Source organism: Neobacillus novalis NBRC 102450, assembly GCF_001591805.1.
GTDB lineage: Bacteria > Bacillota > Bacilli > Bacillales > Cytobacillaceae > Neobacillus > Neobacillus novalis.
This window is the reverse complement of sequence record NZ_BCVP01000016.1, coordinates 115,344-173,014: the sequence shown is the minus strand read 5'-3', so window position 1 is coordinate 173,014 and position 57,671 is coordinate 115,344. Positions and strand designations below refer to the sequence as shown.

General features: G+C 41.5%; 51 protein-coding genes (2 of these 51 cut by a window edge). 12 read left to right on the top strand and 39 right to left on the bottom strand.

All coding sequences use genetic code 11. The features are described from left to right. The 8 genes from BANVL01_RS14210 to BANVL01_RS14175 all read right to left on the bottom strand — a co-directional run. On the bottom strand, nucleotides 1-372 hold the 5' end (the start) of the coding sequence (locus BANVL01_RS14210; RefSeq protein WP_066087444.1) for a CoA-acylating methylmalonate-semialdehyde dehydrogenase. The gene continues 1,095 nt to the left of window position 1, outside the view; only the first 372 of its 1,467 coding nucleotides appear in the window; the start codon lies at nucleotides 370-372; the stop codon falls past the left edge of the window. Between the two features lie 174 nt (nucleotides 373-546). Then, on the bottom strand, nucleotides 547-2,163 hold the full coding sequence (locus BANVL01_RS14205; protein ID WP_066087447.1) for a PucR family transcriptional regulator: 1,617 nt from the start codon (nucleotides 2,161-2,163) through the stop codon (nucleotides 547-549). 78 nt (nucleotides 2,164-2,241) lie between these two features. After that, entirely contained in the window at nucleotides 2,242-2,460 is a 219-nt protein-coding gene (locus BANVL01_RS14200) for a hypothetical protein (RefSeq protein WP_066087452.1), read from the bottom strand. Nucleotides 2,461-2,510: 50 nt separating this feature from the next. Continuing rightward, entirely contained in the window at nucleotides 2,511-3,929 is a 1,419-nt protein-coding gene (gene hydA, locus BANVL01_RS14195) for a dihydropyrimidinase (protein ID WP_066087455.1), read from the bottom strand. A gap of 21 nt (nucleotides 3,930-3,950) precedes the next feature. Beyond that, nucleotides 3,951-5,237: an NAD-dependent dihydropyrimidine dehydrogenase subunit PreA gene (gene preA / locus BANVL01_RS14190; RefSeq protein ID WP_066087459.1), complete on the bottom strand. Its 1,287-nt coding sequence runs from the start codon at nucleotides 5,235-5,237 to the stop codon at nucleotides 3,951-3,953. A gap of 22 nt (nucleotides 5,238-5,259) precedes the next feature. Then, a complete protein-coding gene (locus BANVL01_RS14185) occupies nucleotides 5,260-6,612 on the bottom strand; it encodes an NAD(P)-dependent oxidoreductase (protein WP_066096550.1) in 1,353 nt (450 codons plus the stop codon). Between the two features lie 550 nt (nucleotides 6,613-7,162). Continuing rightward, nucleotides 7,163-7,759 (bottom strand): branched-chain amino acid aminotransferase, encoded by a 597-nt coding sequence (locus tag BANVL01_RS14180; protein ID WP_066087462.1) that lies wholly within the window; start codon nucleotides 7,757-7,759, stop codon nucleotides 7,163-7,165. 124 nt (nucleotides 7,760-7,883) lie between these two features. Then, complete coding sequence (locus BANVL01_RS14175; protein ID WP_066087465.1) at nucleotides 7,884-9,413, bottom strand: DHA2 family efflux MFS transporter permease subunit; 1,530 nt, start codon at nucleotides 9,411-9,413, stop codon at nucleotides 7,884-7,886. 182 nt (nucleotides 9,414-9,595) lie between these two features. On the opposite strand from BANVL01_RS14175, the gene BANVL01_RS14170 reads away from it, so the two are divergent. After that, nucleotides 9,596-10,501, top strand: coding sequence for a TetR/AcrR family transcriptional regulator (locus BANVL01_RS14170; RefSeq protein WP_066087468.1), 906 nt, complete (start codon nucleotides 9,596-9,598; stop codon nucleotides 10,499-10,501). 43 nt (nucleotides 10,502-10,544) lie between these two features. Here the strand turns inward: BANVL01_RS14170 and BANVL01_RS14165 are convergent, their stop codons facing one another. Continuing rightward, nucleotides 10,545-10,946, bottom strand: coding sequence for a hypothetical protein (locus BANVL01_RS14165; RefSeq protein WP_066147905.1), 402 nt, complete (start codon nucleotides 10,944-10,946; stop codon nucleotides 10,545-10,547). 96 nt (nucleotides 10,947-11,042) lie between these two features. Next, nucleotides 11,043-11,528, bottom strand: a complete 486-nt coding sequence (locus BANVL01_RS14160) for a PaaI family thioesterase (protein WP_066096555.1) — start codon at nucleotides 11,526-11,528, stop codon at nucleotides 11,043-11,045. 89 nt (nucleotides 11,529-11,617) lie between these two features. Between BANVL01_RS14160 and pepF the strand changes: the two genes are divergently transcribed. Both pepF and BANVL01_RS14150 read left to right on the top strand, forming a co-directional pair. Beyond that, nucleotides 11,618-13,432, top strand: a complete 1,815-nt coding sequence (gene pepF / locus BANVL01_RS14155; protein WP_066087473.1) for an oligoendopeptidase F — start codon at nucleotides 11,618-11,620, stop codon at nucleotides 13,430-13,432. A 120-nt stretch (nucleotides 13,433-13,552) separates the two neighbouring features. Further along, on the top strand, nucleotides 13,553-14,602 hold the full coding sequence (locus tag BANVL01_RS14150; protein WP_066087476.1) for a sulfite oxidase: 1,050 nt from the start codon (nucleotides 13,553-13,555) through the stop codon (nucleotides 14,600-14,602). 60 nt (nucleotides 14,603-14,662) lie between these two features. Here the strand turns inward: BANVL01_RS14150 and BANVL01_RS14145 are convergent, their stop codons facing one another. Continuing rightward, nucleotides 14,663-15,643: a VanW family protein gene (locus tag BANVL01_RS14145; RefSeq protein WP_066087477.1), complete on the bottom strand. Its 981-nt coding sequence runs from the start codon at nucleotides 15,641-15,643 to the stop codon at nucleotides 14,663-14,665. Nucleotides 15,644-15,955: 312 nt separating this feature from the next. Here BANVL01_RS14145 and BANVL01_RS14140 point away from each other — a divergent pair, with 312 nt between their 5' ends. Continuing rightward, the gene (locus BANVL01_RS14140; RefSeq protein WP_066087478.1) at nucleotides 15,956-16,378 is read left to right on the top strand and encodes a hypothetical protein; all 423 of its coding nucleotides are present in this window, start codon (nucleotides 15,956-15,958) and stop codon (nucleotides 16,376-16,378) included. A gap of 146 nt (nucleotides 16,379-16,524) precedes the next feature. Here the strand turns inward: BANVL01_RS14140 and BANVL01_RS14135 are convergent, their stop codons facing one another. From BANVL01_RS14135 to BANVL01_RS14085, 11 genes are all read right to left on the bottom strand, one after another. Further along, entirely contained in the window at nucleotides 16,525-17,505 is a 981-nt protein-coding gene (locus BANVL01_RS14135; RefSeq protein ID WP_066087481.1) for a proline dehydrogenase family protein, read from the bottom strand. Nucleotides 17,506-17,684: 179 nt separating this feature from the next. Then, on the bottom strand, nucleotides 17,685-18,530 hold the full coding sequence (locus BANVL01_RS14130) for a hydrogenase small subunit (RefSeq protein ID WP_169803179.1): 846 nt from the start codon (nucleotides 18,528-18,530) through the stop codon (nucleotides 17,685-17,687). Between the two features lie 269 nt (nucleotides 18,531-18,799). Next, entirely contained in the window at nucleotides 18,800-20,059 is a 1,260-nt protein-coding gene (ftsZ, locus tag BANVL01_RS14125; RefSeq protein WP_066087487.1) for a cell division protein FtsZ, read from the bottom strand. Between the two features lie 213 nt (nucleotides 20,060-20,272). Beyond that, on the bottom strand, nucleotides 20,273-21,583 hold the full coding sequence (locus BANVL01_RS14120) for a DUF4139 domain-containing protein (RefSeq protein WP_066087490.1): 1,311 nt from the start codon (nucleotides 21,581-21,583) through the stop codon (nucleotides 20,273-20,275). A 180-nt stretch (nucleotides 21,584-21,763) separates the two neighbouring features. Then, nucleotides 21,764-22,849, bottom strand: coding sequence for a 4Fe-4S binding protein (locus BANVL01_RS14115; protein ID WP_066087493.1), 1,086 nt, complete (start codon nucleotides 22,847-22,849; stop codon nucleotides 21,764-21,766). 37 nt (nucleotides 22,850-22,886) lie between these two features. After that, nucleotides 22,887-23,693, bottom strand: a complete 807-nt coding sequence (locus BANVL01_RS14110) for a dimethyl sulfoxide reductase anchor subunit family protein (protein ID WP_066087496.1) — start codon at nucleotides 23,691-23,693, stop codon at nucleotides 22,887-22,889. A 2-nt stretch (nucleotides 23,694-23,695) separates the two neighbouring features. Then, the gene (locus BANVL01_RS14105) at nucleotides 23,696-24,256 is read right to left on the bottom strand and encodes a 4Fe-4S dicluster domain-containing protein (RefSeq protein ID WP_066087499.1); all 561 of its coding nucleotides are present in this window, start codon (nucleotides 24,254-24,256) and stop codon (nucleotides 23,696-23,698) included. 12 nt (nucleotides 24,257-24,268) lie between these two features. Continuing rightward, a complete protein-coding gene (locus tag BANVL01_RS14100; RefSeq protein ID WP_066087502.1) occupies nucleotides 24,269-26,470 on the bottom strand; it encodes a molybdopterin-dependent oxidoreductase in 2,202 nt (733 codons plus the stop codon). Then, nucleotides 26,464-27,087 (bottom strand): TorD/DmsD family molecular chaperone, encoded by a 624-nt coding sequence (locus BANVL01_RS14095; RefSeq protein ID WP_066087505.1) that lies wholly within the window; start codon nucleotides 27,085-27,087, stop codon nucleotides 26,464-26,466. The genes BANVL01_RS14100 and BANVL01_RS14095 overlap by 7 nt, the downstream gene beginning before the upstream one ends. Before the next feature lies 1 nt (nucleotide 27,088). Continuing rightward, nucleotides 27,089-27,322 carry a hypothetical protein gene (locus BANVL01_RS14090; protein ID WP_066087508.1) on the bottom strand — a complete coding sequence of 78 codons (234 nt, stop codon included), beginning with the start codon at nucleotides 27,320-27,322 and terminating at the stop codon, nucleotides 27,089-27,091. Nucleotides 27,323-27,583: 261 nt separating this feature from the next. Next, a complete protein-coding gene (locus BANVL01_RS14085) occupies nucleotides 27,584-29,632 on the bottom strand; it encodes a molybdopterin-dependent oxidoreductase (RefSeq protein WP_218010665.1) in 2,049 nt (682 codons plus the stop codon). 131 nt (nucleotides 29,633-29,763) lie between these two features. Here BANVL01_RS14085 and BANVL01_RS14080 point away from each other — a divergent pair, with 131 nt between their 5' ends. The 4 genes from BANVL01_RS14080 (at nucleotide 29,764) to BANVL01_RS14065 (ending at nucleotide 33,227) form a co-directional block, all read left to right on the top strand. Then, a complete protein-coding gene (locus BANVL01_RS14080; RefSeq protein ID WP_066087515.1) occupies nucleotides 29,764-30,324 on the top strand; it encodes a 4Fe-4S dicluster domain-containing protein in 561 nt (186 codons plus the stop codon). A gap of 18 nt (nucleotides 30,325-30,342) precedes the next feature. Beyond that, a complete protein-coding gene (locus BANVL01_RS14075; protein WP_066087520.1) occupies nucleotides 30,343-31,917 on the top strand; it encodes a PucR family transcriptional regulator in 1,575 nt (524 codons plus the stop codon). Between the two features lie 36 nt (nucleotides 31,918-31,953). Further along, a complete protein-coding gene (locus BANVL01_RS14070; RefSeq protein WP_066087522.1) occupies nucleotides 31,954-32,928 on the top strand; it encodes a 2-hydroxyacid dehydrogenase in 975 nt (324 codons plus the stop codon). A 104-nt stretch (nucleotides 32,929-33,032) separates the two neighbouring features. Continuing rightward, on the top strand, nucleotides 33,033-33,227 hold the full coding sequence (locus BANVL01_RS14065) for an alpha/beta-type small acid-soluble spore protein (RefSeq protein ID WP_066087525.1): 195 nt from the start codon (nucleotides 33,033-33,035) through the stop codon (nucleotides 33,225-33,227). Between the two features lie 105 nt (nucleotides 33,228-33,332). Here the strand turns inward: BANVL01_RS14065 and BANVL01_RS14060 are convergent, their stop codons facing one another. Beyond that, nucleotides 33,333-34,523 (bottom strand): MalY/PatB family protein, encoded by a 1,191-nt coding sequence (locus BANVL01_RS14060; protein WP_066087528.1) that lies wholly within the window; start codon nucleotides 34,521-34,523, stop codon nucleotides 33,333-33,335. Between the two features lie 213 nt (nucleotides 34,524-34,736). Between BANVL01_RS14060 and BANVL01_RS14055 the strand changes: the two genes are divergently transcribed. The 3 genes from BANVL01_RS14055 to BANVL01_RS14045 all read left to right on the top strand — a co-directional run bounded on the left by BANVL01_RS14055 (nucleotide 34,737) and on the right by BANVL01_RS14045 (nucleotide 38,538). Next, nucleotides 34,737-35,573 (top strand): SDR family oxidoreductase, encoded by an 837-nt coding sequence (locus BANVL01_RS14055; RefSeq protein WP_066087532.1) that lies wholly within the window; start codon nucleotides 34,737-34,739, stop codon nucleotides 35,571-35,573. 228 nt (nucleotides 35,574-35,801) lie between these two features. Next, the gene (locus BANVL01_RS14050; RefSeq protein ID WP_066087535.1) at nucleotides 35,802-37,190 is read left to right on the top strand and encodes a TldD/PmbA family protein; all 1,389 of its coding nucleotides are present in this window, start codon (nucleotides 35,802-35,804) and stop codon (nucleotides 37,188-37,190) included. A 4-nt stretch (nucleotides 37,191-37,194) separates the two neighbouring features. Next, nucleotides 37,195-38,538: a TldD/PmbA family protein gene (locus BANVL01_RS14045; protein ID WP_066087538.1), complete on the top strand. Its 1,344-nt coding sequence runs from the start codon at nucleotides 37,195-37,197 to the stop codon at nucleotides 38,536-38,538. A 413-nt stretch (nucleotides 38,539-38,951) separates the two neighbouring features. Here BANVL01_RS14045 and BANVL01_RS14040 read toward each other — a convergent pair whose 3' ends face one another. The 15 genes from BANVL01_RS14040 to BANVL01_RS13970 all read right to left on the bottom strand — a co-directional run bounded on the left by BANVL01_RS14040 (nucleotide 38,952) and on the right by BANVL01_RS13970 (nucleotide 55,020). Beyond that, nucleotides 38,952-39,812, bottom strand: a complete 861-nt coding sequence (locus BANVL01_RS14040) for a 3-hydroxyacyl-CoA dehydrogenase NAD-binding domain-containing protein (RefSeq protein WP_066087539.1) — start codon at nucleotides 39,810-39,812, stop codon at nucleotides 38,952-38,954. Between the two features lie 49 nt (nucleotides 39,813-39,861). Continuing rightward, complete coding sequence (locus tag BANVL01_RS14035; protein ID WP_066087542.1) at nucleotides 39,862-40,638, bottom strand: enoyl-CoA hydratase/isomerase family protein; 777 nt, start codon at nucleotides 40,636-40,638, stop codon at nucleotides 39,862-39,864. Between the two features lie 81 nt (nucleotides 40,639-40,719). Further along, complete coding sequence (locus BANVL01_RS14030; RefSeq protein ID WP_066096558.1) at nucleotides 40,720-41,496, bottom strand: enoyl-CoA hydratase/isomerase family protein; 777 nt, start codon at nucleotides 41,494-41,496, stop codon at nucleotides 40,720-40,722. A gap of 52 nt (nucleotides 41,497-41,548) precedes the next feature. After that, nucleotides 41,549-42,736 (bottom strand): CaiB/BaiF CoA transferase family protein, encoded by a 1,188-nt coding sequence (locus BANVL01_RS14025; protein WP_066087543.1) that lies wholly within the window; start codon nucleotides 42,734-42,736, stop codon nucleotides 41,549-41,551. A 44-nt stretch (nucleotides 42,737-42,780) separates the two neighbouring features. Further along, nucleotides 42,781-43,548, bottom strand: a complete 768-nt coding sequence (locus BANVL01_RS14020; RefSeq protein ID WP_066087546.1) for an SDR family NAD(P)-dependent oxidoreductase — start codon at nucleotides 43,546-43,548, stop codon at nucleotides 42,781-42,783. A 17-nt stretch (nucleotides 43,549-43,565) separates the two neighbouring features. Then, the gene (locus BANVL01_RS14015) at nucleotides 43,566-44,354 is read right to left on the bottom strand and encodes an enoyl-CoA hydratase/isomerase family protein (RefSeq protein WP_066087552.1); all 789 of its coding nucleotides are present in this window, start codon (nucleotides 44,352-44,354) and stop codon (nucleotides 43,566-43,568) included. Between the two features lie 36 nt (nucleotides 44,355-44,390). Further along, the gene (locus tag BANVL01_RS14010) at nucleotides 44,391-45,302 is read right to left on the bottom strand and encodes an acyl-CoA dehydratase activase (protein ID WP_066147902.1); all 912 of its coding nucleotides are present in this window, start codon (nucleotides 45,300-45,302) and stop codon (nucleotides 44,391-44,393) included. A 13-nt stretch (nucleotides 45,303-45,315) separates the two neighbouring features. Next, nucleotides 45,316-46,617 carry a 2-hydroxyacyl-CoA dehydratase subunit D gene (locus BANVL01_RS14005; RefSeq protein WP_066087556.1) on the bottom strand — a complete coding sequence of 434 codons (1,302 nt, stop codon included), beginning with the start codon at nucleotides 46,615-46,617 and terminating at the stop codon, nucleotides 45,316-45,318. Between the two features lie 35 nt (nucleotides 46,618-46,652). Then, a complete protein-coding gene (locus BANVL01_RS14000; RefSeq protein ID WP_066087560.1) occupies nucleotides 46,653-47,810 on the bottom strand; it encodes a 2-hydroxyacyl-CoA dehydratase subunit D in 1,158 nt (385 codons plus the stop codon). A gap of 80 nt (nucleotides 47,811-47,890) precedes the next feature. Next, on the bottom strand, nucleotides 47,891-48,661 hold the full coding sequence (locus BANVL01_RS13995; RefSeq protein ID WP_066087561.1) for an SDR family NAD(P)-dependent oxidoreductase: 771 nt from the start codon (nucleotides 48,659-48,661) through the stop codon (nucleotides 47,891-47,893). Between the two features lie 59 nt (nucleotides 48,662-48,720). Further along, the gene (locus BANVL01_RS13990) at nucleotides 48,721-49,860 is read right to left on the bottom strand and encodes an acyl-CoA dehydrogenase family protein (RefSeq protein WP_066087564.1); all 1,140 of its coding nucleotides are present in this window, start codon (nucleotides 49,858-49,860) and stop codon (nucleotides 48,721-48,723) included. A 31-nt stretch (nucleotides 49,861-49,891) separates the two neighbouring features. Next, the gene (locus BANVL01_RS13985) at nucleotides 49,892-51,130 is read right to left on the bottom strand and encodes a thiolase family protein (RefSeq protein ID WP_066087567.1); all 1,239 of its coding nucleotides are present in this window, start codon (nucleotides 51,128-51,130) and stop codon (nucleotides 49,892-49,894) included. Between the two features lie 359 nt (nucleotides 51,131-51,489). Further along, a complete protein-coding gene (locus BANVL01_RS13980) occupies nucleotides 51,490-53,130 on the bottom strand; it encodes an AMP-binding protein (RefSeq protein ID WP_066087570.1) in 1,641 nt (546 codons plus the stop codon). A 277-nt stretch (nucleotides 53,131-53,407) separates the two neighbouring features. Then, nucleotides 53,408-54,346 carry an MBL fold metallo-hydrolase gene (locus tag BANVL01_RS13975; protein ID WP_066087573.1) on the bottom strand — a complete coding sequence of 313 codons (939 nt, stop codon included), beginning with the start codon at nucleotides 54,344-54,346 and terminating at the stop codon, nucleotides 53,408-53,410. Between the two features lie 56 nt (nucleotides 54,347-54,402). Then, on the bottom strand, nucleotides 54,403-55,020 hold the full coding sequence (locus tag BANVL01_RS13970; RefSeq protein WP_066087576.1) for a TetR/AcrR family transcriptional regulator: 618 nt from the start codon (nucleotides 55,018-55,020) through the stop codon (nucleotides 54,403-54,405). Nucleotides 55,021-55,209: 189 nt separating this feature from the next. On the opposite strand from BANVL01_RS13970, the gene pabB reads away from it, so the two are divergent. After that, nucleotides 55,210-56,961 carry an aminodeoxychorismate synthase component I gene (pabB, locus tag BANVL01_RS13965; RefSeq protein ID WP_066087581.1) on the top strand — a complete coding sequence of 584 codons (1,752 nt, stop codon included), beginning with the start codon at nucleotides 55,210-55,212 and terminating at the stop codon, nucleotides 56,959-56,961. Nucleotides 56,962-57,037: 76 nt separating this feature from the next. On the opposite strand, the gene BANVL01_RS13960 is transcribed toward pabB, so the two are convergent. Beyond that, a protein-coding gene (locus BANVL01_RS13960) for a formate/nitrite transporter family protein (RefSeq protein WP_066087584.1) crosses the window boundary here: on the bottom strand, nucleotides 57,038-57,671 show its 3' portion. Its footprint extends 194 nt past the window's final position; 634 of the gene's 828 nt are visible here — the last part of the coding sequence; the start codon falls outside the window, past its right edge; its stop codon occupies nucleotides 57,038-57,040.

The following is a 57,671-nucleotide window of genomic DNA, read 5'->3' as shown; positions in this document are numbered from 1 at the left end:
TGTCGGTGCGCCTGAGGCGAATTCAACACACTCAATCCCGCGCTGTACCTCACCGTACGCTTCCTTGTAAGCCTTTCCATTTTCCTGAACAATCAATTTTGCCAATGCTTCATGGTTTTCAGTTAACAGGTAGTGATATTTGAAGAGGATCCTGGCACGCTTCGGAACCGGGACGTTTTTCCACTTTTTAAATGCTTCTTTTGCTGCAGCAACAGCAAGATTGACATCCTCTTTGGATGAGACCGGAACCTGTGTTAACAGTTCATTTGTTGCCGGATTCGGTACATCAAGTGTTTGGCTGCTGTTCGAGCTCACCCATTCACCGTTAATAAAGTTTTTTAATACCGCCGTATCATTTTTTGTTACGCTCATTCTGAAACCTCCTTGTTTTCGAAAAAATCGATTGAATTTTCCAACAATAAAACGTTGATACCATCATTATCTCGTATCGATAGACGGCTTTCATTAGACAATCCGTAAAATAACTGGAAGCATTTCTGCGACAAATTGAATATTCATTTAACATGTTGCTAATAACAGGACGTTTTACAAGGCTTGATTTGCTTTCTTAAACTGAGAAGCCGACAGATAATCATGAACCAAAAGCATAAATTCGATGGCCACCCGTTTTTCATGTTCCATAAAGTCTTCTCCCAAAAGATTTTCGAGTTTATGCAGCCGATGATACAAAGTTTGTCTGACGATAAATAGCTTGTTCGAGGTTTCCTGCTTCGACCCATTACACTCCAAATAGGCTTTTAACGTTTCTAACAATTTGCCATTGTATTGTTGATCATATTGAATGACGGGCTGTAAATATTCAGAAGCCAGTTCATGTAAATCGGTGTGTCTGCTCATTTGCGAAATCAGCCGATATAAATGCAGATCTTCATAAAAATGATAAATTTGTTTGTTCGTCATTTTTTGTTGAATCCGCAGCGTTTCTTTAGCTGTTTGATAGCTCTTATGTACCTCACTCAGTGATTGTATAAACTTACCTGCCGCAATGATTAGCTTTGCCGAAGTTTGCTGGCGGATAAACTCTGAGTCTTGAATTGATTCAATCGCCTTTTTAATCCGTTCCTTTAGATTTTTTTTCGTTCTGTTATTTAACAGAATAAAGGTAATCTCATTTCTTTTTTCAACGAAAAAGACGGCAAAGCCATTTTGTTCAAAAACAGAGCGAAATAATAATTTTAAATAGGTAACATCCTGACTTAATTTTTCCTTAACGGGGATCAGTTTTGTGATTATTACCGCGACATCACTTGTTTTTGGTTTGATTCCATTCTCAACCAGGTATTCGTAAATATCTTCAAGTGAATGCTCGCCGTCAAGCCAGCCGCGCAGCCACTCAAACTCTTCAACGCGCTTTTTTTCCTCCACAAACAAATCTCTTAATAAATGCTGGGCTAATGCGGTTGCCGTTCGATCTAAAATCAACGAATCATATTCACTGATCGGAATATCCTTTGAATAAACAACCAACTCGGCATATTCCTGGCCAAACAAAAAAATCGGCGTCGAGGCAATATGACCATAGGGCTGCGTTTTCGCCTCCTGAAGCTTAGCGATGATGGAAATTTGTTCATGACGGCTGATTTCAGGTACAAATTCATACTCCTGGTTTTTCAAGCGGAAAATGATTTGCACATCCAATGCAGAGAAAATAAATTGAAGAATATCCTCATATGTTTCAATAGTAAGAAGTCGTTTATTTAAGCTCTGAGAATAATTCTCTAAGTCAGAAATCTTCTGGTATTGCTGGTTTATGATGACGGAATGGATGTCCTGTGTAATTTCAACAAACGGCACTTCTTTTTGAAAAACAATGATTGGAAAATGATGATCATTAGCAAGATCAATAACCTCGGCCGGAACCTCCGACATGTAGGTCCCCATCTCAAGGCATAACCCTGCCGCATTGTTTTCAATAAACTCCTTCACCATCGACACAAATAGGTCGACATTATCCTTCCAGGCCACCCCGGTTGACAAAATAAGCTCGTTCCCATTTAAGAGGTTGCGAATACTTGTTACCTCGACAACATGAACCCATTTAACGATTCGATGGATGCCCTCCTCCCCTGCAATCACGATTGATTTTTCAAAGTGCTTTCGTTTCAAAATATCTGCGGTCGTTAATTGAAAATGTTCTTTCATCTGATTAGCACTCCTTGAAAAATAAGACGTGTATTTGGAAAAAGATTGGTTTTTCAACCAACCCCTTTCCCATTTTCATCAATTTTTTGGCTGATTCTGACTAATTAATAGACTGGAAAAATATTTTCTTCCGTTGGCCGTTCCGATCAGTAAAGTTTCAGTGACATTTCCATTTGGGTGCAAAAAGTCAACAGAAGCTCCATTTAAATGTTCTCTTACACCGTAAATTTGGCAGCCCTTTTGGATAAGAAAATCAATCTTGTCACGTTCATCAAGAAATTGTTGATAGTCTGACATCGTATCCCCATCCTGTTCTGAGTTAATATATATAGAAAAGTTGATATTTCTTAGATAGATAAGGTTTCATTTTGATTTAAAGGTGTATTTGTACGATACTTCGCTCGCTTCAAATATTGACCGGAACCTGGTTTACCGACAAACTGCTTTTCACGGACGACATATTCACCGCGCACTAACACAGAAATAGGTTCGCCAGTGACCTGCATGCCTTCAAATGCATTGTAATCTACCGCCATATGATGAGTTTCAGCAGATATAACCCGTTCGACATTCGGATCAAAAATCACAAGATCGGCATCAGTCCCAACAGCAATCGTTCCTTTTTGCGGGTAAAGCCCAAAGAGTTTCGCGGCTCTCGTCGAAGTCAGGTCAACAAACTGGTTCAGACTGATCCGACCCTTCTTTACCCCCTCCGAAAACAAAATCGCTAAGCGGTCTTCAATAATCGGACCGCCATTCGGGATTTTCGTGAAATCATCCCGGCCTAAATCCTTTTGCCCGTTAAAATCAAACGAGCATTGATCGGAGCCGATTGTTTGCAGCTGACCGCTCTTTAACGCATTCCAGAGGGCTTCCTGGTTCCACTTTTCACGGAGCGGCGGCGACCACACATATTTGGCTCCTTCAAAATTTGGCTTTTCTAAATAGCTTTGATCAAGAACGAGATATTGCGGACACGTTTCGCCCCAAACATCGAAGCCCTTGCTGCGCGCCTCAGCAATTTTTTCGGCCGCATCAGCACAGGAAACATGGACCACATATAGCTGCGAATTGGCCAGCCCGGTAAACCTAGCGGCACGGCCCGTTGCTTCGCCCTCTAATTCCGGCGGTCTTGTTAACGCATGATAAATCGGTTCTGTATTCCCTTCTTCGAGTGCTTTCTTCGTTAGATAATCAATGACGTCGCCATTCTCAGCATGGACCATAACCAAGGCGCCAAGGTCTTTTGCGGTGATAAGCGTCTTGAACAAGGTTTCATCGTCTGCCTGGAAAACATTTTTGTAAGCCATAAATACTTTAAACGAGGAAATTCCTTCTTCATTTATGACCTGTGGCAGTTCCTTTAAAACATTCTCGTTGATTTCTGAAATCATTAAGTGGAAGCCATAGTCAATCACGGCTTTGTCCTTCGATTTATCATGCCAGGTTTGAATAGCATTTTTTAGCGGCTCGCCTTTATTCGTTAAGCAAAAGTCTATGACTGTCGTCGTGCCGCCGAAGGCAGCAGCCATTGTTCCCGTTTCGAAATCATCCTTTGTGACCGTGCCGCCAAAGGGCATATCTAAATGGGTGTGCGGGTCAATTCCTCCTGGAAAAACAAGACAGCCTTTGGCATCGATAACCTCAGCGCCAATGGCAGAGAGATTTGAGCCAATTTGCGTAATTTTTCCATCTTCGATTAATAGTTCTGCTTGAAAGGTGTCAGATGCGGTGACAATCGTTCCATTTTTAATGATTTTTTTCATATAATGAATCCTCCTAATCTTTTATTTTGCAACGTCTGCTTTGCACTCAACTGCGACACTTAAGGCCGTTTGGCGATCATTCCAGGTCATTGGCGCCAGCTCTCTAGGTGCTTCAATCATGTCGATTGCTCCATCAACCGGGCAGACAATTGAACATAAATTACAGCCAACACAGTCTTCTTCTCTAACTTTCAGATAGCTTTTTCCATTCACATCTGTAAGCATATCAATGCATTGATGGGAGGTATCCTCACAGGCAATATGGCATTTATTACAATTGATACATACATCCGGATTGATTTTTGCGACAATGTTGTGGTTCAAGTCCAAGTTACCCCAATCGGAGTATTTTGGAACGGATTTTCCAATAATATCGGATACGGCCGCAATCCCTTTACTGTCTAGGTAGTTATTAAGGCCATCAATCATATCTTCAACAATCCGGAAGCCATGGTGCATCGCAGCCGTACAGACTTGAACACCAGTTGCCCCCATCAGCATAAATTCAACCGCGTCCCGCCAATTGGAAATCCCGCCAATTCCGGAAATAGGTACATTGATATGCGGGTGCCTTGCACATTCGGCAACCATATTTAAGGCAATCGGCTTAACCGCGGGGCCGCAATATCCACCGTGTGCCCCTTTTCCGGCCACATGTGGGATGGTATTCCATGAATCAAGATCCACTCCCATTAGGCTATTAATGGTATTGATCATACTTATAGCATCGGCACCGCCATTGCAGGCTGCTTCCGCAGTTGCGGTTATATCGGTAATATTAGGCGTTAATTTAACAATGACAGGAGTTTTCGCTACTTCTTTCGCCCAATAGGTCTGACGTTCAACGAGGGCTGGAACCTGGCCGGAGGCTGAACCCATTCCGCGCTCGGCCATACCGTGCGGACAGCCGAAGTTTAACTCGAGCCCATCAACCCCGACATCTTCAACGCGCTTTACGATTTCATGCCATTTTTCCTGCTTCGGTTCGACCATTAACGAAGCAATAATCGCATGGTTCGGGAATTTCTTTTTCGTTTCATAGATTTCCTTTAAATTGACATCTAATGGACGATCTGTAATCAGCTCAATATTATTAAAGCCTGCGACTCTTTGCCCGTTAAAACCTATCGCGGCAAATCTGGAAGTAACATTTAGGATTGGGTCGCCAAGTGTTTTCCAAACTGCTCCCCCCCAGCCGGCCTCAAATGCTCTTTGAACCTGATAGCCCGAGTTGGTTGGAGGTGCTGATGCCAGCCAAAATGGATTAGGTGATTTTATTCCTGCAAGGTTTATACGTAAATCAGCCATTACTTTTCCTCCTTATGATCAATTATGCTGTTCCCACAACGGTAAATTGCTGGTGAATCGCATAGGCAACATCCTTGCCCTGCTGTGCTGCCGTTACCACCATGGCATCGCCTTTTCCTTTGCCAAAAATCACGTCCCCGCAGGCAAATATTTTGGGATTCGAGGTTTTTAATGTATCTTTATCGACCTTTACGACCCCGCCTTCATGTGTTAGACCAAACTGCTCAATCAAATTCACGTATCTTGTTTGTCCGATTGCTTTGATAACAGCATCTACCGCTAGGACATGCTCCGACCCTTCAATTGCTACAGGTCTCGGGCGTCCATCCTTTTCCGGCTCACCTAGTTCCATCTTGATACACTCAATGCCGGTAACCTTACCATTTTCGTCACCGATAATCCTTTTTGGTGCGGTTAACCAACGGAACTCGACGCCATCTTGTTTAGCGAATTCGTATTCAAAGTCATATGCCGTCATTTCCTCTTCTGTTCTTCGGTAGAGGATTTTGACGTTTTCAGCACCTAAGCGGACCGAACAAGTGGCTCCGTCAATCGCAGTATTTCCGGCGCCGATGACGACAACACGCTTGCCTTGGTAGTCATAAGACAACTCTCCGTCCTTGGTTGCTTTGACAAATTCAATCGCATCAAAGACTCCATCTAGATTTTCACCTTCAATGCCAAGGTTTGGCACATGGGCCATTCCAACTGCTAATACAACCCTATCGAAATTATTAGTTATTTCTTCCGCTGAAATATCCCGGCCGACCATTGTGTTCGTTCTGATTTTGACATTCATTTTTTCAACCTGCTCAACTTCCCAGTAGGAAATCTTCTGCGGCAATCGGAAGGAAACAATGCCGTACGTATTTAAACCTCCAGCTTTCTCGGCTCCTTCAAATATCGTTACATCATAGCCAAATCTTGCAAGTTCACGGGCCGCAGATAATCCGGCAGGACCGCCGCCAATAACGGCAACGGTTTGTCCATTTGATTCACCAGGTTTAAATAGGGTCTGTTCATTTTGAATGGCCCAGTCCGTCGCATATCTTTGCAGATTGCCAATCATAATTGGTTTTGTAGAAGCGTTTAGGACACAGGCTCCTTCACAGAGTTCTTCTGTTGGACAAACCCTAGCACAGCTTGCTCCCACCGGGTTCGAAGACATAATCGTTTTTGCGGATCCAAGAAAGTTCCCGGAGGCAATTTTCTTAATAAAGGTTGGAATATCGATACCTGTTGGACAGGCTTTAATACATGGGGCATCATAACAATAGAGGCAGCGATTGGATTCTTCCACCGCTTCTTGGTTTGTCAGTCCCGGTTCCACCTCTTGAAAGTTTCTTTCAAGATTTGAAAGGGAAATTCGTTGCATTTTTTCAATCGCCAATGCGAAACCCTCCTTTTAATCAATGGTTTATTAACCAAATAGTTCCTTAAAAATGAAAGCGCTTAAATAATTGCCCACCTCTGGTTTCGGAAATAACTCCACTCCCTTCATGTTCATTTATATAGTTTGCAGAATATTCTGCAGCTTATCTTCATTTTACAGACCCACTGTTGGCAATACACCTGACAACTTGTTAAATCATGCAGCTGTTTCATTATCCACTATGTAAAATGATTTGCTTTCTTAAAAAATAGCCTTCTAGTCCATTATTCTGAATTCTCTACAAATTTACCATATAAAAAGTAAGGATATTGTAAAAAAAACTCGAAAACTATCTTTCTTTCTTTTTATCGAAAAAATTCTTTATTCTCTAAACATCAATAGTTCTAACTGAAAAAATCATCTTTCCATCGAAATCAAATGCTTACTTTTTCTAAAGAAAGTTTTCGACATACGTCAAGAATTTTGTCGAATCATCATAAAAAAACAGGCATCGGATTCTCTTCCGATGCCCCTTTCTATCCCTATTTTTTCCTTACTTTTCTTCCGCCGCTTCAGCAAGCTTAAATAAAAACCGATAAATTAATTGAAACGCTTCGCCAATCGTCATTTCTTCCGTAAATCCTTCTACATAATTCAGCGCGAAATTCAGATTCCATAAACCGTCATCATGACTAAACATTAAATCGAATTTTGCTTCTCCGCCTTGTAAATGACTATTCAAATGCTCCTTTAAGGTTTTTTCGAATTTCTTCTGAAGTTTTAATCCTAACATGACGTCATAAGTCCCAAAGACGTCATCCGCCTCTAATGAAACAGCTTCAACTCCAATCAACTCAAACCAATTGGACTCTAAATAAATAAACTCATTTTTATGCTTTTTCAGGTAATCGAGGGACTGCGTTAAGAACGAGGAATTCTCATTCTTTATCATATTTTCTGATGATTTATCACACCGTTCAATATAGGCGTCAGCAAATCGAGTATTAGCATCCTTCTCAACAAAAAGAATTTCGTCCGCGAGCTGATTTTTCACTGCGTATTCTTTTTCTTCTTTATAAATACCAATACCATCAGCATTTTCGTTAGCTCGTTGTACTGTTATGTATTGCATAATGTGGTCTTTTAACATTGCATAGATCCTCCTATAGTACCTTCCTTTGTATTATATTGAGTTTTTTTATATAAAAAAGCAAATATATATCCTCAATTTCAAAAAAAGAGGCGACCTAAACAGTCACCCCTTAGTTTGATATTTAATTTCCCGCTAACTTAGCCGTCATCTTTTTAGCTGCTGACTTAACTTCGCCTGGGTCTTCCGCTTGTTTTGCCCGTTTAATAAAGAAAGCAAGAACGAGTGCAACAACGGCAATACCGGTGGCAATTAAGAATGAGAAATTTATTCCATTTAACATTGCTTGCGCCATAACTTGTTGTTTCATTTCTTGGATTGCAGCCGGAGTCGGCTGTTCTGTAAAGTGTTTCATAGCAGCATCACCGAGTTCTTTCGCCTTGGATGCCGTACGGTTTGTCATAATCGTTACCAATAACGCGGTGCCAATCGCCCCGGCTACCTGGTTCATGGTATTGTTCATGGCAGTACCATGTGGATAGAAACGTGCTGGTAATTGATTCAGACCATTTGTTGAAACTGGCATCATCACCATTGACATACCGAAACTTCTTATTGAGTACAGAATAATTAAATGTGTATAGCTAGTTGTCAGTGTTAATTTGCTAAATCCATAAGTGGTCACGACGATAATTAATAAGCCCAGGATTGCTAAAATCCGTCCGCCAATCTTATCAAATAATTTCCCTGTAATTGGCGACATAATGGACATCAAAATCGCTCCTGGCAGCAGCAAGAGTCCAGCATCCATTGGAGTAATGCCCCTTAGTGTTTGAACATAGATAGGGAGAAGTAACATTCCAGAAAACAAAGCCATATTAACAACCATTGCAATGGCAGATGATAAGGCAAACATTGGGTATTTATAAATTTTGAAATTAAGCAAGGGCTGTTCTTGTTTTAATTGACGTAATATGAACACGATCAAAGAAATAACCCCAATGATTATTGTCCCGTAGACCTGCGGACTATCCCAACCTTTACTACCGGCAGAACTAAATCCATATAGGATTCCGCCAAAACCGATACTGGATAATAGTAAAGAAAGAAAATCAAGACGAATATTAACTTTTTCCTTCTTATCTTTAAGCATGAAAAATCCTATAAATATGACTACAATAGCAATTGGTGTCACAAAGTGGAATAGCATTCTCCAGTCATAATGTTCAATGATCCATCCCGATAATGTAGGTCCAATCGCCGGTGCAGACATTAATATTAATCCGAAAACTCCCATCGCTGCCCCTCTTTTTTCTACAGGGAAGCTAATTAACATAACATTCATTAAGAGTGGCATCAAGATGGCTGAACCAGAGGCTTGGATCATTCGGCCCGCTAATAATATTGGAAAGACATGGGCAAATCCTGCTAGGATGGTTCCGAATGCGAATAATCCCATGGCAGCTAAAAATAATTGCCGGACGGAAAATTTTTGAATTAAATAGGCTGTAGCTGGAATCAAAATTCCGTTTACTAACATAAACCCTGTCGTAAGCCACTGAACAGTTGCCGCTTCAATTTTTAAGTCCTTCATAATTGATGGCAAGGCAATGTTTAGTAATGTGTTATTTAAGAATGCAATAAAAGCCCCAATCATCAAAACCGCAATAATCCCGTACGGTGGACGCTTGGTTTCTTTTATAGTTTGAGTCATTAAATTTCCCCCTATAATATTAGTACATTTTTTTATACCCCTGTTATACACTTAGATATAATATACTCTCAGTTCAACTTTTGCAAGTAAAAAAAACATAAAAATTATGAGTTTGTAATCAGTCTATAAATAAGGTAGTATAAATTTATACAGTAAGTACAAATCCAATTAAAGGTGATATTATGTACAACCGGAAACAAAATGTGATTAAGATGGCACATCAATTATTTGTCGAAAAGGGCTTCCACGCTACCTCGATTCAAGACATTTTAGATTATAGCGGGATTTCTAAAGGGACATTTTATAATTATTTTTCATCCAAAAGCGAGTTATTAATCGGTATTTATAAAACTATTTACAAGGAACTTGAAAAAGAGCGCACTGATTTATTAATGGGCCATGACCGATCAGATATCGAGATATTTATGAAACAACTGGAATTACAGCTGATTGCAAATAAAAAGAATAAGTTAATCGCCCTTCATGAAGAAGTCATGGCTTCCAATGATATCGACCTTAAACAATTCATTCAACGTAGCCGTTTGGGTACACTTCATTGGTTTTATACAAGGTTCATAGATATCTTTGGTGAGGATAAGAAACCATACCTGCTAGATTGCGCCATCATGTTTCAGGGAATATTACAGCATAATCTTCAATATAATCGAATGGCCTTTGAAACAGGGGAAAAAATCAGCCAGGTGGTCCGGTATTGCGTCGGACGTCTAGTAAAAATGGTTGACGAGGTGGCCGAATCCGGCAGTCAATTGCTTGAACCTGGGCATTTGGAAATGTGGCTGCCGTCTTGTAACCACAACAACCGAACATTTAAACAACAACTTCTCAACTTTGCTGTACCGTTGCGGAAAGCGATAACGAAGAATTTCCTTGATGAAGGCGAACAGGAAAAATACATTGAACTGTTAGACTTTATCCAGGATGAATTATTGCATGGACAAAAGCCCCGGAAATTTCTAATTGAAAGTGCACTGGTATCTTTGCATAGCAATTCATTTTGGAAAAAAGAATTGAAGCAACTGGAAGAGCTGATTGATGAATACTTTAAGCAGTTAGAGGAAGTGCACTAAATAAATTTACCCCTAATCAATTGATTAGGGGTTTTTACTGGCTTTATGTACCGCTGTCACTAGTAAACAATGCTTGCTGAACATCCCAAATGATGAAATATTTCGAGTATTGCCTGGTTTCAACTATAGCCTCTCTATCGTCTTGAACAAAGATTAATCCCGAACCCATTTGTTCTTCATATATCCAGCCTTTTGACTTCATAAATTCCTTAACGATATCATAGCGACTATCCCCGATATTTTTCGATAAATACCGGCTGCGTTTTTCAGTTTTTGAGAACTCCACGTACTCAGAATCGAAAAGATGCAGTTTCATGGCTGATACCATTAATGGAACTGGATTCCCCTCTTGAAATAGGACAGACCCAAAAGAACTAATAATAATGGCTGACCCAATCGCCAATATAATAATGAAGGTTATAAATATTCTTTGCAGCTTCCCCATCCGTTTTCCTCCCGATCAAGCCTCTCATACTTAATTAGACGGCTAAGGGGTGGGTTTTGTTTCAAAATGGGATATTTCAGTTTTATTACAAACGATTTATTTGTTGGTTAAAAAGGTACTTGGCATGACGACAGCAACGACCTCACCACGAGCACAAAGAATATCATTTGCAAAAACCTCAGTTTCCACCTTAAATTTTTTCGGATGAATCTCCTTGACAATTCCAACAGCCTTTAATGGTACACCATGTGGAGTAGGTCTAAGAAAATTGACATTTAATGAAGCGGTTACAAAACGCGGCGGGTCACCTTTTTCTCCCGGCTCATGACCGTTTTTCCGATGCAGCGCCAAGGCTGCGGAACCTGTTCCATGGCAATCGATCAGCGAAGCAATAACTCCGCCATAAACAAATCCCGGCAATGCGAGATGCGCTTGCTCAGGTGTATAAATCGTCACCGTTTGCTCCCCGTGCCAGCCGGTTCGAAAATGATGTCCCGCTTCATTCAAGCGGCCGCAGCCGTAACACCAAGCAAAATCGTCCGGATACTCATCTTGAATGGCATTTACTATTTTTTCAACCAAAGTGATTCCCCCTTTTTCAGAAAAGTATAACATATTTCTCATCCTATGATACTATTTAGTAGTACGAAATAGTAAAGGAGGAATTTGAAATGAAAAAAACAGTTGAAAAAAGACTTACACGGGCAGAAGTACCGGAGGAATTGACATGGAACCTCGTCGATTTATTCCCGTCTGAACAGGCTTGGGAAGCTGAGTTAGAAGTGATCGACCAAGAAGTCTTACAGTTTGAGAAATTTAAAGGTACTTTACATACTGGTCCAAATGCTTTACTTGATTGTTTAAGTGCCCAAGAACAGCTTTTGATGAAACTAATTAAGGCTGGGACTTTCGCAAGCCTAAAACAATCGGCTGACGGAACCGATCCGCTTAATCAGGCAAATTCAGCTAAATTCTCGGCCCTTCGTACAAAAACGATGGCGGCCTTGTCGTTTATTAACTCAGAAATTCTTGCACTTGAGGAAGGGACAGTCGAAAAATATCTTCAAGAAGAACCTGGACTTGATGATTTCCGAAAAAATCTGCTCGAGCTGCTTGAAACAAAAAAGCATATCCTTTCACAAGAAACGGAAGAAGCACTTGCAGCACTTGGCGAACTTCAGGGAGCTCCATACCAAATTTATCAAATGACCAAATTAGCTGATATGGATTTTTCTTCGATTGAGGATGGAGAAGGAATTGAACTTCCTGTATCGTTTGCCTTATTTGAAAACCGTTACGAATTCTCACCTAATACAGATGTTCGCAGAAAAGCATACAACTCGTTTGTTTCTACGCTAAAGCAGTATAAAAATACCATGGCCGCTACGTATGCAGCTGAGGTAAATAAGCAAGTTACGCTCGCCCGCCTGCGGAAGTACGAGTCTGTTACACATATGCTGTTGGAACCGCAGCAAGTAACACTTGAAATGTATAACAATCAGATTGACATCATTTATAAAGAGTTAGCACCTCATATGCGCCGATTTGCCCAATTAAAGCAAAAGGTTTTAGGTCTTGATCAGCTATTTTTCTGTGATTTAAAGGCCCCTCTTGATCCTGACTTCAATCCGGAGACGACCTATGAAGAAGCAAGTCAAGTAATCTTTGACTCTCTCCGAGTAATGGGACCTGAATACACTGCTATTATCGAGCGCGGTTTTAAAGAGAGATGGGTTGACCTCGCAGATAATGTCGGGAAATCAACCGGTGCTTTCTGCTCTAGTCCATATGGTGCGCATCCATACATTCTGATTACTTGGCAAGACAACATGCGCGGCTGCTTCACCCTGGCACACGAATTCGGCCATGCGGGACATTTCTATTTAGCAAATAAAAATCAACGAATTATGAATGTCCGTCCCTCCATGTATTTCGTAGAAGCCCCTTCAACAATGAATGAAATGTTATTGGGCCAGCATTTACTCACCGGGACGGAAGATAAGCAAATGCGCCGCTGGGTAATCTTGCAGCTGCTAGGAACCTATTATCATAACTTTGTCACCCATTTACTTGAGGCGGAATATCAGCGCAGGGTGTATGCTCTTGCTGAAGCTGGCAAAGCCCTTACAGCACAGACATTGACTGAAATCACCGGAGCGGTCCTTTCTGAATTCTGGGGGAACTCTGTTGAAATTGATGAGGGTGCGGGCTTGACTTGGATGCGGCAGCCTCATTATTACATGGGCTTATATCCATACACTTACTCCGCAGGCTTAACGGCATCAACTGCAGTTGCGCAAATGATTCAGGAAGAAGGTCAGCCAGCCGTTGACCGATGGCTTGATGTCCTTCGAGCAGGCGGCACAATGAAACCGCTGGAACTCTTAAAACATGCAGGCATAGATATGTCAACACCAGACCCCATCCGCAAAGCAGTTGCATATGTTGGCTCATTGATAGATGAATTAGAACGGTCATATGAATAGTTTAAACACTAAGGTGTCAGGCACCATGTGAATTTTTCACATAGTGCCTGACACCCTTTTTTTAAAATTTTAAATGAATCCCGAGCATACTTATTATTAATCACTTTTTAGGAGGTTATCATGCCGAAGCCATCGTTAATTGTCCGGAAGTTAGACCCGGAAAACAAAGAAACACCGATTCAGTTTATTGAGTCTGGTCCTATTGACAATAAGTTGTTTTTTCGCAGAAATCACTTTTCCTACCCTAGTCTCTCACAAGTAAGCTATTGGCTCCCTGTCAATGGATTAGTTAACCATCCAAAATTGTTCTCTCTGGAGGAGATTCGAATGCTGCCTTCGAGAACGGTTAAAGTTGTCCTCGAATGTGCCGGCAATAAGCGTCATTTCTTGGAACCGAAAGTGTATGGAGAACAATGGGAAAAAGGAGCAATTAGTGAAGGTTATTGGAAGGGCGTTCCGCTAAGAGATATCCTTAAGCTAGCAGGAATCAAGCAAAGTGCTAGGGAAGTTTTAGTCGAGGGCTATGACAGTGGTTTAAGAACAGACACAGATAAAATCTTTACTTTCTCCAGGAGCCTGCCCTTGGAAAAAGCGATGCACCCCGACACCCTCATTGCCTATGAGTATAATGGGCAGCCAATTCCATTTAAGCATGGGTATCCATTAAGATTAATAGTTCCACAGTGGTACGCGATGGCCTCGGTAAAATGGATAAGGCAAATAAGTGTAATAGGGTCAGGATTTAACGGCCCTTTTCAATCTGTCGATTATGTTTATTATCCCAATAAAGAAACCGATGCGGACGCTTATCCCGTAACGATCCAAAATGTAAATTCCACCATTCAAAAACCACTAAATATGGAAATTCTCAATACCGGAAAGCACCTGATTAAGGGAATTGCCTGGACTGGCAAAGGTGTGATTACAAAAGTGGAAATCAGTTTGGACCATGGTAAAAACTGGTCTAGCGTGGAGATTGGGGAACCTGCTAATCACGGTTATGGGTGGACCTCCTGGACATATGAATGGTCGGTAACCAAAAAAGGAGAATACACTATCATGACAAGAGCAGCCGATTCCCATAATCGAACCCAGCCCGAAAACCCCTTCTGGAATCAAAAAGGCTACGGCCACAACGCCATCGATAAAATTTGGGTAAAAGTGGAATAAGGTGTCAGGCACCATGTGATTTTTTTCACATGGTGCCTGACACCCCTTAATGTGACACCTTTAATTCGCTTTTTTAAGCTGGCTTTGATAGGCGAGTGATGTTCTTACTTCAATTGTTAATGTGCCTTTGCCGTAGATGGTTTTTATTAGGAATGGGACTCCGGTTGTGTTTTGAAACTGAAAGTCCGGTCCACCATAGGAAACTGTCGCATCCCTTCCTGCTGGAACATAGCCGACAGATAAGGAATGATGATGTTTCTCTACATACTTCACGCCTAATTTGTCAACAGCATTGAATAAGGTGGAAGATGTCTGGCAAATGCCACCGCCAACTCCATCTACTAATTTCTTGTTGACAATTTCTTTCGCTATTTGATATCCATGGGCGGCATCACTCGGGCCCACAGTCGTATTAAATGAAAAAGTATCCCCGGTGCCAACAATGATATTATGAATAGCTTGTGCCGAGAGCTCAATATTTTTTGAACGGCCAACGACCGCACTGCTAAATTTTGTCGTAAAGGATGCGACAGCTACTTCATCTAAATGGGCAGTGTCCTCCGGCTTATAGCCGCTTTCAGTCACATATATGGGCAGCTCGACATCACCGCCCACTACTGATGCCTCCATCAGCTTTTCAACCAACTCGGATTCCTCTAAGATGATTTTTGGCTTTCCTTTGATAATTTGACCATTGGCGTCCAGCCTATCTAAAATCATTCGTTGGTCATATCCAGGCGACTGATTGGTTCCCCGCGCCAGCTCCTTAGCCCACTTCTCTATTTCCTTTTTATATGTGTCATTGTCTGCCCCAAACCCCATATCTACCGGTAGAAAGGATTTGACGATATCCTTCGTATTAGGGTCGATGACATTTACCACAATAGACTTCGGTTCCTCTTCTTTCTTTGGTTCATCCTGGGGCTTCTTCTCAGACTGCTTTTGCGGTTCGTTTACCTTTCCTTCTAAAGACTTATCTTTTGCTGGCTTTTCTGTACATCCAGCCAACCCTATTAAACTACTAATTAAAAGTATTAACATGATGCACGTCCGTTTATGGATTTTCCGCAACTTCTCCACTTATCCTTTCATTAAAATGGTCTACAACAAAAATACAAATGGAGGCAATCGGCTCCCACTCACCTATCCTATTCCGTTCAGCCTGTCCATATTACTTCAACATCTCCATTAATCTGGAGCCAAGGCTGATTGTATATACAAGTTGGTATTTCGACATAAACCTACAATAAACGAAAGATGCCGAGCAAAGGTTTTTTATTTATGGTATAATAAAGTTATCTGATTCGCTTTTTCAGCCTGGATGAAGAAATAAATGTAAAAGGAGGATTTTTCATGGAACATTCAATTGAAACAGTTTATTTCTTGGAAAACCCTGAGAAGAATATTGTGAAATTTGCAACCGGCACCCAGCTTCGTTACGAGGATATAATAAAAGAGGTTTTTGGTGTGGCTAGTATCAATGATTTACAAATGATGATCCAGTATAACAAAAGTTTTCAAAATAGCATTTGTAATAGCCATGGAATCAGCGAAAAGAAGATTACACTTGATAAAATCATTCGAATTGCCTCTAAAGTGGATATGCTTCTATTAAAGAAACAATTAATGGACCAAGAGAGACTTAGCATGGGCGAATACCTTAATGAGACCACCCCCATCACATGCCCCTTTGATCACATGATAAAACTGCAAGAGGGAATTTTCCAATGGGATGACCATGACTTTTCATATAACTCAGTAAACTCAGGTGCCTGACACCTTTGTAGTTAACAAAGATTAACATACAAAGGCATGGTTCTTTTTTTTAATATTAAAAGCTGACGACAAAAAACCGCCGGAAGTATGTTCCAGCGGTTTTTTTGATGACAGCTTTTTCGATAACAAGCTGATTTATCGTAAATTTATCTACGTTTTTTAGTCTTCTTCGTCATTCTCCCTAATAAAAACGCTCCTGCCGCTACGCCGAGGACGGTGTTGGTTTTTTTGTTAAATACTTGTTTAGCTACAAGATTTAAGTTTTGCGGTCTTTCTGCAAGGCGTCTCATGAAATAACCATACCAGTCCTTTCCAAAAGGCACATAAGTACAGAAGTTGTAGCCCTCGCTTGCTAGTTTTAGCTGAAGGTCTTTTCTGAAACCATAAAGCATTTGGAATTCGAACTTTTCTTTGGGAATGTTATTCTTTTTAACAAATTCTTTTATATGATTAATGATTTGATGATCATGGGTGGCAATCGACGTAAATTTTCCGTTCTTCAGATGCCATTCGGTAATCTTAATAAAGTTCGCATCGATATCTTTTTTATCCGGGTATGCTATTTCTTCTGACTCTTTATAGGCACCTTTTACAATCCGAATCCGGAAATTTCGATATTTCTCAAGATATTCTTGTGCCTGGCGGAAGTAAGACTGAATAACGGTTCCGACATTCTCATATTCAAGCGAAAGATCTTCTAAAAGATCAAAAGTCGGCTGCAGGTGGCTGTAGTCTTCCATATCGATATTAACAAAAATTCCATAATTATTTGCTCTATCGACAATTTCTTTGACGTTGTTTAAACAAAAGTGATAGTCAATATCCAACCCTAATTGTGTCGGCTTTAAAGAAATATGTGCATCGACTTGATGCTTATGAATCGCTTCAATTACCTTAAGAATTTGTTCTCTCGCTTCTTCTGCTTCTTCTTCTTTGAAGACGAATTCACCTAAGTTATCGACAGTACAAGAGATTCCGTGGGCATTAAGCTCTTTAATACTTTTGATAGCTTCTTCTATATTGGTGCCGGCAACAACGGTTTGCGCTCCCATTTTTAACCCATACTTTTTAGCTGTATTATTAAGAAATTGATTTTGGGATAAACCCATGAAAAAATCTTTTAACATTACGATTTCCCCTTGCAGTTAAATTTACAATTTCATTATAGCATACGCTTTCAATAAAAATTATTTTTCGAATATTGCCAATTTAAAAAAGTAAGAAACGTAATATCCAAAGGTTTTGAACAGTTAAATGGCTTACAAAAAAGGTGTCAGGCAATCCACGCCAGACAACCTTCTATCGGTCACTTTCTCCTTTTAGCGCAAAATCCTCCTTTATCCCAGAACCCATTTTCAGAGCAGCCGATGCAAGAAAACCCTGCTCCGATACAGCGGTCATAACCAATCGATTCACATGCATTAAATGCCGAGGGGCCTTTGCAGCCTAATTTGAACAAACAGTAACCCCTTCTCGCCCCTTCATCATCATAGGACTCGGCAAATAACTTTTGGTCAAAGAAGGCTTTCCGATGGCAGGTCATATGGACGGTTTTTTGATAGAAAATTTTTGGACGGAGCTTTTTATCAAGCTCTGGCAGTTTACCATGAAAATGTACATTTAGTAGTGTTCCGATAATGACCTCTGGAATCGGCGGGCACCCTGGTACAAGTGCAACAGGTACATCCTCAGGAAGAACCGCCCGAATATCGACTGCATTTGTTGGATTAATACCAGCTGCCGGTATGCCGCCCCATGCCGAACAGCTCCCAAAAGCAATGACAGCCTTTGCATTTTTGGCTGCATTGATTATTTCTTCACGAACAGATTTGCCGGCAATCATAAGAAATTCGTCACTGCCGGGAATTCCGCCCTCAACCGCAAGGACATATTCACCCTGGTATTTTTTAAAAATTAACTCTTTATGTTCTTCAACTTGCCGGCCGCTTGCTGCTGAGAAAAGTTCACTGTATTCCAAAGAAATAAAATTTAAGATGGTTTCCAATGTTGTTGGTTCAAAAGAACGAGTAAACGCCTCTTTACAGCCTGTACAATCAAGCGCACTTATCCATATTACAGGGAGGCGGGTATCAGATTTTCCCACCATTTCTTCCGTAACGTTGATTGCCTCTAACCAATTGTATGTGGACATAATTTCAATCTCCTCCATCGTGATTTTTCAGAAAATATTGTTCAGTATTTCACAAAAGGCAATTTATTTAATCACTCGCCCATGACATTGAGCGCTTATATATGAAGTTTATGGCTTTAATAAAGCGTTTGTCCATGTGTTTTGCAAATGTTTAAAAAATGTTCTTTAAAAGGTTTCCAGCATGTAAATACGGGAATTCGAGATTTTATCCATATAAAAAAAAGCTGCCGAGTATTTCTCAGCAGCCTAGTTTTTGAAGCTAACAGTTATTAATTATTCCTTCTGTTTCGATTCCGCAAGAAGGCAGGGATATCCAGTGACTTTTCCGGCTCTTGCTCGTACCAGCTGCTATCACCGCGCGATTCTTTTGTCTCTGGTTTATTATCCTCATTATTATACAGCGTTCCTTCCGACTTCCCCCATTGCCCGTGACCGTTTTCATGGGTTGATTTCTCTGATTCCTGCCTGCCATAATAATAAACTGGTTCCTCCTGTTTTGTCCTTTCACGTCTAGGAGGAGACTGGAAATTTGACTTTGGCATTGCTTCCCTTGAGGATTTGGAAGCTGGTTTCTCTTTATCCATAAATCCGGTGGCAATGACCGTTATCATGATTTCATCCTTATAATTATCGTTAATGCTCGAACCGAAAATCATGTTCAAATCCTTATCAGCAGCAGAAGCGACAATATCCGCCGCCGCTTGTACCTCAAACAGACTCAAATTACTGCCGCCTGTAATGTTCATTAAAACACCTTGTGCTCCATCGATAGAAGTTTCAAGTAACGGGCTGGAAATCGCCTTTTTGGCTGCATCGACAGCGCGATTTTCCCCCTTTGAAACCCCAATCCCCATTAATGCAGTCCCTTGATTAGACATAATCGCTTTCACGTCAGCAAAATCAAGATTAATTAATCCAGGGACAGCAATTAAATCAGAAATCCCCTGCACACCTTGACGAAGAACATTATCCGCTTCCCGGAATGCTTCAACCATCGGTGTTCTTTTATCGACAATCTGTAATAAGCGATCATTTGGCACAATAATTAAAGTGTCAACTGCTTGCCTCATTAACTCAATGCCGCTGGATGCATTTAATCGGCGCTTATGGCCTTCAAATCCAAACGGACGTGTGACCACACCAATCGTTAGGGCACCAAGATCACGGGAAATTTGCGCTATTGCCGGAGCTGCCCCAGTTCCCGTTCCGCCGCCCATTCCGGCTGTAACGAAAACCATGTCTGCACCTTTTAGTACCTCTTGGAGCTGATTTTTGCTCTCTTCCACTGCTTTGCTTCCAATTTCTGGATTGGCACCTGCTCCTAAACCTCTTGTCAACGAGGCACCAATTTGCATTTTAATCCCGGCTTTCGATAGATTAAGAGCCTGGGCATCCGTATTCACAGCAATAAATTCGACACCCTGAACACCGTCCTCAATCATTCGGTTTACAGCATTATTTCCGCCGCCGCCTACACCAATTACTTTAATTTTAGCTGCTTGATCTATGTCCATGTCAAAGTCCCACATTTTTCTTCCTCCTATTTTCCATTCACTAGTATAAAAACTATAGCGATATATTTATGCTGGATTAGCTACTTTACATAAAACATTCTTATCTAGATATTTTACCAATATAATAGCGGTTTTTATATAGTCCTCTAGACATTCCTTTTAAAAAAATGTCAAGGAGCATCCATTTTGTTAAATGGATTTTTCCAGACATTTCATTTTCAGCGATTATTAATCGTCAGACTTTTTAATCTCCATGTAAATAGAACGGTCACAGGTAATCCCGAAACTGATCGTTTTCTCTTCTTCAGGCGCTACCTCCGCCCAAAATTCGATATGGTTGGTGTCTACTAATTTAAATTCATCAGTTGATTCCTCAATCTTCCAAAAGCGATCGCTAATGTAATGGTTAATCTTAATCAGGACGCTTTCACTCTTGCGGTTTTTCAAAATGTATTCATGCTTTTCATATTCGAAGTTTTTCATTTTATAGCGTTTTAGGATTTTGCTTTCACAAACAATATCAAAGGCATTGCCGATATACAAGGAAATGTTTTCATCCTTCGTGGTGTGGGCAATACGGTCTTCGCCGATAAATTCAGTCGAATTCTCTACTGGGTCGTCTTGATAGACTTTAATCTTCCCTTTGGGCAGAGGGATTCCCATTCGATTAGGCACAGAATTCTTTATCTCGAGCATCACTTTCGGATTTTCACTATAGGAATCAAACTCGTAATAGCGTTTAAACGTACCATTTTCAACGTGGATAAACTTTATTTGTTTTTTCTGATTATCCTTTAAGGTGGTCGTTCCCTTTAACGTATAGATATGATAGTCTGCGAATGGCTTTTCCTCGAACTGTTCTTCCATATTCGTGAGGCTATAAACGACTGGCTCTATATAATAAGCTCTTCCCACTTCAGCAAGGTTCACATCTCCAGCTAAAACCTTTAGCTTGGCATCAAGAAAAGCAGCCCCTGAAAAATTATCAATTTCTACCCATCCGGTAAGGTCAAACGTCTCACATTTAAGCTTGAGCACATAATTAGATTCCCAGCTAATCCCTTTTGTTATGTAAGATACATTGATAGATTTAGAGTTTGATGGGCCCACTTTCCATACAAGTGCGGGTTTTACAATTAATTCATCGGGAAGTTTTGGCAAAATAATCTCCCCGTCCGGGTCAAGCACAATTTCTTTAGTGGCAGTATTTTCTAAAACTAGTCCGCCGCTCATACTTAGCAAGCGATACTCGGTTTTTACTTTCGTTTTACTATCTTGTAAAAGAACCGTATGATCCATATACTTTTCCAGCAGCTTTGCTTTATCTACTAAATCAAAATCATAGTTTAACTCTTGTACCTCAACACCGGAAACAATGATAGAATCGGTTTCAATCTTTTTGGCAACATCTAAATAATGAACAATGGTCTCATTCTCCTGCAGTGCATAATCCCTCGTCTCTTTCACAACAGCAAAATTGTCATTATAAATTGTTAATGATAGGTTTTGAGTATTAGCCGACGAAGATTTGTAGACCATAATTAGATTCCTCCAATTAATTAAGATATTTATTCATATCTTAACATAAATATCCATCGTACTACCAAAACTTCCTGTAAAATAATCGGATTATTCAGATAAACAACCAAAAAAAGCCCACAAATTGATGTGAGCTTTTACTCCAATTCTATATAACAGATGAAACCGAAACTGTAATTGTCAGTTCCTTTTCACCGCAAGCACAATCGTCTTGGCCAACAGTTTCCCATTCAGTTCGTCTTGAAGGAAAATATGTTGGAAAAAGCAAATCTCTTCGCACAGATGACAATCGACACATTTAGCGGGTTCAAGGTTAATCATGGTGACTCCATTCCCATTCTCTAGGGTTAAGGCACTGGTCGGACAGAGGATGGTACAGGCTCCGCAAAAATTACAGTCCGGTAAAATTGTCGGAAGCCGGCAATCTTTCCGTTTTTTTAAGTCTTCATTTTTCTGTATTTCAGCTAGAAATAGGTTTCGTTTATTAATATTTGGTAATACTGATTCGTTTGTTACCCTCTCGACAATCCTATTTGTCACTGCTGTCCATTCTTTTTTCACTTTTATCATATGATTCTCCTGGAGCTTTTCCTGATACGATTGAACTCCAGAGCCGCCTAATTCTTCACGGAGCGCAAGCTTATTGGTTGTCTTGATTTCACTTACTAATCTAGTAAAGAACGCCCGCCTGCTATTATTAAACTGCGTTTTCTGCCTAGATGGCTGGATTGTCGACGTGACGGACAACTGCTTTCCTGACATCGCTTCTCCTGCCCTCAGCTCCTTCCGCCAGACAACTTCTCCCATTGAGATCTCACAATCGCGACAGCTCTTTTCAGATTGATAGATAGAAAGATTGTCACAGTAGCTGCTAATAGTAACCCAGACCTCTCGTGGAATCATTCCTAAGCAAGGGACTGTTACCGCTGCAATCTCCGAATCAGAAATTTGCATTTTATCACAACGCAAGTAGACTCTTTCATTCTGTCCGCACATCTGAATAATAGTTGTTACAAGTTGATTGAGCGAAGGACGTTGTGATGATAAAGCACTCGTTGGACAAACAGTTGTGCAAAGGCCGCATTCAACACAGTGGTCATCGACTTCAATTTTGTTATTTTTAAACGTAATGCTGTTCGTTGGACAATTAGCTACACAGCTCTGACAGGTGCTTTTGGGTGAAATTAACCGTGAACATAGGTTTTGTTCGATATTCAGTGTCGACATTCCTTTTTCAATCACATTAACTAATTTGAAAAGATTCATTAGTCTTGACCTCCTCTCAGTGCGCAGCCCTTTCTACTTATAAATGAATGGCTGTCTCATAAAATTGGAACCGGGCAAGAAATTCGCTGACAAATAGAATGACAAATACGAGCGAATAAATTTTTTTATTCTGTATGTGCTGATTTTTAAAACAAAAGGTAAGAATTGCAAAGGCGATAACGAATGTGAACAGCCTAATCCAAAACAGCAATTGATGTGTCGTCAATCGGGCAGCCTCGACGGCTTGAGGCAAACCACCCTGTAGTGATGAAAAATAGACAATCATCACAATGGCTGCGAATATCAAAGCAGTAATAGAAATACCGGAAATATTGACAGAAAGTTCGCTGCGAATCGCTAAAAATGCGCCCACAAATAAAGGACCTAATATGAGCGAAGTTAAAAAGAAACTGAAAAGAGTGGTAACGCTGTTCCACGCTGGAATCGCTGGTATCATATAAATTTTTGCTGAGGAGAAGATGGCGATCACACCAATAGCGGAAGCAATTCCCCCAATCAAACCACGTTTACCAGCTTCGTCCTTAAGCCAAAACCATGTGTATAAAACACTTAAGCCAACAAATATCCCGTAAAACGTGACTTCACGACTTAACCATGAAACACCAATATTTAAAATGGCACGATAGGCTTCAAAGGGATGACCCAAATGCAAGAGCGAAATGATAACGGAAATAGCGCCAAGCACAACCAGTGAAATGGAGATCATCAGCCCCGATTGTCTTGAGATAGGACTCTTTTTCCTATCAAGCCACCATAGGGTCACAAATCCGCCAATTACAAGCTGTGACAAGATGGTAAAGATCACAAGAGGTAAGTCATGCATACTTAAAACCTCCTTGTTTGTTTGCCCGGTTTCGGCAAAATAAAATGAGTAGTTGGGTGTGTTATCGATGGATCGGCAAATGTCGGCACAACGCTGACGGCGTTTGAAGGTTGAACTTCATTATAGTCAACGATTTGAATGGCCTCCAACGGACATTTTTCGACACAGATTGGCAATTGACCCTCATCCAAGCGGTCATAACACATACTGCATTTATCCATCTTTTTCTTTACAGGATTATACTGTGGCACACCATATGGACAGGCCTTGCCGCACATTTGGCAGCCAATACACATGTTTTGATCATGGACAACTATCCCGTCCTCACGCTTCGTATAGGCACCCACTGGACAAGCCTTTTTACAAGCCGGCTCATCACAGTGGTTACAAGCAGTGGAAACAAAGGCACGGACAGGAGTTCCGACAAGGTTCTCCGGCAACTCTGTTACCCTGCGCCTTCGCATGTTTGGTTCAAGCTGATAAAAGCTTTTACACGAAATTTCACATGCGTGGCAGCCGATACAACGCTCAATATTTACTAAAAATCCCAGCTTTTTTGCCATCGTAGCTCCTCCTTATGCTTTCTCAATGTTTACAAAGTTATCGTGAAAAGCGATTCCACGCTGCCCTTTTTGGTATTCACCCATATCTTCCTGTAAGGCTTTAACGGTAAAATTCTCGGTGTAATTAACACCCTTCCACCAGCCTTCATACATGACAACCGTATCTGCCGGCACCATCTTTGTTATTTTTGCTGGCAGCGTCATATAGCCGGTCTCATTGATGATTTTTACCATGTTGCCATCCTTAATTGACTTTTTCTTTGCCAAATCCGGATGAATCTCAAGAAACGGATGGTCTTGAATCGCCATAAGCCAGTCTTGATGTTGGAATTGACTATGGATACCAAATTTCCAATGTGGCGACATACAGCGAATCGGATATTCCTTCGGTGCCTTGTACTCTTCAGTAAATACTGGTAATGGATGATGACCATACTCTACAGCCTTTTTAGAATAAAATTCATACTTGCCAGATGGTGTCCTAAATTTTAAATCCTGCCAAGCAACGGTTATGCTTTCATTCGCTTTGGCTGTTCCGCCGTTTTTCCGAAGGTCGTCCCAGCTCTTTACACCGAACAACTCCTTAATATCATCATTTAACTCTTTTTCGACCCATTCAAGCGGGTCTCCGGATACAGGGAACGTACATGAACCCAGTTCTAACTGATTTAATTTCTTCGATAAGCCCATCGCAATTTCTAAATCACTCTTCGTTTCATAAAGCGGTTTAATCGCTTGTTCATTAACGTTCATCCAATAGTGCCAATAGCTGACATTTATCCCTGCCGATTCAAATGGGGTTGTCACCGGTAGAACAATATCCGAATATTCAACCGTCTGATTCATATATAAATCAGCGGTTACGACTAAATCCATTTGATCAAATGCCTTTTTGACAACCGCAGGTTCAGGATCTTGAGCCAATGGGTTACGGCAGGCAATCCACATCATCTTAATTGGCGGCTCATTCGCTGCCAACACCTGTGCACCGAAGTTGTTCATGTTGACGAAGCGATCTTTTTCACCGCCGCTGCCTTCAGGAGCACCGAAGCTCATCGTATGGTAATTAAATCCCCATGTTTCGCCGCCAATATAATTGACACCGCCGCCTTTTTTGCCAATATTTCCAGTAATTGCAGCTAAGGCATCTATCGCCCGCACCATCGCCCCGCCGTTTACATGACGCTGCATCCCAAAGCCAATCCAAATATTGGCCGGCTTGGCTGTAGCGTATTCTCGAGCAATACGTTCGATGACAGGCTTTGGCACACCTGTTTTTTCAGCAGCCCATTCAAGCGTAATATTCTTTTTCACATAAGAGGAAAATTCTTTAAAACCAATGGAATTCTGACTCACCCACACTTTGTCATACAATTGATTGTCAATGATGTAGCGAATCATCCCAAGGGCGAGCGCGCCGTCTGTACTTGCTTTCACTTGAATATACTCATCCGCTTTCGAAGCTGTTTGGGTTATGAGCGGATCAATCACGACCAACTTTGTCCCTTTCTCTTTTGCCTGTTCAATAAAATACATCGAGTGTGCAGATGTCCAGGACGGATTGGCCCCCCAAAGAATAATATAATCGGCGTCAAGAAATTGTTCCGGGTCATTGTTATAAGCAACTCCCATATCAAAGCCTTGGGCGTCAGAACCTGCAGGATCACATGGCGTTCCTTGCGCACGTGTTGTATAGCCGATACTTGAAAGCATGCCTTCCGTTGCATAATTTAATATATTAAAGTTGCCCGAATACTTATTTAAACAAATCGGTAACGTACTGCCGTATTCCTTTTTTATCTCAAGGATTTTTTTCGCAATAATCGTGTAAGCTTCATCCCAGCTAATCCGCTCCCAGTTTCCTGACCCCCGGCCTTTTTGGCGCATCGGATATTTAATCCGATCTGGTGAATAGACAACACGTGGATAGGTGTTTCCTTTCACACAAAGGCGCCCTTTCGTATAGGTGTTCTTCTCATTTCCGGTAATAAAGGTGATTCTGCCGTCCTCCACTGTAGTTAAAATGGAACACGTATCATAGCAATTTCGTGGGCAAGCATTATAGAACTGCTCCACTTTTCCGTTTGTTTTGGCAGCTGCCTTTGGAATTAACCCTTTAGTGGCCTTTGTGCCGGCTGCTCCTAAACCTAATAATGCACTTAAGGAAACAGACCCCTTTATAAAAGTTCGCCTTGAAATCGATTCTTTCAACATAACGGACCCTCACCTTCTATCAAACTTTTTTCTAGTAATATAAATCCTTTTAACAGATAGCCAAACGCTAAGGTAATCTGGTTTTGACTATGTTCCTCGATTCGAGCCCAATGTTGATCCACCCATTTTAAAAGGTGTTTTTCCAAAAATAATTGTAGAACTTTGTTCTTATCTTCGGAGCCTAATAAATGAAGGATAAATTCTAATTCGAACTGGATATGATCATCTGGCAGCCCGCCTTCATTGGCTACCTGCAGTCCTTCATAATAATAGAATCTTCGAACTTTCAATGTTTCTGCCTGCATCACGGTGCCTTCAAAGTTTTGATAGCTTGACTCAAATGGTGAAGCTAATAATTTATTTGGTCCGACAAACAAACGGTTAAAATCAAATTCAAATGTTTCTAGTGCTTGATCTGTCAAATTCTGGAGCTGTTGAATTGCTTTTCTTCCCCAATCATTCGACTGAAGTGAATGCTGTCTTTCAAGCATTTCTAATAATTTCCCCCATTCTGCAGAAGGAAGTTTTAACAAATCTCCCCTGTAGTAATGCAAGAATAATTGATACATAAACAACCGTTCTTCCTGGTTTATATTGTTGATTTCTGTATAGATCATCTTATTCGCCCTCTTTATTTGACGAGACTTCTTGCTTAACCTTCTCGAACTCCAGCTTTTCTTCGTTTGTTAATTTCATCTCTTCTTTTACCACAGGATGAGGATCACCGACATAATCTTCGTTTGGCACGAAATTAATTTTTGCTTTTATATTGTCATCTGCCTGCTGCTGACAGCCTAGAAGTAAAGCTGCGACTATTGAATTCATAAGGAGAAATAGAATTATTTTCTTCATCGTGGTAACTCCCTTCAGGATTATAGATAAAGAATACCATGTTAAATGGTGAGCAAATGTATAAGACTCTACAGTCTTTCGGAATGGATGGTGTAAAAAGAATGAATCAGGCGTTCTTGTCACAGTTTGCTCAAATTTTCACAATAATTTAGACACATTTCCAATCATCGAGGCAAATAAATGAAAAAAGTATGAACACCCATCTAAATAGCAAACAGTATTTGTCTGTTTTGCCATCAGATAGCATCATTCATACTTTTTCTAGAGTTTCGCTATATTTACTTGCAGGTCATTTAAGGCATTCCCTTTTCCGCCTGTTACGAATTCCCCCATATCAGCAGGTGTAAAGGTGAGCAGCTTATTTATAAGCGGATGATTCGGATGGATCACTAAGGTATGGTGATTTACGTCTTCAGAATACCTGGCACGTATCACAATTTCCCCATTTTTATTAAATACCCTTATCAAGGAACTGGCACGAATCCCTTTTTCCTTTGCAAGCGATGGATGGATATAGATACATGGCTCTTTATTAATTTTCTTATAAGATGGTAAGTTTTGAAATTGAGAATTGATCCGAAACGGTTCATGGTTTAATAGCAAGGTAAAAGGATAATTTTCACTCCTTCTATTATCTAACAATGCCATGCCAAAAGGAGATAGCTGAATTTCCCTCGCCTGTTGTGAAAAAAGTTCAATTTTACCCGACGGAGTTTTAAACTCCAACGCTTCCCATGCTGTTTTCGGGACATTGACTCTTCGCGGACCCTTTAGTAATTCACGCCAACACTCTATCTGGAGCGATTGATAAAACTCATCCGTGAATTCCTGTTCAATAAATTCCTCATCAGTCAAATCACTTGGAAAGGCACTAAAATCCTCCTCGTATTCATTTAACCTTTTGGATAACATCCTCGCAATTTCAAGCTCGCTCTTACTTTCATAATAAGGCGGAATGGCTGGCTGATTTATACTAATCCAATGGTGCCAATAACTTGCGACAAGATCCCACTCTTCAAATTGAGTAGTCGCAGGCAAAACAATGTCAGAGTATTGGGCAGTTTCTGTTAAAAAATGTTCTACGGTAACAATCAATTCCAATGATTGAAGGGCTTTCTTTAGCTGCTGAATATTCGCACTCTGTGTGAGTAAATTTCTACAGGTAATCCAAAGAAATTTAACAGGGGGATCTTGCTGCTTTTGCAAATCATTTGCGAAATTATTGAAATCTAAAGGTCGAACGCCATTTGCTTTTTTCTTATCAGTTGGTAAATAGTTTAAAATATTGTAGGTGAACTTCCAGGTAGTCCGTTGTCCGAACTGAACTCCACTCCCTTTATGACCAATATTCCCCGTGATTGCTGCAAGAGCATTGACTGCACGAATATTTTGACCGCCATTTTGATGGCGCTGCATGCCAAAACCTAGCCAAATATAGACGGGCTTACTTCTCCCAAGCCTTTCCGCTAAGAATTGAATCGCTTCTATCGTTTGTCCGCATTGCTGCAATGCTTCTTCCATTGAAAGCGGCTGAATATATTCCTGTAATTCATCCCAGCCATTCGTATGTGCCTCAAGAAATTCAGCATCGTATAAGTTATGTTCAAGGATATATTTCGCCACGGCAAGAGCTAAGGCCCCATCACTTCCAGGCTTGATTTGGATAAAGGTATCAGACTTTTTCGCCGTTTCCGTATAGACAGGATCAATCGTAATGACCTTTGCTCCCTGCTTTTGGGCTTCATAAATATAATTCATCGCATGAATCGATGTCCAAACCGGATTAATCCCCCAAAGAATGATTGTTTCCGCATGAAGGATATCTTCCATATCTGAGGTTTGGTGTTCCCCATAATCATAATAAATCGCATCCATCCCCGGCGCCCAGCATGGATTGCCAACAGCTCTTGAAGTTCTTCCTAATCCATTGAAGAATCCTTCCATGGCATGGTGCAGTACTCCCATGTTCCCTGAATATTTATTAAGTCCTAATGACAAATGGGAATCATACCGATGATATAGCTCAATTATCTTTTCTGCGATGATATCTATCGCTTCTGACCAGGAAATTCGCTGCCATTGCCCGCTGCCGCGCGGGTACTGTCTCATTGGATATTTCACTCGATCTGGGTGATAGACATTATTGATATAATTATAGCCTTTCGCACATAACAAACCTTTTGTATAGCCGTGCTTCGGATCACCGGTAACCTTATGTAGGCGTCTATTTTTTGTATATCCAAGCATGCTGCAAGAACTATAGCAATTGCGCGGACATACATGGCGAGTAATCGAATAGGTTTGATCCAACATGCCTCCTCCTTATCCTTGTCGAAATTGTTCTAAACTTGTTGCATTTATCTTCAATTCCTTTTAAAGAAACATATATACTAAGTATATAGGGAAAAACCATTAATAATAGGTAAAAAGGTGATCATTTTATGAAACAGCTAGGATTTCTTGTCCATACTGAAAAGTGTTTAGGCTGTCGTTCTTGCGAGTTTTCCTGTAAAAATGAACATGGACATGAGGGTTCCTTCAGGAGAAAAATCCACTCGATAGAAGATGAAGAAAGTAAAAAGGGGCATAGTTTTCACCATTTTTCCATGGCTTGTAATCACTGTGAAAACCCGGCATGTATGGCTGCTTGTCCAGAAGGTGCCATTAAGAAGAAGCCTAATGGAGTTGTCCTAATTGATAAGGCGAAATGTTCTGGGTGTGGGAAATGTGAAACCGCCTGCCCTTTTGATGCCATTAAAATGAACCCGCTAACAGCGAAGGCGGATAAATGCGATATGTGTTATGAGAGGCAGCTGCAAGGAAAAACTACAATCTGTGTTTCTGCGTGTCCGGTCACAGCGCTTGAAATCATTGACATTAACGACCCAAAGTATAGCCATTATGATAAAGCGATTTATGGATATGAAATGAAAAAGATGACGAATCCATCCATACGATTTCACAAGATAAAAGTAGATATCCAGCATTTTTGGTGTAGATAAAAAGGAGACTTCAACATTATGCTCACCCTTCAAGAAATAATAAGCGCCTCCCCCTTTCATCACGCCGAAATAATTGGCGGTTGGGAAGGAAAGGAACGGCATTTTACAACCATTCAAAATAATTCAATCCGGCTAGAGGAACCCTCCTTAGTCCTCCTTCCAAAATCAGTAAGCACAGTCATACAACTGAATGAATACCTTTCTGTTCCATATGTTCAAGGAATTCTTATCTATGGAAATGAAGACCTATTTATCCCAACTACCACTATTGACGCCGCTGATACTTATAAAAAACCGGTTTTACTGATCAATGAAACGAACCCTGACAGTATCATCCAAAAGTTTGCTGATCTCCAACACCTTAAAACTTCGGGTCTGTACCACTATGTTTGGGAACGTTCTACCAGCTATTGGCTGCAATTGATGAATGACAGAGGTTTGGCATGGGTACTCCATCGTCTTCGGCTCTTTCTAGGTCAAGAAATCCTTTTAGTAAATAAGGAGTTACAGATTTTTTCAATAGATGAAGGAAATTGGACAAGTGTCCATGAGCCATTTTTAAATTCCATTGCCAATCAGCATGTAACCAACAATCAAGGAACCTTTTCTTTAATAAAACGTGGTGCCGATGATTATCTTCTTTTTCAGTTACATTCTGGAGAAAAGCATTTTGGATATATCCTTTTTCAAGAACTGCCCGGGATGATGATTGACATAAGTATCGAACAAATTACTCATGCCCTGCCAGCAATTGTTACATATTTAATGAAGGAGGAGGCTGTTATGGAGGCACATCGTTCCTATAAACAGCATTTCCTTTACAATCTTCTCTATAATAATTTAGAATCTGAGCAGGGGTTAATCTCACAGGGAAACCAATGGGGCTGGGACTTCACGATACCTACCCAACTAATGGTGATGAGATTAAATGCCAAATCAGACATTCCAAAATTGACGATCGATCTAGAAGCGATAATCCGGAAAATCCGTTCACTCGTTTCTTCAGCCTTCCTACAGGCAATCATCTTCCCCATTCAGGGCAATATTGTCATCATTGTCTTTGATAACCGTGACAATACGCCTAAAAAACGTAAAGAGTTCATGATTTCCTTGGCTAATAAAATTCAAAAGGAGATCGAATATGCCCAGCCAAACATGGAATGCCACATTGGATTGGGGCGGCATTACCCGTCTAATATGGAGTTGTTTCGCAGCTTCTATGAAGCAAAGGTTGCACTGGAGTTGGGAAAGTTTGAGACGAAAAAAAATTCCGTTCGGCATTTCGAGGATATTGGAATTGCAAGACTTCTTTCTAATATTCATAATGATTTACTGCATGAATACTATCAAGAAACATTGGGGGAACTCATTCTTTTAGATGAAACGAATGATGATTTTTACCTTGAAACATTGGAAGTATTTTTTTATAACAATGGTGATATTAATCAAACCGCTGAACATCTTTATATTCATCCAAACACACTAAGGAAGCGGTTAAAAAGGCTTGAGTCTATCTTAAATATTGATTTCAATCAGCTGGATGACATGCTAAAAATATTCGTCGCCATTAAAATTATGAAAATGCTAAAATAAACGGATAAAGGATAAAGCGAGAGGAGCTCACTCCTAATGAACAGAAAAATTATTGCCTATAACTTTGTATTAACTGAAGCCTTTGAAAAATTAGATGACACCTTTGATGTAGAAATTTTTGAAGGGATTAACCCAAAAACAGACTCGAATTTTTTAAAGGCCCTCCAAGAGGCTGAAGGGATTGTCGGCCTTGCACTCCCGGTTGATAAAGAATTACTGGACCGGGCTCCGAATTTAAAAATTGTTGCGAATAATTCCACGGGCTATAACAATCTCTCAATTGAAGAGATGACAAAGTGCGGCGTTATGGGGACTCATACCCCTGGAGTTCTAGAAGATACAACGGCCGATGCCATCTTTGGCATACTCCTTGCGGCGGCACGGCGTATTCCAGAGCTTGATCACTTCGTAAAGGCTGGCGATTGGAAGCAGCATTTAACGACCGAACAATATGCAGTCGATGTCCATCATAAAACATTAGGGATCATTGGCATGGGGAAAATCGGTTCAATCATCGCTAAACGTGGGCATTTCGGCTTTGATATGAATATTTTATACCATAATCGCACTCGTAACTTGGAGGCCGAGGAAAAATATCATGCTGCATACTGTGACCTTGATACATTGCTAAAGGAATCCGATTTTGTTTGCCTAATGACCCCGCTTACACCTGAAACAGAGAATTTAATTGGCGAACGAGAATTTAAATTGATGAAAAAATCCTGTATTTTTGTCAATGGCTCGCGTGGAAAAACAGTTGATGAAAAGGCGCTGATCGAGGCATTAAGAACTAACGAAATTCATGGCGCTGCCTTAGACGTATACCCAACTGAGCCGATAAAACCGGATCATCCCCTGCTTCAGTTTGCTAATGTTGTGACCACTCCACATATCGGGTCATCCACCTATGAAACCGAACTAAAAATGGCCATGCTTGCAGTCGAGAATTTGCTGGCAGGATTAACGGGTAAACGTCCTAAGAACTTGATTAATACAGATGTGTTGAACTAATTAATAGTACGCTTTTTTGAAACGAATCAGTATTGTTAAATAGGACAAAGTATATACGAGCAATTTTTTAATTGCTCAAAAAACTTCGGCGGGAGTGATGGATCATGGCTAGAAACAAACTTTTGGTTCCGGGTGCAGACAATGTTCTGGATCAAATGAAAGAAGAAATTGCGGGCGAGTTTGGAGTTCAGCTTGGTGCTGATACGACCGCACGAGCAAACGGTTCAGTTGGCGGCGAAATGACAAAACGTCTTGTCTCCTATGCTGAACAATCATTACGAAATCAACAGGGTAAATAGCCTGGGATTTCAGAATCAGGGTGTCCCAAGATTATTGGGTCACCCTTTTTCGTTGTGGACAGGCACCTGTATTCCCTTCACCCTCTATCAAGACCGGGACATCCCTTAGCTGATACCTGCAAATTCCCTTGCAATCCGTTCAAATGCTTCTTTAATCATCGGTCGCGGTGATGGGATACAAATTCGTTGATACATTAACCCTTCCTCGCCAAACATTTTTCCGTCCTCCAGTAAAACATTCGCTTTGTTATAAATCCGATCATGGACATCTTCAGGAGTGAGACGATACTCACTAAAATCTAGCCACATAATATAGGTCCCCTCCGGGATTCTCACTTTCACTTTCGGCATTCTTTCTGCTAGGAACTTGACTACCCATTCCATCGTCCCATCAATATATTCCTTTAGCTGCTCCAACCACTCTTCACCCTCATTGTATACCGCGATAAGTGCTGAAACGGTAAAAGGGGATGGTAAATGCATGCCCATTACACTGTTGAATGTTTGCCTAAGTTCTGGATTTGAGATAATCACATTTGTACAATGAAGTCCGGCAAGATTAAACGTCTTGTTGATCGCTGTAAATGTAATAATAGGATCTACATCATCAACGACTTTTGCGATTGGAATAAAGGATTGATTACGTCGAACTAGATCTCCGTGAATTTCATCTGCAACAATAAGCACATCATTTTTTGCACAAATATCGGCTAATTTTCTTAACTCGTTCACATTAAAGACTCTTCCGGTTGGATTATGCGGGTTACATAAGATGAACATTTTTGTCCGTTCTTCTTTTGCCCTCGCTTCAAAATCGGAAAAATCGATATGATAATACCCTTTTTCATCACAGATAAGTGGATTATTGATGAGTTCTCTGCCGTTAGCTTCAATCGAAGCTGTAAATGGCGGATAAACGGGCCGTTGGATAATGATTCCATCCCCCGGATTGGTAAATGCGCGCACCGCAACATTCAAAGCATGAACGGTTCCAGGGCTATAGATAATCTCTTCCTTGTTAATCTCCCAATCATGCCTCTTTTTAAACCAATGTTGCACTGCCTCAAAATACTCTTCGGGAAATATAGAATACCCAAAAATTCGATGATCAACGGTTTTATGTAAGGCATCTATTAATGGCTGCGGTACTGGTAAATCCATATCCGCTGTAAATAACGGGATGGTATCTTCATCATATCGTTCAGTAAAACCCATATCCTTTAATAACTGTCCGCCATCCCACTTAATGGAATAAGTCCCCCGCCGATTGATCATTTCATCAAAATTATATTTCATGCCAATTCCACCTTCCTTTATGATTTACAGTTCTAAGGCTATTTTGTCTCCCTAATTAATATCCTAACCTATTTTGGAGAACCCTTCCATTTTTAATCGTATCTAACGACCGCATCCTTTTTTGCTTTAAAAAAGTAGAATCATAATTTTCCTATACAATCCCCTCTGTATTAAGGTTTAATAAAGATAAAAGGAATTTTTTAAGGAGAAGTCATGAGCAAAAAAACGGCTATCGTTACGGGGTCCTCGAGCGGCTTTGGTTTGTTGTGCGTCATCGAACTGGCATTGAAAGGCTTTACAGTCATTGCGACAATGAGAGATAGTAATAAAGCGAAACCATTAATAGAACGTGCTAAAGAAAACAATGTGGCTGAATTCATTCATATTCAACCACTTGATGTCACATCGGCTGATACTATTGATAACTTTAAAACAATTCTATTTGAATATCCATCTGTAGATGTGCTGGTAAACAATGCGGGTTTTGCACTGGGAGGATTTAGCGAGGAGCTTTCACTAGAAGATTACCGGCGGCAATTTGAAACCAACTTCTTTGGTGTGATTGCTGTGACCAATGCAGTCCTTCCATTTATGAGAACTAGAAACCAAGGCAGAATTATCAACATGGGCAGCATTAGCGGGAGAATCGGATTTCCCGGTTTATCTGCTTATACATCATCCAAGCATGCGCTTGAAGGTTATAGCGAAAGCTTAAGACTTGAGCTCAAACCTTTTGGGATTGATGTGTCAATAATCGAGCCGGGATCGTATCAAACCAATATTTGGTCTAGCGTCGACCAGATGGAAAACCATGCTGATTCACCCTATTTATCCTATATGGAGAGTATGCTAAAAGAAATGGAAACCGGAAAAGCAGAACATGGCAATCCCATTGAAGTGGCTAAATTAATTGCTCAAATTGCCTCACAGCAGAAATCTCCAGCTCTTAGATATCCGATTGGAAAAAGTGTAAAGAAAAATCTGTTTCTAAAAACGATCCTGCCTTGGAAAACCATCGAAGCTGTGATAATCAAAAAACTAAAGCAATAACCAACAAGTGGCGCTAGTTAATCTGCCAAGTCACCAACGTAATCACTCAATCTAAACTCGGGCATCAATAACGGATGTCCGTTTTGATGGTTAAAGCAATCCTTCAGAGGTAAAATTAACCATAATGAAGAAAAATGTTGTATGATAAATAGGTATCATCCCATAGGCAGATTCTAACTTAAAAAATCAGAATCTTTATATTATTAAAAAGAATCAGGGAGGTCTAAAATGCTAAGCCAATCATTAATTGAAGACGTACTAACAGCGGCTTTATCAACTGGCGGGGATTTTTCGGAGATTTTCGTCGAGGATCGTTTTACGAATAACTTTACCTTGCAGAGTGGAAAAATTGAAACCTGCCTTTCCGGGCGTGATTTTGGGATTGGCATCCGTGTTTTTAAAGGATTGCAAAGCGTCTACGCCTATACAACCGATCACAGTAAAGAAGGTCTTCTGAAAGCAGCTAAAAATGCCGCACAGGCGATTAGCGGGAAATCAATCATTCAGCTGGCCCCTTTTGTTCACGAGTCAGTCGAAAACATCCATCCTATCCACCTCAACCCGCAAGAGGTCGATAAATCCCGCAAGGCATCGATCATGAAAAATGCTTATGATACGGCAAAAAACTACCATTCTAGTATTTCACAGGTTACGGTCCGTTACATGGATGAAGAACAAAATGTCCTGATTGCCAATTCAGAAGGGAAATTTGCCGAAGACAAACGAGTGCGTTCAAGGCTGGCGATTCAGGCAGTAGCAGTGCGTGATAACCAAATGGAAACAGGTTTTCATGGACCGGGCGCCCATCAAGGCTTTGAATTTTTTGAGAATTTAAATATCGACCATTATGCGAATGAAGCAGCCAGAATTGCTGTGACGATGTTAGACGCAAGCCCATGTCCAAGCGGGAAATTCCCTGTGATTATCGATAATGAATTCGGCGGCGTTATTTTTCATGAAGCCTGTGGCCATGGATTAGAGGCTACCGCTGTTGCGAAAGACAACTCTGTGTTTGCGAACCGCATTGGCGAAAAGGTTGCACCGTCCATTGTTACCTATATCGATGACGGCACGATTCAAAATGAATGGGGTTCCATCAATATGGATGATGAAGGCGAAAAGGCGCGCAAAAATGTTCTTATTGAAAATGGTATTCTCAAAGGCTATTTAATTGATAAATTTAATTCAAGACGAATGGGCATGGAATCGACTGGTTCGGGGAGAAGACAATCCTTCCGCTTTGCGCCGACCTCGAGGATGACAAATACGTATATTGCCCCAGGAACATCAACACCTGAAGAAATCATCGCCAATACCGAACATGGTATTTATACCAAATATATGGGCGGCGGTCAGGTTAACCCGGCTACAGGTGATTATAACTTTACGGTTATGGAAGCGTATGAGGTCAAAAACGGTAAGCTCGGTAAGCCATTAAAAGGGGCAACCTTAATCGGAAATGGACCTAAAACCTTGCAGCTTGTCGATATGGTCGGAAATAATTTAGGACATGGGGCTGGAATGTGCGGTTCGCTTAGTGGAAGTATTCCGGTTAACGTCGGACAGCCAACGATCCGTGTTAGCGAAATTACCGTCGGTGGGACAAAGGGGGAATAAGTGCATGAATATACAGGAATTTCAAGCGAACCTATTTAGTGCGGCACTAGCCAGCGGTTTTACGGATGTTGAAATCTATTATGAAAAGAAAGAAGTATTTGGCTGCCAAATATTCAAAGGGGAAATTGATCAATATGAAATTGCCGAAGACGGCGGCGTTTCCTTCCGTGGGATATTTAATGGAAAAATGGGCTATGCCTATACCGAAAAAATCGACGATGCCTCCATCCCCTTCTTGTTGGATAACGCGAAAGAAAACACGTTGATTATAAATGATGAAGATAGTGAAGAAATCTTTTCCGGCAGCAGTCACTATGAGCATGGAAACTTTTTCTCTACAGCCTTAAATGAGATAACCATTCCTGAAAAAATACAATTTATTAAAGATGTGGAACGTGAATTACTCGCATTAGATCCAAGAATTGTTGCGACCGACTATTGCATGATTCGGACAGAATCGGTTTCGCGATCTCTTTCAAATAATAAAGGTTTGTCATTATCGGATGAAATGAATTATTTGTATGCCATCGTGGAAGCGATTGTGAAGGACGGCGAGGAAACAAAAACATCATTTGAATTTACAGTATCTAAAGACTTCCATAACTTAAATGCAAAGGAAATCGCCAAAAAGGCCGCTGAAGAAGCACTTTCTCAATTAGGTTCGAAGAATATCGAGAGCAAAGAATATCCGGTGCTTTTGAGAAATGATGCTGCAGCAAGTCTTTTGGCAACATACTCGTCAAATTTTTCAGCGGAAAATACACAGGCAGGGATTTCATCCTTAAAGGATAAGCTGGGTAGCCAGATAGCAAATCAAAAGATTACCATTGTTGATGACCCATTCCTTGAAGATGGTCTTGCCACCAGGACGTTTGACAGTGAAGGGGTTGCAACTAAGAAACTTACATTAGTAGAATCAGGTGTGCTGCAATCCTTACTTCACAATCAAAAAACAGCAAAAAAAGAGCAAGCTGAAACTACTGGCCATGCCCATAAGGATTCCTATAAAAGTGCTGTCAAGGTGGGTCCATCTAATCTATATATTGAACCTTCCGAGCTCTCCTTCGAAGATTTGCTCGCTACCATGGGCGAAGGTATTTTGATTACAAGTCTATCTGGCTTGCATTCAGGAGCAAACACAGTTTCAGGTGACTTTTCACTTGCTGCAAGCGGGTTCTATGTTGCAGATGGTAAGGTTCAATACCCGGTTAATTTAATGACGATTGCAGGTAACTATTATCAATTATTGCAGGATGTCGAGGAAATTGGCTCTGATTTAACGTTTCCGCTTTCACCGATTGGATCTCCATCGGTTTTAGTTAAATCGTTATCGGTTACAGTAGAATAATAGTGCTTTTTCGGTGGGGATCCAACTGGATTCCCACTTTATTTGTGATTTTGCAAAAAATAACTTCCAAAGAAGTGTTTCAAAATGAGTTACACCCTTTTTTAGGATTGTTTTGCGGTTTTTACATAAGAAAATGGCTTGAATTTATTGTTTATTTGCGAATAATCATCACTTATTTGCGAATCTACCCATTTTATTTGCGAATCGGAAATTTCAGCAGGAAAAGCAGGCTTGCAATATTCTAGTATTCCTACATTTTGATTTTATCGGCGAATAGTACAATATATCGGCTATGGGAAAATGTAAGATAATAGCCAAAAAAAAACGCAAATAAGTTGCGGTTTCTCGCAAGTTATTTACGTTTTATCTATAATCCTCAGTTCCTAGATCAACGACATTGAAGTTATTTACGTTCATTTTTGTAATTCTTCATATTCATAGAAACCGCGGCCTGTTTTCCGGCCGTAGTGGCCTGCCCGAACTAGTTTGCGCAATAACGGTGCAGGGCGGTATTTGGAATCAGCTGTTTCTTCGTAAAGGGTATCGATAACCATCAGCAGCACGTCCAGTCCAATCATGTCTGCCAAAGCTAACGGACCAATCGGGTGGTTTGCCCCTAGTTTCATCCCCAGGTCAATATCTTCCTTGCTGGCAATCCCTTCTCGAAGAACAAAGATTGCCTCGTTAATCATTGGCGCCAAAATTCGGTTAACTGCAAACAAAGGTGCTTCGTTAACTGTTATCGTCTTTTTACCAAAGGTTTCACATAAATCTTTGGCTATCAGATAGGTTTCATCCGAGGTATCATTGCCGCGGGTAATTTCGACCAGTTCCATTATTGGTACTGGGTTAAAAAAGTGAGTGCCAATAACTCGATCTGGCCGCTTGGTGGCTGATGCCATTTCGGTTATGCTCAAACCGGATGTATTGGAACAAAAAATCGTGTCCGGTTTGCAAATTTGATCAATCTCGCTGTATAGCTCCTTCTTTTTATCGATATTCTCGATGATAACCTCGAAAACTATGTCAGCTTCCTTCAAATCTGCTAAGCTAGTGGTTGCTATCAACCGATCCATTATTGTTCCAACTGAGTCATTAATTCTCCCTTTAGCTGACAGCTTCTCTAAGCTTTTGCGAATACTGCCGATACCTTTGTTTAAAAATTCCTGTTGTAAATCAGATAAGATAACTTGGAAGCCAGCACAGGCAGCTACTTGGGCGATTCCCGTTCCCATGCTCCCGGCCCCAATCACTCCGATCTTTTTAAGCGACATTTAAATCCCTCCCATTCTGCTTTGTTTTATGTCTTAATTTTTATTCCGGTTAAATCCCCTTAAATTCTGGAGCACGTTTTTCAAGGAAAGCGTTCAATCCTTCTTGAATATCTTCCGTTGCTAATAGGTGAGCTTGAACCATGATTTCTTGCTCTAAAAAAGCCTCCCAAGGGAGTTGGACAGAATGATTCAGCATCTTTTTTACATATTTATTACTTACTGGCGGTCCCTTTAAGATCACCTGGGCAAATTCACTTGCTTCCTGAAGCAAATCACCTTCCACCACCTTATTGACGATGCCCCAGTTCTTTGCCTCTTCCATTCCAACAATCTTACCGGAAACAATCCATTCCTTGGCAATGGCCATTGGTACTCGTTCCGATAATAACTTCATTAAGCCAAGATCAGGAATCACTCCCAGATTCACAAAGCTTAACCCAAACTTCGCTGAGCGGTCAGCGACAATAAAATCGGAAGCTAGTGCAAGACTAAACCCGGCTCCAGCAGCATATCCATGGACAGCAGAAATCACATATTTCTCCATATTCAGAATGATTCTTGTTAGGTTAATAGCCTTTTGCAGATAATTGGCGATTTCATCGGGTTTCGTAAACTGCATGATGGTTTCCAAATCTCCTCCGGCGCAGTAAGATTTCCCTTCGCCTGATAGGAGAACCACTTTGACTTCGGCATTTTTATCCAGGCTTAACATTGCTTCAGTAAGAGATTCTACTAAATCGGTTGAAAGTGAGTTCAACTTCTCTGGACGACTGAAAGAAATAGCACCAATTCCGTTTTGAATACTTATCTTAATAGCTTCAGCCATATTTGCCTCTCCCTTCTTTCAAAAGTTATTATTTCTTAAAAAATCTGATGGATGAAGGTATAGTGCCCTAAAAAAAGGGTGCTACTTCCCTTGAAACCTTGGCTTTTCCTTCGCTAAAAATGCCCTTGCACCTTCCTTTTGATCTTCCGTGGAGCAAAGCTCTTTAAACAACTCAGCCTCTAGGTTTAATGCATCCGCTAGCGGTAGATCCAGCCCTTTAGTAATAGCCTTTTTGGCCGCGCCGATTGCAAATGGTGCCTTTTTCTGAATCTTGGCAGATAAGCTAAGAGCCTGACTTAGGGCTTCCCCGCTAGGAACGAGAATATCCACTAATCCAATTCGGTATGCTTCACTAGCCTCAATAACATCACCGGTAAAAATAAGCTCTTTAGCTTTACCAGCACCGACCAATCTTGGTAATCGCTGAGTTCCGCCGTACCCTGGAATAATTCCTAAATTCACCTCTGGCTGACCAAATTTCGCCTTTTCTCCAGCAATTCTCATATCACAAGCCATGGCAAGTTCACAGCCAGCTCCAAGCGCAAATCCGTCAATAGCCGCAATAACCGGGATGTCAAAGGCTTCAAGCTGATCAAAAATACGCTGGCCGATTTTCGTCAGTTCATAACCTATTTCTGGCGTTATATCGAGAAACTGCGTGATATCTGCCCCGGCAACAAATGCTTTCTCTCCGGCACCGGTAATGATGATTGCCTGTGCATTGGAATTGCGCTTTAGCTCTTCAAGTGTTTGTTCAAACTCATCCATAATCTGGCGGTTAAGTGCGTTAACTGGCGGATGATCAATCGTGATAACTGCCGTCTTGTTTTCAAAATGAAGTTTAACTAATTTTTTCATTGACAAAATGTTTCCTCCTTGAATATCTAGCTACTATCTACGAAAAAGTCTTTTAACTGAAAAGGCCTGTATTGGCCAATTCCTCAATTTCGGTTTGAGAGTATCCTAGACTTTTCATAATTGCGTCGGTGTTTGCCTGTGATAGCGGAATCCCTGTATGCCGATACTCAGGTAAAGACTCCGAAAACTTAATCGGATTGGCAATCTGTTTTATTTTGTTTCCATTTGGTCCGGGAACCTCTACAACCATTCCCCGCTCCCGAACAAGCGGACTATCTAATACTTCAGAAAGTTTAAGGACTGGCTCAACGCAGGCATCCGCTTCATTGAATAGGTCCATCCAATCTTCTAATGTTCTCGTTCTAATAATCTGGCGAATCTCTTCCTTGATTGCGGTTCCATTCTTTGGTGTCACTCCACCTGTCGCAAAGTCAGGCCTGCCAATCGTTTGGCAAAACTGTTTGAAAAATTGCGGCTCGACACCGCCAAAACTCAAGTATCTGCCGTCTTGCGTTTCATAATAATCATACAAAGAGCCTCCATTAACAAGGTTTTCTTCCATTCCCACGTCTTTCCCATCGACTAAATAGGCAGCCCCTTGCATGAACGAATTGAAGGCAATCATTCCGTCGGTCATCGAAACATCAATATGCTGCCCCTTACCAGTCCGCTCTCGATAAATGACAGCTGACAGAATGCCAATTATGGCATTGTTAGAACCTGAAGCAATGTCTCCGATTTGCACTCCTAAAAGTGGCGGTCCCGACTCTTTTTTCCCTGAGTATGATGCGACGCCTGACATCGCTATGTAGTTAATGTCGTGTCCCGCCCGAGTTCTCATCGGACCTGTCTGCCCATAACCAGTTAACGAGCAATAAATCAGTCTTGGGTTTACCTTTTTAAGGCTCTCGTAATCGAGATGTAATTTCGCCATCACGCCCGGGCGAAATTGCTCAATGATAATATCGTACTCACCCAGAAGCTGGTGAATCACTTCTCGTGCACGAGAATCCTTAAGATTTAGGGTCATGAGCTTTTTATTTCTGCTTAATTGCGCCGACACGGATGACAACATTGTCTCAGGCAGGAAAGGCGGCAAAAAATCAACCACATCAGGTCTAGTTCCTGATTTAATTCTAAGAACATCCGCTCCCATATCAGCCAGACACATGGTCGCATAAGGTCCCGGAACCAAAGTACTAAAATCTAGTATTTTTAAACCTTCAAGTGCTCCAGCCATCTATATTCTCCTTTCTGAATGTTTCATTTATTGACTAATCTCGTTTATTTCGCTGGCAGCTGCGCTGCCCCGTCCAGCATTATCGTCGTTCCATTAAGATAAGGATTCTCTACAATATGACTAACCGTTGCCGCATATTCTGACGGTCTGCCCAACCTTTTCGGGAAAGGAATATGCTGCGAAATCTCCTGCTTAAAGGACTCAGGCATGCCGCTAGACATTTGTGTATCGAAAAGACCTGGTGAAATGGAAACAATCCGCATTCCGTAATCCCCAATCTCACGGGCAATGGGAAGCGTCATGCCGACCACTCCGGCTTTGGAAGCACTGTAAGCCGCCTGTCCCAACTGACCGGCAAAGGCCGCCGCCGAAGCTGTATTGACAATAACACCCCTCTCCCCATTTTCATCTGGCTCATTCTTCAGCATTTCTTGTACTGCATACCGGACCACGTTCATTGTCCCGATTAAATTTACCTGTATCACTTTATTAAACATATCCATTGGAAAAAGTCCCTTCTTTGAGTGGACCTTTGCCGCATATATCAGACCTGCACAATTGACCGCCACATGAATAGCACCAAACACCGAAGTAATCTCTGCTACGGCATCGCGGACGGAGCTTTCATCACTCACATCTGTCCTGCAGAAAACGGCGGATTCACCAAGTTCCCTCGCCAGATTCTCCCCGCGATCCTCATTCATATCTAAAATTCCAACTTTAGCGCCCTTTTCAACAAACAATCGTGAACATGCCTCACCGAGACCCGATGCACCGCCGGAAATGATAAACACACGATTTTCTAATTTCACTTTTTGTCACCTTCCTCTCAATAACCCTTGAATTCAGGTTTGCGTTTCTCAGCGAATGCTTTAAGTCCCTCGGCAAGATCGTAGGAGCGGACATGCTGCCTGAGGTTTAGCATCTCGTGGCGCAATGCTGCATCCTGCGTTTGATCCACAGATGCGTTCGCCACTTCCTTCATTCGACGGAGCACCAATGGACTTTTTGTAGCCAGTTTCTCAACAAACTTCTCCACTTCCAGACCAAGGTCCCCATCCGGAACAACCTGGTTCACCAAACCAAACCGTTCAAGTTCGGCTGCAGAAAGAAAATCGCCGCTGAAGAGGAGATACTTAGCCCGGTTGAGTCCGATTTTCCTTGGTAGTATTGCCGCGCCTCCTGCACCGGGAAATACACCAAAGTTAGAGTGTGCATCACCGATTTTGGCACTTTCTGCTGCATAAACGATATCACAGCACATAACAAGTTCCAGTCCCCCTGCCAGTGCAAGACCGTTAATCGCGGCAATGACTGGCTTTGGCATTTTCCGAATCAGTCCGCACACCTCATCAAATTGATCGAGGAAGTCTTTCATCCCCGGTTCGGAATGATTAAGTGAGGATAGCACGTTTTTTAGGTCTGCCCCAGCACAAAAGGCTTTCCCTGTCCCGGTAAGGACAATTGCCTGAACTGTACTGTCAGATTGGCATTCAGATAGTACAGTCTCCAACTCCATGAGCATGGTTGATGATACCGAGTTCATCTTTTCAGGACTATTTAAAATAATCCAAGCGCCGGCACCCCGACGCTCAAATTGGATTGTTTCGTACTTCATGATCTTCTCCCTTCCGTTCCGATGTCTAAATGTGGTTTAGGTGGTCTTGTTCAGTTGATAATTCTGTATTGAACAACTCGCACAATCTTTTGCAGGTGCCCGGGACTTATCTAAATCTTGTTCCTCTTCTACCTTTTTCCTAATCCCTGTTGCAAAGTCATTTGCGAATAAAGCTGCCCCTAAGGCACCAACTATCTGGGGTTCGCTAGGGATAAAAATAGAAACACCTAATGATTTTTCTAAAGCATGGACCAAGCCTATATTTTTAGCGCCTCCACCTGTCATCATGACTGGCTTCTGCATCCCAACACGGCCAACCAATCCTTTCATTCTCCCTGAAATGGCCTTATGCATTCCGGAGAGAATGTCAATCGTTGAGTGTCCTTCAGCAACTAAGGAAATGACTTCTGACTCCGCAAATGTTGTACACATGCTGCTGATTTTGATATCTGCATCAGATTGCATCGACAACTCTCCAATTTCAGTCAGTTCAACATCTAATGCCCTAGCGAGTACTTCTAAAAATTGGCCGGTACCGGCAGCACATTTGTCATTCATGGCAAAGTTTTTAACGTTTCCTGACGGGTCGACTGCGATTACTTTACTATCCTGGCCGCCAATATCAATCACCGTCTTTACTTCGGGATAAAGATAGTTGGCCCCCTTTGCATGGCAGCTTATTTCCGTTAGATTCTTTCCGGCAATTTCTAATCGTTTCCGTCCATAACCAGTACTTACTGTAAAAGCGATATCATCGAGTCCCAATCCCGCTTTGTCCAGTGCCTCATCAATTGCCATGGTAACCGCTTTTTGACTAACAAATCCCAGCTGTTTAACGCTGTGTGAAACAATTTGCTTATTTCCGTCGATAATTACTGCTTTGCCGGTTAGTGAACCACTATCCACACCCATTGTGAAAAAGGAAGAACCATCTGTTTTCGATGTCATCTAACTCACTCCTTTATCTGCTTTTCTGAGCTTCTAGGCTTTCAATTAGGGCTTCGATTCGGGTGTTGACGAGTTCTTCCTTGTAGAATGAATCGTCTACCATGTCACCTTCAAACGAAGTAGATTGGATGCCCATCTTTTTATTCAGGTTTTCAGCTAACAAGAAATGTGAACGGGAGAACGATCGGCATGTTCTTGCACCATGAAAGACAATACCATCGATGGAATATTCCTTGGATAATGTCATCATCCGTTCCTCTGTTATCGGATAACCAAGATTTAGTTGGCATTCAAGGTGATTAATCGCAATTCCCCTCAGCGGATGTTCAGGGTCAATCGAATCTGGTTCATGCCAGAAGGCCATATGTGTATATCGGCCAGCGACTACTGTGGCATCATAACTGGCAAACTTATCAGCCATCCAGCCAAGCTTATTCCAATTCATGATTCCTTCCCAGAAAATGCGATACTTTTCGGTCGGAACAGCACTTACACCATTGTCGAGCCTCTCTTGTACTTCCGCTTTAACCGCTTCCATTGCTTCTATTGTTCCCGGCCATGCTGTGAGATAATTGACCGGTGCAATTTGAATGGACCAATCGAAGAAGCTGGCAGGAGCTGGTTTCGCCTTACATAGTTCCATAGCCTCCATCCGAAGTTGCCCAACCTTCTTGGTGACACCCATTAACTCTTGAAATTTATCCCAATTATAAGGCTTCCCGCTTATTACCTCTAAAAACTTAATCAAATCTTCAAACTGTCTTTCAACGTATTTCACATTTTCCTCAAACTCTTCCCCTTTCATATAAGTAGAGCCGTTACGACCCATATGATACGGAATGACGACATTGAACCACGGGATTTTTTTACCAAAGACACGCTCGATGGCCCAATCCCACTGTGGACCTGTTGAACAGCCTGGATAGCAGGTTACAATAGCGTCAGGCGCCGGTATTTCGGTTGCAATTGGACCTGGCATTAAATCATCCGGGACCCCAAATTCAGCGAACATCGCACAACCCATCTGTGTTCGGGCATAGGAGCAAAGTTCACGATTAAATCCGCGGTTCTCTGCAAAGGTTTGCGGTTCTTTTTCCTCGTGTCTCGCTGCTACACGTGCACCGTACCCTTCTCCATGGATCCACGCCAAATCCTGAGCTGCCATAAATGGACCAATTGGCAGACCAGTCGTATAAATGACCTTTTTGCCAGTCTTCTTAGCATTAATTAGATCCTCCCAATACTCATTGACCAGCTTGTTAACCAATTTTCCTGATTTTAGCCTATTCGCTCTTTTCGCTTCCTGTACTGCCATTTATCATCATTCCTTTCTATTTTTGTTACAAGCATTTAAACAGCCATTTCAACAAAGGCTTCTAATCTAGTCTTAATGGTTTCAATCGAATCAAGTTCGTGTGAGATTTCTAAGAGCAGGTGAGGGATTCCAGCCGCTTGCATCGCATCTTTGATATCTGGATAGAAGAACATATGCGGTTCGCAAAATTGTGCCATCACAATGACGAGTTGGTCTGCCTTATGCTTTCTCATCGAGTCAACAAGGTATTGAGGCCAATCGGTTTTAGGGTCACATCGAGTTGGACAAGGGACGTTCGTGTTCTTATCAATATAATGAGCAGCGATTGCCTCCAACGGCTCCCTGTCATCCTCACCAATATTGTCACTAATATATCTGAAGCCGTGGAAAAGATCATCTCCGACCACAACAGCCCCTGACTCTTCAACGAGCGACAATATTTCGTTTTTCGGAGCTCCACAAAAGCTGCCAGATAAGAAGACACGTACTGCGTCCTGCCGTTTAGAATCCTTTTGTTCGGCAAGCTTTGGCAATAGGCTTTCTAATATCGCGTTATGCTCTTCCTTCGGCATGACCATACTGGATTTAATAATCGACATCATCTCACCAGAACTTAGAATCCCAGGTTTGGATGTTCTTAACTCGTATAGTTCTTTGATAAGGCTGCGATTCTTGTTATAGATGCGAATGCTTTCACGGATGGACTCGGCACTAATCTCTCTGCCTGTGAATCTTTCAGTATCTCGCTTTAATTCCTTTAAGCCTTGAACAATATCTCCATGCGTCCATGGCTGATTACCAACAGGCAAGCGGAAAAACATGTTGTTAACCTTCGGAAGAAGATTTCCTACTACCTCCGAACCGCCAACGGCTTGAATACAATAATCTCCGCCAACGAATGCGTCAAGGAAGTCTAATTCTCCCTTAGCCGCCTGATCGACAACACTGCGGGTGGGACCACAGAAATAGGCAGGATAATATGCGTGCCCAGAGGTAATGGGTTCCTCTTTTACTTGTAGGACAATCGGTAAAATTCCCGCTGCATGAAGTAATTCTTCTGGAAAATGCATGATGTAACATCCAATAATCTTTGAGCCTGTTTCCATTTTCCACTCTTTCGCTCTTTCATAGGGGTCCGCTGCTATTTGGGTCAAATTATTTAAGATTTCATCTGCTGATAAATTTTGATACATTATCATGGTCCCTCCTTTAATTTCTTCCTTTACTTTTTGTATTGTTAATAAGTTACGAAAACAAAAGGAATTGCGATGTGTTAGCCTGCGAATGATAGACCCCCATTAATACTGAGAGTTTGACCAGTAATCCGGTCAGATTCAGGCGAGGCAAAGAATAGCGCAGCCTCTGCGACATCTTCTGCATTTGGAAGCCCGAGCTTTGCCCGATCGACCGCTTTTTGAAATACATGACTGGCCTCGGTAGCCATAACAGCATCGAATCCAGGAGTGTCCTGAATGACCGTTAAACAAAGGGCATTCACCCGAATTTGCCAGCGGGCGAATTCATTGGCTAAAGCTTTATTCATTAGTACCAGCCCTGCCGCTGCCGACCCAATGAGAGATTCTCGTGGCGTTGCAATTCTCCCGGCATCGCTGGTAATAATGACAATTTTTCCATAATTCTGCTCTCTCATATGGTCGAGCAAAGCGCGGATCGCATAAAGCCGGGATGATTGTTGACTGTTTAGACAGCCATCATAGTCATTTGGATCCAGTTCATGAAAAAACTTGGCATATTGAACGGTGGCTCCCCCGTTCGCTATTAAAATATCAATCTTTCCCATTTCAGCAACGGCCCTGTCAGCCATTTCTTTAACAGAATCATAGACAAACAAGTCACATTCTATAAATACAGCTCTTCTGCCCAATTCCTTTATTTCAGAAACCACCTGCATTCCTGCTTCGTGGTTTCTGCCACTTATCACCACATCAGCTCCACTCTTTGCGAGCTTTAAAGCTGTGGCTTTGCCAATTCCATTCGTCCCGCCAGTAACAAGAGCAACTTTTCCTTCAAGATTCGTAAGCATGTTTTTCTCCCTTTTTGTAAAATTAGATTTCAATCTCAGATATATATCGCTAGCGGTTCTTACGATTGCAGAACACGGCCGATTGCCATGACCTCGGCTTCCTTCGTTCCTTCATAGATTTCGAGAATTTTAGCATCGCGATACCATTTCTGAACGCTGTATTCCTCCATATAACCGTATCCACCATGAATTTCTATGGCAGCGTTTGCACAAAAAACGGCTGTCTGACCACCCAGATATTTAGCCATTGCGGATAGAGTAAAATCGGGTTTTCCCGTATCAACGAGCCATGCCGCTTTATAAACAAGATTTCGCAGCGCTTCAATTTTGACTGCCATTTCAGTCAATTTGGTCATGGTGGCTTGGTAACTGCCGATTGGGTTTCCAAAAGCATATCTTTCTTTCGAATACTTGACCGCAGCATCGAGGCAGGCCTGAGATATTCCTAGCGCCTGAGCGGCAACCATCATCCGGGTAATATCAAAGAAGTGCATGAGCTGAGGGAACCCTTTGCCATCGGTCCCGACAAGATTAGACTGGGATACACGGACATTCTCGAAAGAAATTTGGGCGGTGTCACTGGCCCGAATTCCCAATTTTCCATGCAGTTTCGTTCTTGTGATTCCATCTGTATTCGCGTCAACGATAATTTGGGAGAATCGCTTGTGCCTTTTTTCATCTGGTTGGGTAATCGCCTGCACGACCATAAAATCACAAACCGTTCCATTGGTGATAAATATTTTACTGCCATTAATCACGAAATCATCACCATCACGGACAGCCCGCGTTAAATATCCTGCAGCATCGGTACCAGCATTCGGCTCGGTGAAGGCACCTGAGGAAACCCACTCCCCTTGGCAAACTTGCGGCAAATACTTCTGTTTCTGCTCCTCTGTTCCGTAAAGATAAATCGCTTCACATCCGAAGCTGGCGGTAATTATATTTGTGCCAATCCCCATATCCACTCGGGAGAGCTGTTCCGTAATAACGGCTTGCCCTAAGATTCCCATCCCAGCTCCGCCATACTCTTCCGGAATCCAGGCTCCAACCAGTCCCAATTCCGCGGCTTTCTTCCGGATTTCAGGTGTATACTTTTCTTCTTTATCACATTCCGATGAATGTGGAGCGATTTCATTGACAGCAAACTTGTACGTCATATCTTTTATCATATTTAATTCGTCCGATAGATTAAAATCCACACTCCCACTTCCTTCGCTATATGTTTGGCGGTCACACTTTTTCTAAAATATGAATGCACATGGCAGCTTCTTCAACACCAATACTGCCGCCGCCGTTCTCAGCAAGGCCGATCCTTGCACCAATCACCTGTCTGTCCCCTGCTTCTCCTCTTAGCTGTGTGACAACTTCGTAAATCTGTGCAAGGCCGGAGGCACCAATAGGGTGTCCTCTACTCTCAAGTCCACCACTCGTATTGATTGGGATGGATCCCCCCAATGTTGTAGCACCTGATTCAGCAAATGAACCTCCCTCTCCATGCGGACAAAATCCCATCGCCTCGCTTTGGTGCAGTTCCCCGTATGCGGTAGCATCATGTAATTCAGCAAGGTCAATATCCTGAGGACCGAGTCCTGCTTTCTCATAGGCAGCCTTGGCAAGTCTTTCGCCGATATCCTCACCGTCAAGATCTCTATCGGAGCCTTGCCCATGCACCGAAGCGAGAATTTTTACTGGACGGGTTTTCCTTAGCTTTTTCAGGAAAGATTCTGAGCAAACGATGACCGCTGCTGCACCGTCTCCTACCGGAGCACACATACTCCGTGTCAAAGGAAAAGTTACAGGGTTGTCGTTTAAAACTTCCTCAATGCTCATTCGGTTCTGATACTGTGCATGAGGATTGAGCGAAGAATGAAAGTGATTCTTGGATGCAATCGCTGCCAATTGTCTTTGCGTCGTTCCATACTTGTTCATATGCCAACGAGTCATCATCGCGTAAACATCCATAAAAACACTTCTGCCAGTCCCAGGTGCGGATTCTTCTGGAGGCTGTGAACCCTCGAAATTTCTTCCATAATCCAATAGCAACCCTACCTGTTTTTCGAAATTTTCGACATCCATACAACTGGAATAAGCAGATAATGATTTTGCTTTGTCTGGGTTCGTAAGCTTTTCAGAGCCGACAGCAATGGCGACGTCATACATTCCTGCCCGTATTCCCGTGTAGGCTAGGTGAAGCGCAGTTGATGCACCTGCACAGGCGTTTTCAACATTGGTTACAGGGATCCGGTCCATTCCTATTCCCCTGAAAACTACCTGCCCGCGAATCGAATGCTGCGCATTAAACATTCCCCAAAAGGTATTAGAGAAGAATCCTGCCTCTAAATCACCTTTGTTTATCCCAGCATCCTTTAATGCTTGTTGTATCACTTCCTCCGCCATCGTGCGAACAGTCTCAAACGGATACTTACCAAATTTATTCATCCCGATTCCAATGATATATACATCCTCCATAAACCAATCTAACCTCCTGCTCTTTATAAATGGACTAACTGCAAATTCTGTAGTTGAACGCAGGCATACACCTTTTAAGCGAGAATATTTACCAATCGTTCAAGGATGTTCTACCTTTCTTCAATATTCAGATAATTCCTTTAAATACATTGTAGTCATATATGACAATGGTGTCAATAACTTAATTATATGCATTTATGCTTACTTAGTCCCTAGTTTCACTTTGAAAAATCAGAAATAGAGAGCTCAATTTGCAGCTCCCTTTGTTCATTCGTATTTAATCTCTGAAACATTATTTTTCATACACTAAGCATTTAAATCCCTTTTTTGACAAAAAGATCTCATAACTTTATTCAACGCTATCTTTTATTTAGCTGCGGTTGGTCTTTTAAAACCATTTCTTGTAGCTTGAACTTTTGGATTTTACCTGCTGCAGTTGTCGGGAACTCATTAACGAAAAACCAAAATCTTGGCCTTTTATAACTCGCCAAATTTGCTTTACAGTATTCGGTTAATTCTTCTTCCGTTGGTTTGTTCTCAGGAGACTTTGGGATAATGATCGCCGCCACTTGCTCTCCCCAGTATTCATCTGGTAAGCCAACAACTGATACGTTTCCAATCTTCGGATGTTCTTTCAGTAGGTTTTCTACTTCAATCGGGTAGATGTTTACACCACCGCGAATAATCAAATCTTTTAATCGTCCCCTAATTTTTATGAAACCGCGTTCATCCATGGAGCCAAAATCGCCTGAGTGGAGCCATCCATCATCCTTGAGTGTAGCAGCCGTTTCTTCTGGCATACGATAATAGCCAAGCATTGTTTGATAACCACGGCAGCAGATTTCACCATCCGTCCCAAGCGGGAGCACTTCACCGGTTGCTGGGTCTGCGATTTTTACCTCGATGTGTGGATAGGCCTGACCAATAGTTTCAGCCTGGTCCTCTGGTGTATCATCGAGATGTGTTTGCGTCGTCCCTCCATGCATCTCTGTTTGCCCGCACACGATCGACATCCCACAGCCCAATTCCTTTTTAACACGGCGAACCAAATATGGCTCCACCTTCGATGCTCCAGACAAAATAGAGTTCAATGTCGAAAGATCATAGTGACCACGTTCAGGAAAGTTTAAGATTGCTTCAACCATCGTCGGAACAAGGAGAGCAAATGTCCCCTTCTCCTCCTCAACAAGCTTAAGAAAAAGCCCTGGATCAAAACCACCGACTAGTACATGGGTACCACGCTGTTGCAGCGTCCCCAATACAGCGAAACCACACCCGCCCATATGAACCAATGGCATGACATTTACCCACACGCCACCTTCTTCCATTCCGGCACGTTCGGCCATGAATTTTGTACTATTGGTCATACCCTTGTTATGCAGGATTGCTCCTTTTGGCTTGCCGGTCGTTCCCGACGTGTACATAATCACAAAAGGATCTTCTGGTTTAACTTCTGGGAAGGTTACAGACTTGTTCTCGGAATGAATGAAATCCTCGAATTCAGAAAAATGGATTATTTCTCTCAATGTGGGTAAACTTTCACTGACTTGTTTGGCGGTTTGAAGCATATTGTGACCGCGATATTCCTCTGTTAGGAATAGACCTGCTGTCTCTGATTGCCGTAAAACATATTCGAGTTCTTTTCCCCTTAAGGCTGGGTTCACCGTGACCAATATGATTCCTGCAATCGCGCAGCCATATTCGATTAACACCCATTCAATACTATTTGGCGCCCAAATGGCCACCCGCTCACCAGGCTTGAACTTGTTTAGCAGGGCTGCTGCCACTCGTTCAGCGTCCGTGAGGAGTTGAGCGTAGGTCCAGCGTCTGCGATTAGCTGGGTCCTTTACCCCATCAATTAGTGCAATGCGATTCGGTACCTCTGCTGCTACTTGCCGTAATACCTGAGCAACCGTTGAGTCATGCAAGGTTCTTGATGTATCAGCCGGCCAATACGATTCAGTTAAACGTCTAGTGTGATATACATTGTGGTTTTCCATATCGATCTCCCCTTGACAGTTTAAGTTTAGGACATCATCTTAAGTATGATTAGCTGAGGTGAAGTAAAAGAAGAAAGTTTGAAGATTATTCCTTTTTTAGTCTTATGTGCCGAAGAATCATAATGTCAAAAAATGTCTTTTCTTATTTACTATTTGTTCTCGATATTCATCACCTCCACAAAACCCCTGTTGTAATATTCCGACTATTCCCTCAATTGACATTGTAGGCATATATGACTACAATGTCAATAATTTCATAAATTTTTTTTGAATACTCCTAAACAGCCTCGTAATACCATGTACTGTCTTCAAAACTTCTTTTACACTGCTGATTCAAAAATAGGTATTCCAAATGAGCTAAGGTTTCCCCAATTGCAAACCTAGTCTCGTGAATGGTTAAATTTTTAAAAAGCTGCCGGCTCACTTCAATAATCGACGCAGGTTGCTTAATAGATTGATAGACGATTTCCAACCTCTCTTGATGATGCGCCAATAATTCATCTATTCTCTTATTCGCATTTCGGAAAGGCTTGCCATGGGAAGGTATGACAACATCTGCATTTAAACATTTAATTTTGTTTAGCGATTGAAAGAAGGCCTCAAGCGGATTGCGAATACCTCTGAAAAAATAAGAAATATTCGGTGATATTCTAGGTAAGATATGGTCAGTAGAAAAAAGGATCCTATTTTCTTTGTTATATAATGTAATTAACCCATCTGAATGACCTGGAGTGAAAATAACTTCATATTCGTATTTTCCAAATAATAGTTTCATTCCCTCTGTGAGATACTGATTAACCTTAGGATACGGTTGAACTCGATTAAGAAACCTTTCTTCATCAACGATTAATTCTGATAGATCGTCTTCTGGGAGCCCGTAAGTGTAAAAATTCTTTTTTACACATTCCATAGAAGCGGGTTCCCAATAGCTTAGACCTGCCTGCGCATCCACCTCTGTCATCCAAACATTAGCGCTTGTTATTTCCTGCAGTATTCCGGCAAAGCCAAAATGGTCAGGGTGATAGTGTGTTAAGATGATATCCTTCACATCATGTTTCTCAATAATTGGTTTCCAAATAGTTTCCGTCACTTCTGTATTTAATCCTGCATCAATAATCGTCCAGCCCCTATCCCCTTCTGCTAAAAAACAATTGACATGATTTAATCGGAATGGCAGCGGAATGGTAACTTGTGTGACTCCTATTTGGTTCAGCAATGTCCTTTCCCCCTTTTAGCTTTCAAGAAGATATATGGTTCTTCTTTTTACCAAAATTATTGTGTTTTAAAAATGGCTCGATAGCATAAGTCTGTTAGAGAATCTGCAACAGCTTTGATCTCCTCAGAACCCGAGGCCTCCGTCATTAAATAATGACCATATCCCTCAAACATACAAGTTAACGAGCGGATGGTTACATCTACATTAATGTTGTGGCAGTAGCCCTTATCCACCGATCCTTTGATGTCATGTTCAATTCGTTTAAATAAGCTTTCGCTGATTTTCAGCCATTTTCCCTCGAATTGCTTATCTACCATTACCGCTTCTTTTAATGCCAATAGAATACTTCTATTATTAACATAATATTCCAAAATCCCCCGGGCTTCATATCTCATTCTTTCATAAATACTTAATTGCATATTTTTCGGCTGAACATAGTCATTTACCTTATCGGCCAGCTCGTCAACCAACTTACCGAGGAGGTCCTGCTTATTTTTAAAATGGTGGTAAAAGGTTCCATGCCCAACGTCAGCACGGGATGTAATATCATCCACCGTCGTTTTCATATAACCAACTTCAGTAAACGCTTTCATCGCTCCAGCAACAAGCTGCTCCCTAATCCTAGCCTTGCGCCGATCCGTCCTTGTAACATTTTCAGATTTATTCATTTCCATAATTCTATTACTCCTTTTTAAACACAAATTAACTTAATTAAAATTGTAGTCAGTTGTGACGCTGATGTCAATATCCTTAATGAAACGATTTTCATTTTAAACATTGACATCGAATGGTTTTAATTTTATTGTATTCTTGGTATACCATTAAACTAAATTAGTTTTTACAAAAATCAAAGGAACCCAAAGATGAAGACAAATAACATGAAACAACACCCGCTGTTATCGTTTGAATTTGCTGATTCGAACGGCAACATAAAACCGCTTACATTTCAAGATCCAATCAAGGTGATTATTGCATATACAATCGAAGAGGTATTGCCGAGGTTTAAACTCGTTCAGGATGCTGTTGATAACGGGTTTTATGCTGCTGGTTTTTTATCATACGAAAGTGCGCCCGCCTTCGATTCTGCTTATAAAGTCAAGGACAAGAGTTCAATGCCACTGCTCTGGTTTGGAATCTTTTCGGAGCCGCTCCATCAACCGCTCAGCAGTTCTGAAGCGTATTCATACACCGAGTGGAAACCCTCAGTTAGTACGGATGAGTACAATCAATCGATTCTATCGATAAAACAAGCGATTGAAAGTGGCGATTCCTACCAGACAAACTATACGATTCGACTTACCGCTCACTTCCAAGGTGACGATATCGCTTATTTCGAGAAATTAAAGAGAGCTCAAGCTTCCAATTATTGTGCCTACATCAACACTGGTGAGCATAGTATTTTGTCTGCATCTCCTGAACTGTTTTTTCATTTAGAGGGTGACCAAATTACTACTCGACCGATGAAAGGAACAATGAAAAGAGGAAAAACCGCTGCAGAGGATGAAGAAAACGCCAACTGGCTCTATCATTCTGAAAAAAACCGCGCTGAAAATCTCATGATTGTCGATCTGCTGCGAAATGACTTAGGTATCATTGCTGAACCTGGTACAGTTTCCGTTCCAAAGCTGTTTGAAATTGAACGTTACCCTACCGTTCATCAAATGACTTCAAGCATTACAGCAAAGGTTTCAGCCAATTCTAAACTCGTTGATATATTTAAAGCCCTGTTCCCTTGCGGCTCGATTACTGGTGCTCCAAAAATCAGCACGATGAATATCATAGCTGATTTAGAAACAACACCGCGTAATGTTTATTGTGGGGCAATTGGTTTTATTACTCCGAATAAGGAAGCTATTTTTAACGTACCGATCAGAACCGTTTTGATTGAACACCAATCTGGAAAGGCGACCTACGGAGTTGGCGGCGGGATTACCTGGGATTCAACTACTGAAGGTGAATACGAAGAAATCATTGCAAAAGCAAGTTTACTTGAAGAAAACAGACCAGCCTTTCAATTGCTGGAAAGCTTATTATTAGATGCCGGAAGCTATTTCTTGTTAGATGAACATCTCAATCGCTTAAAAAATTCAGCTCAATACTTCGGTTTTCCATGTAATTTGGAAGATGTCAAAGAGGCATTACAAGCGTTTTCGAGACAAAATAACGAGGGTAAGTTAAAAGTTCGTCTCCTTTTGGCAAATGACGGGGAAAGTATCATTGAAGGAAGCCCGATCATACCCCAGGACGCTGCACTGAAGGTTATGATTGCCGACAAACCGCTAGATAAAAACGTGCCCTTCCTATATCATAAAACAACGAATCGGGAAATTTACTCCCCCTTTCAAATGAAGAAACCTGCTCATGTGTTCGACGTGCTCCTTTGGAATGAAGACGGAGAGTTGACTGAGTTTACTAATGGGAATCTCGTCCTAGAAATCGATGGATTATTGTGGACACCGCCCGTGAAAAGCGGCTTATTAGCTGGCACATTTCGTGAAAAGTTACTAATAACCGGAGAAATTCACGAAAAGACATTAACCATTGCAGACATACAAAAAAGCACAAAAATCTGGTTTATCAATAGTGTACGAAAATGGCTCGAGGTTCAATTGTAAGAAACGGTGCCTGACCCCTGTTGCTATACAGCGTTACGTCATTGGTGAACAGGCACCTGCTTCGCACACTAGGAATCTATCTCGCCCTAGTTTTCTCCATGGGGTGAATAACTTTGGGCTCAACCAAGTAGTTGGGTTCATCTTTTTTATAAGCGTACCAATAGGCCATGGCAATAAATACGGTTCCACCAACTGCGTTTCCTAAGAAAACAGGGATAAAATTAGTAACGTACTCCAACCAAGTAAAATGGCCAGCAAAGATGGCAGCAGGGATGACAAACATATTGGCAACAACGTGTTGAAATCCGATTGCGACAAATGCCATGGTTGGGAACCAGATACCAGTAATTTTCCCTGTCATATCGTCGGCTCCATAGGAAAGCCACACAGCAGAAGCAACCAGCCAATTACAGCCAATCCCAGAAATAAACGCTTGGAGAAAAGAGGCTTCAAGTTTATGTTCGGCGATACTAATTGTTTTTTCCAAGTAAGGGCCGGTTTCAGTTAATCCAACCAGGTGTCCGAAAAAATAGGCGACAAAAATCGCACCAATAAAGTTGCTGACCATTACTAGAAACCAATTTCTGAATACCTGCCCAGAAGTAACTCGTTTTGACAACCTTGCAAGCGGAACAGCCATCATATTCCCGGTCAAAAGCTCTCCACCAGCAAGTAAGGTAAGAATCAGCCCGATTGGAAATACGGATGCC

Excerpts from the sequence above, each read along its gene's own strand:
- BANVL01_RS14205 (WP_066087447.1), bottom strand. The coding sequence starts at position 2,163 with ATGAAAGAACATTTTCAATTAACGACCGCAGATATTTTGAAACGAAAG.
- BANVL01_RS14200 (WP_066087452.1), bottom strand. The coding sequence starts at position 2,460 with ATGTCAGACTATCAACAATTTCTTGATGAACGTGACAAGATTGATTTT.
- hydA (WP_066087455.1), bottom strand. The coding sequence starts at position 3,929 with ATGAAAAAAATCATTAAAAATGGAACGATTGTCACCGCATCTGACACC.
- preA (WP_066087459.1), bottom strand. The coding sequence starts at position 5,237 with ATGGCTGATTTACGTATAAACCTTGCAGGAATAAAATCACCTAATCCA.
- BANVL01_RS14185 (WP_066096550.1), bottom strand. The coding sequence starts at position 6,612 with ATGCAACGAATTTCCCTTTCAAATCTTGAAAGAAACTTTCAAGAGGTG.
- BANVL01_RS14180 (WP_066087462.1), bottom strand. The coding sequence starts at position 7,759 with ATGTTAAAAGACCACATTATGCAATACATAACAGTACAACGAGCTAAC.
- BANVL01_RS14175 (WP_066087465.1), bottom strand. The coding sequence starts at position 9,413 with ATGACTCAAACTATAAAAGAAACCAAGCGTCCACCGTACGGGATTATT.
- BANVL01_RS14170 (WP_066087468.1), top strand. The coding sequence starts at position 9,596 with ATGTACAACCGGAAACAAAATGTGATTAAGATGGCACATCAATTATTT.
- BANVL01_RS14165 (WP_066147905.1), bottom strand. The coding sequence starts at position 10,946 with ATGGGGAAGCTGCAAAGAATATTTATAACCTTCATTATTATATTGGCG.
- pepF (WP_066087473.1), top strand. The coding sequence starts at position 11,618 with ATGAAAAAAACAGTTGAAAAAAGACTTACACGGGCAGAAGTACCGGAG.
- BANVL01_RS14150 (WP_066087476.1), top strand. The coding sequence starts at position 13,553 with ATGCCGAAGCCATCGTTAATTGTCCGGAAGTTAGACCCGGAAAACAAA.
- BANVL01_RS14145 (WP_066087477.1), bottom strand. The coding sequence starts at position 15,643 with ATGTTAATACTTTTAATTAGTAGTTTAATAGGGTTGGCTGGATGTACA.
- BANVL01_RS14140 (WP_066087478.1), top strand. The coding sequence starts at position 15,956 with ATGGAACATTCAATTGAAACAGTTTATTTCTTGGAAAACCCTGAGAAG.
- BANVL01_RS14135 (WP_066087481.1), bottom strand. The coding sequence starts at position 17,505 with ATGTTAAAAGATTTTTTCATGGGTTTATCCCAAAATCAATTTCTTAAT.
- BANVL01_RS14130 (WP_169803179.1), bottom strand. The coding sequence starts at position 18,530 with ATGTCCACATACAATTGGTTAGAGGCAATCAACGTTACGGAAGAAATG.
- ftsZ (WP_066087487.1), bottom strand. The coding sequence starts at position 20,059 with ATGTGGGACTTTGACATGGACATAGATCAAGCAGCTAAAATTAAAGTA.
- BANVL01_RS14120 (WP_066087490.1), bottom strand. The coding sequence starts at position 21,583 with ATGGTCTACAAATCTTCGTCGGCTAATACTCAAAACCTATCATTAACA.
- BANVL01_RS14115 (WP_066087493.1), bottom strand. The coding sequence starts at position 22,849 with ATGAATCTTTTCAAATTAGTTAATGTGATTGAAAAAGGAATGTCGACA.
- BANVL01_RS14110 (WP_066087496.1), bottom strand. The coding sequence starts at position 23,693 with ATGCATGACTTACCTCTTGTGATCTTTACCATCTTGTCACAGCTTGTA.
- BANVL01_RS14105 (WP_066087499.1), bottom strand. The coding sequence starts at position 24,256 with ATGGCAAAAAAGCTGGGATTTTTAGTAAATATTGAGCGTTGTATCGGC.
- BANVL01_RS14100 (WP_066087502.1), bottom strand. The coding sequence starts at position 26,470 with ATGTTGAAAGAATCGATTTCAAGGCGAACTTTTATAAAGGGGTCTGTT.
- BANVL01_RS14095 (WP_066087505.1), bottom strand. The coding sequence starts at position 27,087 with ATGATCTATACAGAAATCAACAATATAAACCAGGAAGAACGGTTGTTT.
- BANVL01_RS14090 (WP_066087508.1), bottom strand. The coding sequence starts at position 27,322 with ATGAAGAAAATAATTCTATTTCTCCTTATGAATTCAATAGTCGCAGCT.
- BANVL01_RS14080 (WP_066087515.1), top strand. The coding sequence starts at position 29,764 with ATGAAACAGCTAGGATTTCTTGTCCATACTGAAAAGTGTTTAGGCTGT.
- BANVL01_RS14075 (WP_066087520.1), top strand. The coding sequence starts at position 30,343 with ATGCTCACCCTTCAAGAAATAATAAGCGCCTCCCCCTTTCATCACGCC.
- BANVL01_RS14070 (WP_066087522.1), top strand. The coding sequence starts at position 31,954 with ATGAACAGAAAAATTATTGCCTATAACTTTGTATTAACTGAAGCCTTT.
- BANVL01_RS14065 (WP_066087525.1), top strand. The coding sequence starts at position 33,033 with ATGGCTAGAAACAAACTTTTGGTTCCGGGTGCAGACAATGTTCTGGAT.
- BANVL01_RS14060 (WP_066087528.1), bottom strand. The coding sequence starts at position 34,523 with ATGAAATATAATTTTGATGAAATGATCAATCGGCGGGGGACTTATTCC.
- BANVL01_RS14055 (WP_066087532.1), top strand. The coding sequence starts at position 34,737 with ATGAGCAAAAAAACGGCTATCGTTACGGGGTCCTCGAGCGGCTTTGGT.
- BANVL01_RS14050 (WP_066087535.1), top strand. The coding sequence starts at position 35,802 with ATGCTAAGCCAATCATTAATTGAAGACGTACTAACAGCGGCTTTATCA.
- BANVL01_RS14045 (WP_066087538.1), top strand. The coding sequence starts at position 37,195 with ATGAATATACAGGAATTTCAAGCGAACCTATTTAGTGCGGCACTAGCC.
- BANVL01_RS14040 (WP_066087539.1), bottom strand. The coding sequence starts at position 39,812 with ATGTCGCTTAAAAAGATCGGAGTGATTGGGGCCGGGAGCATGGGAACG.
- BANVL01_RS14035 (WP_066087542.1), bottom strand. The coding sequence starts at position 40,638 with ATGGCTGAAGCTATTAAGATAAGTATTCAAAACGGAATTGGTGCTATT.
- BANVL01_RS14030 (WP_066096558.1), bottom strand. The coding sequence starts at position 41,496 with ATGAAAAAATTAGTTAAACTTCATTTTGAAAACAAGACGGCAGTTATC.
- BANVL01_RS14025 (WP_066087543.1), bottom strand. The coding sequence starts at position 42,736 with ATGGCTGGAGCACTTGAAGGTTTAAAAATACTAGATTTTAGTACTTTG.
- BANVL01_RS14015 (WP_066087552.1), bottom strand. The coding sequence starts at position 44,354 with ATGAAGTACGAAACAATCCAATTTGAGCGTCGGGGTGCCGGCGCTTGG.
- BANVL01_RS14010 (WP_066147902.1), bottom strand. The coding sequence starts at position 45,302 with ATGACATCGAAAACAGATGGTTCTTCCTTTTTCACAATGGGTGTGGAT.
- BANVL01_RS14005 (WP_066087556.1), bottom strand. The coding sequence starts at position 46,617 with ATGGCAGTACAGGAAGCGAAAAGAGCGAATAGGCTAAAATCAGGAAAA.
- BANVL01_RS14000 (WP_066087560.1), bottom strand. The coding sequence starts at position 47,810 with ATGTATCAAAATTTATCAGCAGATGAAATCTTAAATAATTTGACCCAA.
- BANVL01_RS13995 (WP_066087561.1), bottom strand. The coding sequence starts at position 48,661 with ATGCTTACGAATCTTGAAGGAAAAGTTGCTCTTGTTACTGGCGGGACG.
- BANVL01_RS13985 (WP_066087567.1), bottom strand. The coding sequence starts at position 51,130 with ATGGAGGATGTATATATCATTGGAATCGGGATGAATAAATTTGGTAAG.
- BANVL01_RS13980 (WP_066087570.1), bottom strand. The coding sequence starts at position 53,130 with ATGGAAAACCACAATGTATATCACACTAGACGTTTAACTGAATCGTAT.
- BANVL01_RS13970 (WP_066087576.1), bottom strand. The coding sequence starts at position 55,020 with ATGGAAATGAATAAATCTGAAAATGTTACAAGGACGGATCGGCGCAAG.
- pabB (WP_066087581.1), top strand. The coding sequence starts at position 55,210 with ATGAAGACAAATAACATGAAACAACACCCGCTGTTATCGTTTGAATTT.